Raw genomic sequence first — 57,671 nt, forward strand, 5'->3', positions numbered from 1 at the left:
GGCGACCTGACCAGTCTGGTCGCCTGACCCCAGTAACGAGTCTCTACCGAACCCGGGGCGGTTCAGTCCACGAGGTCTCCGGTGTCTTGATCGTCTTGGTCGATGATCGCTCTACCGGAGACCTCATCTATCTGATCAACGACACGCCGAACCAGCCCCTATCCAGCACATCAGCTGGGTTAACACTTCGACACAGGCCCTAGTCCTCGGTGGTGCACCGACGGGGTGTTCGGCGAAGGAACTTGATGAGTTGATCAGGGGGCCGGTGGCCCCTGTGCGCGGTCGACAGGTCGGAGAGGATCGCGGGCGTCGCAGGTCGAGTTGGTGGGGGAGCTTGCCGGGTGGCTCTCGGATTCGACTCGGCGGAGGGTGGCTGCGCGGCTTGAGACGTGGGATCTCGGTGAAGTGCGGGATCGGGGTGTCAGGCTGCGGCACGTTGACCGGAGCCAAGTGACGTGCCGCCAGGTATTCCACGACCGACTGGTGGATGAACCGCACCGTTCCACCGGTGAACGTGACCAGGCCGCTGTCGATCAGGGCCTGTTCGACGCACCGCTCGCTGTCGCGCGACGGGCTCAGAGTCGCCGGCTGTTGCTGCTCCACCCAGCGTCGTGCGGCGGGTAGGAGGCGGCACAACGCCGAGCCAACGCGCCATGGTTCACCACCAAGACCGAGCCATCCACCCTGGACATGCTCATCAAGCTCCGACGCCAGATCATCGCCGCCCGATTTATGCCCACCACACCCCGACCAGCCACAACCCAAGAAATCATGGACATCCAGCAAGCCTGGGCACAAGCAGCCGCATAACCGCGAAAGTCGAGCTGGAAAGACCCACGATAAAAAAGCGTTCGACGAAACATCGACCTGACAGATCGTCAGCAACTCCTTCAAGGGGATCGGAGACAAGGGCTATCAGGGGACCGACATGATCACGCCTACCAAGAAACCCTCCTAACGAGAACTCAGTAAGGGCGAGAAGGTTGCGAACACCTCAATATCCGCGCTACGAGCACCAGTAGAACGAGTCGTGTCGCACGTCAAGAACTGGCGCATCCTTCACGCCGACCACTGCCGCCCACATGCCACCTACCTCAAACATACACACTGCCCGCGCATTATTCTTCTTCTCAATCAAATGGGAGTTTCGAATAGTCCTCTGTTTACCGGGTCGTCGACAGCTCGCTGATCATCTCCTTCGGTACCGTGACGTCGTCGAACCAGCGACCGCCGAAAGGACGGGGTATTGGCAGAATCTGATCGCTGGAGTAGGCAAGGATCTTGCGGTTGTAAGCACGCATTTCATCGCGCAAGGCCGCAGGAAGTTGACCGTCCAGGGAAATAGCGTGGTCCATCTCTGCGAGGAGCCGCTTGGTCTGGTCGATCGTCTTCAGCACTGCCTCGCAGAACACCCTGGACAACACGCCGTGCTCGCCTTTGATGGTCACCAGGCGCTCTATCGCTTCATAGGAAACGTCCTGGATATCTCGTCGACTCAGCCATTCGGTCTCGTAGTTCAGCCGGCGGTACCAGAGCGGCTCGACCATCGCCTGGCGGTGCTGTTCCAGCGTGCGGTGATGGATTCTGTAACCGTGCTTCTCCGGCTCCTCGAAGAAACGGCAGCCGGGGTCCAGGAAGGGCACCATGGGGCAGATTAGCGGCAGGACCGACGACCCGGCAAACTCGCGGATCAGGCGCTCTGAGTAGGCGACCGTGTCACGTACGGACTGGCTGTCCTGATACGGCATGCCGATGAAGAACCAGATCATCACGCCCTTGATGCCGGCGTCCAGCGCACGGGGAATCCACTCCTCCATCTCGGTCATCGTGTAGGTGCCGCGCCCGGCAGCCTTGCTGATCTTCGGGTCGTGCGATTCGGGCGAGAGCATGATGTACGAGTCCGTGGCGTGGCCCATTTTCTTCAGCGTGTCTTCTGACGTCAGGGTGAATTGCTCGAAGAACACACTTTTGTACCCAAGTTCGTGGACGGCGTCGAGGTACGCGTGCATCCTTGTCTTGCCTTCCGAATAGCACTGGAGGGCGTAGATGGAGGTGTGCTTGGCCGCCTCACCCATCGTTCTGAGTTCCTCGACGATCAGATCGTGGTCCTTGCGCACCAGGGTCTTGCCGACCTCCATGATGTTGCGGTAGGCGAAGCGGGAGCCGCCGCACCAGCCACAGTCGTGTGCGCACCCCGTGTTCGGCAGTGTCATGATCAGCTTGCTGGACAACGGCGTCACCGGCGTGGACTGGTAGTAGGACCAGTCGTTCCGGACGTTGTTGTAGTTCGTGGTGGGTTTGTGGCTGAACCCGGTGAACTCAACCCTGCCGCAACTCTTGTAGAGAAGGTTGTTGATCGAGCTGAAGTCCCGGTCACCGCGGACGACGGCTTCGACCAACCGGGTGACGGGGGCGAGGGTGTCGTAGCCCTGGACGACGATGTCCACCTGCGGATATTCGATGAGTTCCCGGGCGAAGTAGGTCGCCGAGATGCCGCCGAAGACGATCAGCGCCTCCGGATGGATCCGCTTCACCACCTTGGCCAGCTCGATCGCGCCGTGACATTGGGTCATCCAATGCAGGTCGAACCCGAAGATCGGCGCCTCCAGTCGCTCGATCAGCCGCTCTACATCGAGATCCGGGTGCCGCAGCATCAGCGAGGCCATATTGACGATCTGGCAGTCGAAGTCGTGGTCGGCCAACTGTTGCTTGATCGAAAACCAGCCTATCGGATACATCTCGTAGACGGATGTGACGTTGACGCTGTCGCTGTCGCTCAGGTAGGCGAACAGCATGTCGTCGCGGTTCCGGAAGTCGTACACGCTGGGTGCATGCAGCAAGAACATGTCCGCATCGAGCATCAATTGGGCATCCAGACTTCTTCGTGGGCGAGTACGACAGTGGGAAGGGCGTATCATGCCGCCGGCATCGGTTTGGTTTCGCCGCTGCCTGCGACGGGAGGTAACAATCGGTAGATCTGCCACATCCCGCCGATCACCCCGTCCAGCCGTGTCAGTGCTGCGTATCGCGGGTCACATCGCAGGATTGCGTCGACTTCCCGTAGACGCCACATCGGCGTTCGGGGGAAGAGGTGGTGAACCAGGTGGAAGCCTTCACCGTCCTTCTCCCCAAGCAGGAAGCGGCTCACCAGGCCGTACACCCGATTCCAGGTCATGAAGATGTCGACCCGCCGCGCGGTCTCGATCAACGGGTAGTGCTCCATGAGCTCGGCCACGGCGCCAATCCAAACCTGTGTCGTGATTAGCGGAACGATCCAGAGCACCACCAGCCACGGCCACCACCCGCCGAGCACGGCCCAGGCCAGCATCGCAGCGAGGATGACGATCCGCAGCCGCAGCTCGGCCGCCTGCTCGCCCTTCGTCACAATCCGGTGCCGCAGCAGATAGAGGACGTATGAGGCAGTGGCCTGCGGGCTCAGCATTGTCCACAGGTACCGGCGCAGCGCGAACTGGCTGAGGTTGTCGCCACACAGCCCGTTGTCCCGGTACTGCCGGTAGTCGGGATCGCGTTCAGGGTCGCCCAGCCGGCCGTGGTGCTCACCGAGGTGTGAGGCGCGGTAGCCGGTGAAGCTCTGCAGGACCGGGTAGCCGCCGAACACCGCCCCGATGACGTCGCCGATCCTGTGGTTCGCCATGAACGCGCGGTGGGTGGCCATGTGCAGGACCCCGGCGAGGGCCCGCTGGCGGCCGCCGATGAAGAACACCGCGACTATGTACACGGGAATCGCCACCCACAGCGACAAGTGTTCGTACGCCAACACCGACGCCGCGCTCCATGCCGCGATCCACGCCCAGTGCTCGATCACCTCGATTGGCCCGTGCCAGTTGTCCAGACGCGCCGCCACGCGCACCGCCGCGACGATTTCCGGCGAGAACCGGTACCGTTCAATGCGAAAAGTACTGGTCACAGTCGTTTACCTCCGTGCTCCTCACCTTGCCTGGCTCACCGACGACATGGTGAACCCCTCGACGCGCAGCGGAGGCATCGCGCAGCGCGTAAAGTCGTCGCTCCATTCGCGGGGCAGCGTCCGGTCCTCGGTCGTGCCGACCTCGAGCAGCCTGCCGAGCATGCCGACCGGCGACTCGTTGAACCGGAAGTTGTTCACCGCCCCGACGACCTCGCCGTTCTCGACGAGGTACACGCCGTCCCGGGTCAAGCCGGTCAGCAGCAGCGTCCGCGGGTCGACCTTGCGGATGTACCACAGGCACGTCAGCAACAGCCCGCGTTTCGTCGAGGCGATCATCGCCTCCAGTGACGGCAGCGCGTCGCCGTCGCCGGTCAGCACCAGGTTGTCCACGGCCGGGGTCACCGGCAGCCCCGCGAGCCCGGCCGAATACCGGCTGGACCGCAGGGCCGACAGGACACCCACCGAGATCCACGGGACGCGCCCGGCCGGCAGCCCGTTGTCGAACACCGAGGAGTCCGGCTCCGAGGCGTGTCCCACCACGAAGGGCCGGCATTCGAGGCCCGGGTGCGCGGGGTCGCTGAACAGCGTGACCGGCTGCGCCGCGAGCTGCTCGCCGATCCGCGTCCCGCCACCGGGCCTGCCGAACACCGTCCGGCCCTCGGCGGCCGCCCGCATCCCGGCCGACCAGTACAGGTGGACCATCAGATCCGCCACGGCCGCCGGCGGTAGCAGCGTCTCGTACCGCCCGGCGGGCAACTCTACCTGCCGTGACTGCCACGACAGCCGCCGCGCAAGTGAGGCGTCCAGCGAAGCGATGTCCACGTCCGAGAAGTCCCGGGTCGTCGCCCCTGCCCACGCTGAGCGGGTCAGGTCCGGCGACTTCGCGTTCAGCTCCAGCCGTCCGGTCGGCTGGTCGTGGCGCATCCGCAGCCCGGCCGACGTTCCGAGGAACGTGGAAGTGACCTGGTGCTCGGCGAACCCATACAACGTGCGCTCGGCTCCGGCGGCCGCGCGTAGCGTGGCGCCGAGCTCGGCCGCGAACCGCCGCAGCACACCCACTTCGGTGCCGGCGGGCGGATCGTCCCAGGCCGCCGAACCCGGCGCCGCGCCCGATGGAAGCTCACCGGCGTCCTCGGCGGCCGGCGCGTCGGAGGCGATCCTGACCGCCTCGCGGACGATGTCCTCGACCTGCGCGCGGTCGACGGCCGACCGCGTGACCGCCCCGACCCCGCACGTGCCGTCCGCGCGCCGGTCGAGCGCGATTACCTTGAGGCTGCGCGAGGTCGTGACGCCGTTGGTCGTCAACGTGTTGCCCGCCCAGCGCAGGTTCGCGGCGGAGTGCTCCTCGGAGATGGCGATGACGTCACCGCCGGGCGGCCCGGCCGCGAGCGCCAGCTCTACGGTGTCCTGCGGGGAAGCCGGCATTTTAGTCCTGTCCTTCCCACGCCGTGTTCAGGACCCGCACGCCCGCGAAGCAGGCGGCCGGCGTGCCGTGGCTGACCGGGGCGACCTGCCCCGGCTGCCCTTTGCCGCAGTTGAACTCCCCGGCCAGCAGGTAGGTCTGTGGACCGCCGAGGGCTTGCAGCGAGTTCCAGAAGTCCGTCGTCGTCGCCTGGTACGCCACGTCCTTGACCTGACCGGCCAACCGCCCGTGGCGGATTCGGTGGAACCGCTGGCCGGTGAACTGAAAATTGTACCGCTGCATGTCGATGGACCAGGACCGATCGCCGACGACGTAGATGCCGTCTTCGACGCCGGCGACCAGCCCGGCGATGTCCGGGCCGTCCGGGGCGGGCCGCAGCGACACGTTGGGCATCCGCTCCAGGGGCATGTGACCAGGGGAGTCGGCGAACGCGCACCCGGTGGACCGGCCGAACCCGCCGAGCCGGGCCATTCGGCGGTCGAGCTGGTAGCCCGCGAACACGCCGTCGACGACCAGGTCCCACGACTGGGCGGCCACGCCCTCGTCGTCCCAGCCGACGGTGGCTAAACCGTGCTCCACCGTCCGGTCCGCGGTGACCTGCATGAGCTTCGAGCCGTACCGCAGCGAGCCGAGCCGGTCGGGCATGGCGAAGCTGGTGCCCGCGTACGCGGCCTCGTAGCCGAACGCGCGGTCGAGCTCGGTGGCGTGCCCGACCGACTCGTGAATGGTCAGCCACAGGTTCGTCGGATCGATGACCAGGTCGTAGCGGCCGGCCGCCACCGACGGCGCTTGCACTCTCTCGGCGAGGAGTTCCGGGAGCCCGGCGAGTTCGCCGGGGAAGTCCCAGCCGGTGCCGGTCAGGTACTCCCAGCCCCGGCCGACGGGCGGGGCCAGCGTGCTTAGGTCGTCGAACCCTGTCGCCGTGACGGCGACCGCGGTGAGCTGCGGGAAGAGGCGGACCCGCTGCTGGGTCGCGGAAGTCGCCCCGTCGCTGTAGAACGTGCACTCCTTGACCTGGTACAGACTGGCGTTCACGTGCGAGACGACGGACTGGGCCAGGAGATCGGCGCTCCACCCCTCGAGCAGATCGATCTTGTCCTTCGCCGGGATCGTGAAGGGGTCGATGTCGTAGGCCGAAACCCAGGTCACGTTGCCGTGAGCGGGTTCGGGGGCAAGGTCGATGCGTTCGGTGTTCATCGCGGCGGCGACCTCGGCGATCTCGACCGCTTTGCGCGCCGTTGCTCGGGCGGCCTCCGGGGTGAGGTCCACCGTCCCGGCGAACCCCCAGGTGCCGTCGACGACGACCCGCACGGCGAGACCGACGTCGACGGTGTCCGTGAGTGACTGGAGTCGGGTGTCCGCCAGCCGCAGCCGCTGGCCTCGCGTGCGGGCCACCCGGAAGTCGGCGTGCTGCGCGCCGGACTCGCGAGCCTCGCTCAGTGCCGCGTCGGCGAGGTCGTGCAGCGGCAGTGTGGCGAACTCGGGATCGATGTGGGGCATCATCGGACGCCTGTCGTCCGGGCGATGCTCGTGCACACCGCGGCGAGAACGTCCTGACGCGCCGAGTTCACGAAGAAGTGGCCGCCGGGGAAGTCGGACACGTCGATCGGGCCCGAGACCACCTCGGCCCACGTCCGCCGCAACCGGTCCGGCTCGGCCACTTCGTCGCTGCCGTAGTACAGGTGCAGCGGGCAGTCCAGCGGTGGGGCCGCCGGATCCACGCGGTAGCTGTTCTGGACGTCGAGATCCGCGCGCAGCACCGGCAGCAGCAGATCCATCAGCTGGTCGTTTTCCAGGGCTTCCCGGGGAATCAAGCCGAATTCGGCGAGTTCGGCCCGCAACGCGATTTCGCTGAGGTCGCGGGCCTTCGGCGCGGACGAGATCACCCGGGGCGCGGCACAGCCGGAGACGATCAGGAGTGCCGGCCGGTGGCCTCGCGCCGCGAGGCTGCGGCCAACCTCGAACGCCAGCAGACCACCGAGGCTGTGACCGAACAACGCGATCTCGGCGTTGAGGAGCGGCTCGATCGCCTGGACGAGCTCGTCGAGCACTGCGGCGAAGTCGGTTTCGGCCGGCTCCGTGAAGCGGCTGCCCCGGCCCGCGAAGCGGGGTGCGACGACATCGGCCCCGGGGACCCGTCCCGCCCAATCGCGATAGAGGTTTTCGCCGCCCCCGGCGTAGGGGAAACAGAAGAGACGACGCGGTTGCGTGAGCGGCCGGCGGAACGTCGTGTACGTCAGCCGGGGAGATCCGGTCACCTCTTCCCTGCTACGCAAGCGAACCCACCCGATGTCCGACGAACTCGCCGATCCGGTCCAGGGCGTCGGGGAGTGAGGTGCGGCCGAGGCCGATGCGGAACCGGTTGTCCGCCATGTCGAAAACGCTGTCCGGCAGGAGAAGCACGCTCTGCTCCCGGGCCAGTTCACGCACGAAGTCCTCGACGGGGACCGGAAGCAGCAACTGCGGGAAGCCGAGCATGCCGGCGCGGGGAGGTTCCCACGCGAAGGCGTCAGCGTGCTGCCCGAAGAACGACTCCACGTGCGTGAGGTTCTCGCGGATAATCCGCCTGCTGCGGGCGACCAGGTGCTCCCGGGCCCGGAGCGCGATGAGGGACAGGATTTCCGACGGCGCCGAGGCACACACCGTCGTGTAGTCCTTGACGGCCCGGGCGGCGTCCACCAGTGCCTGGTTGCGGGTGGCCAGCCAGCCGACGCGCAGGCCCGCCAGGCCGTAGGCCTTCGACATCACGCCCACGCTGACGGCTCGCTCGTCCAGGTCGCACGCCGCGGGCAGAGTCGTTTCGGGATCGAACTCCAGGTGGCGGTACACCTCGTCGGAAACGACGACGACGCCGGCTTCGGCGCCGAGGGCGAGCAGGTCCTCGAACTCCGCGCGAGTCGGCAGCGCGCCGGTCGGGTTGTGCGGGAAGTTGACGAACACCGCGCGAGTGGCCGGCCGCAGCGCGCGGCGGACGGCGTCGAGGTCGAGGCGCCAGCCCTGGCCGGGGTCCAGCGGCACCGGGGTGACCGAAGCCCCGAGGGCGGGGCCGATGCGGTGCACGGACTCGAAGGCGGGCGCGACGACCACGGCGTGGTCGCCCGGGCCCAGGAGGGCGTTCGTGAGGAGGAACAACGCCTCGGCCGCGCCGCCGCCGCAGACCGTGACGTTGTCGGGGCCGGTTTTGGTGTACTCGCCGGCGATCGCTTCGCGCAGCAACGGGTGCCCGGTGGTTTCGGTGTAGCCGAGTTCGAGTCCTTCCCACAGGGCAAGGGATTCCTCGTCGGCGAGGTCCAGCAGTTCGCGCAGGGAGCAGCCGTCGACGTCGGAGGCGCAGGCCACGTAGTCGACGTCGAATTCGTGCTGCCCGAAGAAGTTCTCGATCTTGGAGCGGTCGGGGATCACCGGGTGCCTGCCTCCTCGTGGACGGCTGTCGCAGCGGACGCCGGCTCAGCTCGGTCGTTTTCCGGGACTCGCAAGGCCCGGTGATCGGTCTTTCCGCTGCTGGTGGTCGGAATCTCCGCCACCAGGTGGATCCGGGTGGGCACCATGTAGGCCGGCAGCCGGCCGGCCAGCCGGCGGCGCAGGTCCGGGACATCGCAGTGCGGATCGGCGACGAACGCCGCGAGGTGCGCGCCGACCACGTCGTGCTCGTCCAGCCGGACCGCGACCCCACCGTGGCCGACCAGGTCGGCGAGGGCGATCTCCACTTCGTCCAGTTCCACCCGGTTGCCGCGGATCTTCACCTGGCGGTCCAGGCGTCCGGCGTGGACCAGCAGGCCGTCGGCCCGGCGCCGGACCACGTCACCGGTGGCGTAGCGCGATCCTCGGTCCAGGAAGCGTTCGGCCGTCAGGTTTGGCTGGCCTAGATAGCCCAGTGCGACGCCCGGCCCACCGATGACCAGTTCGCCGGATTCCCCGCGATCTCCCGGCAGTGGCCTGATTTCCAGCACGGCCCCGTTGACCGCGGTGCCGATCGGCAGGTCGGCGTTCGGGTCGTCGGGTGACAGCGGAAGGCAGGCATGCGCGGTCGCGTAGATCGTCGTTTCGGTCGGACCGTACAGGTTCCACACCTGCTCGACGTGCGCGACCTGGGCGACGAGCGGCCTGCGCAAGCGCTCTCCGGCAAGCAGCAGGACGGTGTCCGCCGGCAGGTCCAGGCCGTTGCGGAGCAGGTGTTCCAGAACCGTCGGTGTGGTCTGCAGGAACGTTCGCCTGCCCCGCGTTTCCAGTAGCGTTCCTACCTCGTTCGCCAGGGTCTGCAGTTCGGTGGCGACGACCAGTTTCCCGCCGATTGACCAGGGCGCGAAGATCTCGAACACCGACACGTCGAAGGCGAACGAGGACAGCGCGACGAACACCGAGTCCCGGGTCATGCCGATCAACGGGACCATCGAGGCGACCAGCCCGGCCGCAGCGGTGGACCGGACCTCGACGCCCTTGGGGGCGCCGGTCGATCCGGAGGTGAAGATGACGTAGGCGGCGTCGGGACGCGGGCGGGGACGCGGTGCGCATGGCGTGGCGCTCCGGTCCCCGAGCAGTTCCGGTGTCGTGAGGTCGATGCGCTGGACGCCCTCCGGCGTGTCGCCTGCGGTGTCGACCACCAGCACCGCCCTGACCTGCGCACCTGCCAGCACCGCGGCACGCCGCGGTGCTGGCCAGCCGGGGTCGACCGGGACGTAGGTGGCCCCGCTCCACAAGACGGCCAGGATCGCGACCGGACCGCCGGCCCGGCGGCTCGCCAGCACCCCGACGTGGTCGCCGGGCGCCACACCCAGCGTGGCGAGCCGGCGGGCCAGCGTCGACGCCGCCGCGACGACCTCGGCGTAGGTCCACACTCCGCCGCTGTCCTGGACCGCGGCGCGGCCCGGTGCCTCGCGCGCGGACTTCAGCACCATGGTCGCGAGCCGGTCGGGCTGGTCAAGGCTCACTGAGGGCTCCTTCCACGGCGCCTCGAGCGGTGCCGATGACCTCGTCAGCGTGCTGCCGCCGGCACCCGGCCGACCGCACGGCGCACTCGACGATCCCATCGTCTTCCACGGGCTTGAAAACCGCTATTCGGACTTTTCGCCAGGCTGGCCGAATTCCTTTGCCGCCATTGGTTCTCGACGACGGGGGATTTACCGCGAATTCCAGTGCGTGGTGAACTTCGCAATCGTCGGGTGCTCCAGCAGCGTGAGTACATCAGTCTTGATGCCCAGCTTCTGGTTGAACAGCCGAACGAGGTCCATGAGCAGCAGTGAATGGCCGCCGAGGTCGAAGAAGTCCGTGTCGACGTCCGCTTCGGGGATCCCCAGCAATTCCACCCAGATCTGGGATATCTCCTGCTCGCGAACCAGCATCGTTACTGCCCCCAAGTGTTCAGCAGTTGATCACTCGGTTTCAGTGTACGTGTGCTCCACCGGGTGACGCAAGGCACTCGAATGGCGTAATCCTGCTCTCGCGGGTAGCACCGAAAATTGGCCTGATCGTCTCTTCCTCTTGGCGGTGGAGGTCGGTTACGCTGCGATCAGATTGGCCTGGTCGCGCAGAGTCACTGCCCACGCCGATCACTGGGAGCCGGCGGAATACGCCTGGGAGGTAGTGGTTGTGGAACCCGATTCGGAAACGGACTCGGTTGCGTTCAGGGTGAAACAGGTTATCATCTCGGTGCTCGAGCTTCCAATGGACGTTGCCGAACTCGGCGATGGTCTTTCGTTGTATTCGAACTCGATCGGCCTGGATTCCCTGACGCTGCTGCACATAATCACCAAGCTCGAAGAACGGATTCCCTGCAAAATCGACGACCAGGCGATGATGTTCGCGCAGCTGGTCGACGTCGGCAGCCTGGTGAAGCTGGTGAGCAGGCACGTCGATGCCGGGACGGACGGCCGGGGGGCGGAGAAGCAATGGTGACGCCCGATACGAGCACCGAAGCCGATCCGGACCTGCGGCCCGGGGAGGTGCCGTCGCACTGGTACAACGTCATCGCCGACCTGGTCGGGTACGTGCCCGAGGAGCGTGCGCCGGCGCGGCAACACAGCGGGCCGGCTCTGCGCCCGCAGCTCCCGCTCTCGATCTACCGGCAGAGCGTCAGCCGTGAGCCGTTCGTGGCGATCCCGGCCGAAGTGCAGGCCCAGTACGAAAGATGGCGGCCGACGCCCCTGATCCGGGCGCGTGGGCTCGAACAGCGGCTGCGGACCCCGGCGCGCATCTACTACAAGTACGAGGGCGCCAGCCTTTCCGGCAGCCACAAGCTCAACACCGCGATCGCGCAGGCCTACTACTACAAGCAAGCCGGCGTCGAGGAGCTCGTTACCGCGACCGGCGCGGGCCAGTGGGGTACGGCCCTTGCCATGGCCTGCACCATGTTCGGTCTCAAGTGCACCGCGTTCATGGTGAAGTGCAGCCATGACCAGAAGCCCCAGCGCCGGATGCTGGTCGAGCTGAACGGCGGCCGGGTGATCCCCAGCCCCAGCACGGCCACCAAGGCGGGCGCGGCGATCCTCGCCGGCGATCCCGGCTGTCCGGGCAGCCTTTCGATCGCGAGCTCCGAGGCCCACGAGTACGCGACGGAGTCCGAGAACGCCCGCTATTGCGCCGGCAGCGGGGACAACCACGTCCTGCTCCACCAGACCGTCATCGGCCAGGAGGCGCTGGCGCAGTTGCGGGAGATCGGCGACTATCCGGACGCTGTCGTCGGCGCATTGGGCGCGGGTAGCAACTTCGCCGGTATCGCGATGCCGTTCTTCCGCCACTCGAAGCTCACCGGGCGCGCGACGGAACTTGTCGCGGTCGAGCCAAAGGCGTGCCCCAAGCTGACGCGCGGCATCTACACGTGGGACCACCACGACGCGCTGGGCAACACGCCGATGTCCAGAATGTATACTCTCGGCCACACGTTCGTCCCGTCCGCCATCCACGCCGGCGGCCTGCGTTACCACGGTGCGGCCCCGGTCGTGAGCTGGATGTACCACGAGCGGTTGATCTCCGCTGTCGCATATGGACAGAAGTCGGTCTTCGACGCTGCGGCCGAGTTCGTCCGCGCGGAGCAGGTGATCCCCGCGCCGGAGTCGGCGCACGCGATCCGGTACGTAATCGACCGGGCCGTGAAGGCGCGCGAAGCCGGTACGCCGGAGACGATCCTGTTCAACCTCAGCGGGCACGGGCTGATGGACCTGAGTGCCTACGAGCAGTGGACGGCCGGGCTGCTCGACGACTACCCGGCCGCCGAGGCGGACATCGAGCGGGCGCAGGCGAAACTGTCCGCGCGAGCGGTGGAACGGTGACTGCCGCGCTGAGCGTCGCTCGTGGGGAGCCGGCGCCGGCGCAGGCCGCGGAGAGCGTCCTGCTTCGTTACGAGCAGTGGGTGAGCGAGACACCCGATGCCCCCTGCGTGGTAGACGGACAGGGCTCGTGGAGCTATGCGGAGCTTGACGGCTTGGCGCGCCGGATCGCCGGCGTGCTCGCCGAAGGGGTGCGCCCCGGCGACACCGTCACGGTCTGCCTCGATCGGTCCGTCACGCTCGTCGCGATCGCCATCGCCGTGGCCAGGCTCGGCGCGGTGTACCTGCCCCTCGGGCCACGCGTGGGCCCAGGACGCCTCGACGACTTGCTCGGCCGGGTGCGCAGCCCGGCCGTCATCGGCCCACCCGGCCTCCTCGCGGGGCGGGGACGTCGGGCGCGGCTGGAGGTTCCTGCCGAGGGCGCCAATGCCGTAGCCGAGGTGACCGTTGCCTTCCTCGCCGCGGAAACCGGCGCGGTGGCGGCTCCGGCCGGAACGTTCTACAGCGTGCTCACGTCGGGCTCCTCGGGAACGCCGAAGGCCGTGGCGGTGGGCGGCGCGGCGCTCGCCAACGCCGTGAGCTACTACAACGAGACGGCGGACGTGGTCCCCGGTGACCTGCTGAGCCTGCTCGTGGCGGCGCAGTTCGACCCGCACATCTCGGAGCTGTGGTGCGGTCTGAGCGCCGGAGCGGCACTGGCGGTCGCTCCCGACGAGATCCGGTACGACCCGGAAGCGCTCATGCGGTGGCTGCGGCAGGCGGAGGTGGCGGTGGCCCACGTCGCCACCCCCGTCGCCGAGCGGGTGCTTTCCCGCCCCTGGCCGCCGGGTCTGCCGTTGCGGTGCATGTACATCGGCGGGGAACGCCTGCGCCGCCGGCCGTCGCCAGACGTCACGGCGAAGGTCTGCAACGTCTACGGGCCCGCGGAGGCGATCATCGCCACCGGTGCCGTCATCGAACCCAGGGCCGACGGCAGCGCCCCGCCCATCGGCAGGCCGGTTCCCGGCGTGGAAGTCTGCGTGGTCGGCCAGGACGGACGGCTGGTGGCCCGCGGCGAGGCCGGCGAGCTCCTCATCGGCGGAGCGTGCCTGTCGGAGGGCTACCTCGACGAGGAACTGACCGGGGAACGCTTCGTCGCCGGGCCGGACGGGTCGGGGCTCGAACGGGTCTACCGCAGTGGTGACAAGGTCCGCATGCGCGCGGACGACGTCCTGGAATACCTGGGGCGCCTCGACTCCCAGGTCAAGATCAGCGGTGTGCGGATCGAGCCCGCCGAGGTGGAGGCCGTTCTCGAGAAGGATCCCGGGGTGAACCGGGCGGTCGTGGTGGTCCGGGAACATCCCGGCGGCGCGCCGACTCTCGCCGCATTCCTCCGGGCTTCGGGGAATCAGCTGGACGTCGACGCTCTGCTGGCCGGCGCCCGGTCGCACCTTCCGGAACAGGCGATCCCGGGGGAAGTGCACCTGGTCGGGAAGTTCCCGTTGAACGCCAACGGAAAGGTCGACACCGCCGCGCTGTTCGCCGGCGTCGAGGCCGCCGGGTCCTCGGGGGTGCCGGCCGGGATCGCGAAGCAGCTCGCGGCCATCTGGCGGGAACTCCTCGACGTCGACGAGGTAGACGACAGCTCGAACCTGTTCGAGCTGGGCGGGAACAGCATGGACGCGTTCAGGCTGGCCACCGTCGTCAAGGAAACCTTCGGTGTGCACATTCCCATGAAATCCATCATGACGTTGAGAACGCTGGGGCGCCTCGCGTCGGCGATCGACGCGGAGCAGGCAGCCGCCGACCTGCGGGCGTCCGAGGAGCATTACGGGACCTGGTAGCGAATCGGCGGACAGCGAGATCGAACCGGCGCGGCTGCGCGTGGACACTGGGGAGTCCGACTGCGGATGACGGGAACAACAGGCACGAGTACCCGGGTGGAAGGCGTCCACTTGGCGGGTATCGGCGCGTTCGTACCGAACGTGGTGAGCGTGCGGTCGGCCGCGCGACGCGGGCTCGTGGACGAGGACACCGCCACCAGATCGGGCATCAGCGGCGTCGCGGTGGCCGGTGACCTGCCGGCGACGGAGATGGCCGTGCGGGCGGGCGCGGAGGCGATCAAGAACAGCGGCCTCGCCGGTGCCGACATCCGGCTGCTGCTCTACGCGGGAGTCTGGCACCAGGGCCCGGACGGCTGGGGCCCGCAGTACTTTGTGCAGCGGGAACTGCTAGGCGACGACGTGCTTGCGGTCGAGGTCCGGCAGGGCTGCAACGGGTTCTTCACCGCGCTCGAGCTGGCCGTACCGTACCTCGGGGCCGCGGCGGAGAACACGGCCGCGCTGATCGTGGCGAGCGACAACTTCGGCACCCCGCTGATCGACCGGTGGCAGCTCGGCAACGGTCTGGCCTACCTCGGCGACGGTGCGAGCGCGGTCGCCGTCAGCCGAGCGCCAGGCCCGGTGGAGCTGCGGTCGCTGTGTTCGGCGAGCTATTCGGAGATGGAAGGAGCCCATCGCTCCGGGCTGCCGTTGTTCCCGCCCGGCGTCACGGTCGGAACCTCGGTCGACTTCCGGTCGCGCGCCGAGAGCTTTCGCGACGCGGCGATCTCCGGTGGCTGGTGGATGCGGTTTCTCGCGGGCCACAACGCGCGCATCACGCAGTGCGCGGACCGCGCGCTTGAGGAGGCGGGGGTGGAGCGCGCGGGCGTCAAGTACGTGCTGACTCATGGAATGCCGCGCCAGTCAGCCATCTCCTACCTGCGGCTGCTCGGCTTTCCCTTCGACCGGTCCGCCTGGGAGTTCAATCGCACGATCGGCCATCTCGGCGCCAGCGACCACTTCGTCACGCTGCACCACCTGCTGGCCGAAGGCGTGCTGGTCGAAGGCGATCACGTGCTGTTGAGCGGATATTCGCCCGGATTGACGTACAAGTCGGCGGTGCTGAGGATCACCGGTCGCGCGCCGGTGAGGGGGTGACGCGGTGCACTTCGATCTCAGCGACGAGCAGCAGGAACTCGTCGGCACGCTGCGGGACAACGGCACCTTGCTGTCCACGCCGGACCGGGAGGCGGACGGCCGGAGCGTGTGGGAGACAGCGGCCGAGCTGGGCGTGACCGGACTGTGCCTGCCCCGGGAACACGGTGGCGGCGGTCTGGGAGCGCTCGACACGGCGTTGTCCTTCGAAGCGCTGGGCCGGGGAGGTGCCGACCCCGGTTTGCTGTTCGGGATCGCCGCGCACCTGCTGGCCTGTGGCATCGTGCTCGCCGAGCACGCGCACGGCGACCTGCGAGCCGACCTGGTTGCCGGGATGTGCAGCGGTGCGGTGATCGCCGGAAACGCGATGACCGAGGTGCAGGCCGGCTCCGACATCGGCCGGATCGCCACGACCGCTGAGGCGGACAGTGGCTCGTACCTGCTGAACGGCACAAAGTCCTTCGTGAGCAACGCCAGCCTCGCGGATGTTTACGTGACGTACGCGATGACGACGCCCGGTGGGGGCCACCTCGGCATGTCGGCGTTCGCGGTACCCCGGAACCTGCCCGGCATCCGGGTGGCCGAGCCGCTGGAGAAACTGGGACTCGCGGGATGCCCGGCCGCGGGCGTCGAGTTCACCGGCTGCAGGGTTCCTCGCGACCACCTGCTGGGCACAGAGAACGAAGGCGGCAGGGTGTTCGCGAAGTCGATGGTCTGGGAACGGGCGTGCCTGCCGGCGATTTTCGTGGGAGTCATGGACAGGCAGCTGCAGCACTGCGTCGACCACGCGCGCGGTCGCCGGCAATTCGGCAGGCGGTTGGGCGACTTCCAGGCGGTGTCGCACCGCATCGCCGTCATGAAGCAGCGGCTGGAAAGCAGCCGGCTGCTGATGTACCGCGCCTGCTGGCTCGTCGACCGAGACGATCCCGATGCCGCAGCCGCCGCGGCGCTCGCGAAGGCCGCCGTCGCGGAGGCAGCCGTCGACAACGGCGTGGACGCGGTGAAGATCTTCGGCGCCCGCGGTTACCTGACCGCGGACGGCATCGGGCAGCAGTTGCTGGACGCCCTGCCGCTGCACATCTTCTCGGGGACCACCGACATCCAGCGCGAGCTCGTCGTGAAGGGCCTCGGGATCTGACATGACCGAGAACCTCCAGGACCTGCTCGTGGCCGCCGCCGCGCGGTGGCCCGACGCCGTCGCGGTCAAGACGTCGGACGGGAAGGTGACCTACGGTGAACTCAACCGGCGAGCCGATCTCTTCGCGGGCACGTTGACCGCAGGCGGAGTGCGTCGCGGCGACCGGGTGGTGCTCTGGAGCCCGAAGTCCGCGGACGTGATCGCCGCGATGCAGGGCACCCTGCGGATCGGTGCCGTGTACGTACCGGTCGATCCGCTCGCGCCACCGGACCGGGTCCGCCGGATCATCGACGACGCCGGGGCCAGGGTCCTGTGCGCGCCGCGTGCCCTCGCGGCCGGTGAGGCGGCCTTCCAGGACGTGGCATGCGTCGACCTAGATTCGGCGTCGCTGGGCGCACCGACCCCGCCGACGCAGGTGCGCTCGGACTCCGGAGACCTCGCGTACCTGCTCTACACGTCCGGCTCGCGTGGCGTCCCCAAGGGCGTGTGCATCAGCCACGGCAATGCGCTGGCGTTCATCAGGTGGTTCGCCGAGGAGCTCCAAGCCGGCCAGCAGGACGTCTTCGCCAACCACGCGCCGTTCTCGTTCGACCTGTCCGTTTTGGACATCTACGTGGCGATGACGGCCGGCGCGACTGTCGCCATCGTGCCGCCCGACATGGCATACACGCCGAAGCTCCTGGTCGAGTTCCTCCACCAGGAGAACATCACCGTCTGGTACTCCGTGCCGTCCGTGCTCATGCTGATGCAGCGCGACGGAGAACTGGCGAGCTGGCCCGCCCCGAAGGAACTGCGGGCCCTGCTGTTCGCCGGAGAACCGTTCCCCATCCCGTACGTGCGGGAACTTGCCGGGTGGACCACCGCGCGCCTGCTCAACCTGTACGGCCCGACCGAGACGAACGTGTGCACCTACCGGCAGGTCCGGGCGGCGGATCTGGAACGCGAGGTTCCCGTGCCGATCGGCCGCGCGTGCAGCGGCAACCGCGTCTGGGCTCGGCGCCCGGACGGGACGGTGGCGCGGCCCGGCGAGGAGGGTGAGCTGGTCGTCGACGGGCCGACCGTCTTCCAAGGCTACTGGGGCCGCGAGAGGCAAGAAGGCCCGTACGCCACCGGCGACCGCGTCCGGGTGTGCGGCGACGGCTCCTTCGACTACCTCGGCCGCGGCGACGACGTCGTGAAGATCCGCGGCAACCGCATCGACCTCGGGGACGTCGCCACCGCGCTGCACGGTCACCCCGGAGTGGCGGACGTCGCCGTCGTCGCGGTGGGGGGCGGGCTGGAACGGCGGCTCGTGGCGTTCGTCGTCCGGCGCCCGGAAGAGATGTTCGGACAGGTGTCGCTGCGGCGGCACCTGGCTGGCCATGTTCCGCCGTACATGATCCCGCAGGACCTCCGGTTCGTGCCGGAGCTGCCGCGGACGACCCGAGGAAAGATCGCCACCGGCAAGCTGCGAGCGCAGGCCGTCGAGAAGGAAGGCACCCATGGAAATGCCCCCTGAGCCCGATCAGGTAACGACCCGGCTGCTGTCCTTCATCCGTACCAGCTTCCTGGCGGGCGATCCCGAAGGCGAGCTGGGTATCGACACGCCGCTGCTGGAGTTCGGCATCCTGAATTCGCTCAACACCGCCGAGATGATCGCCTACGTCCACGAGGAGTTCGGCGTCAGCCTGGCTTTCGACGAAGTCACCGCCACCACGTTCAAGACCGTCGCGAGCCTGAGTGCCCTGGTGAGCGCACGGACGACGGTGGACTCGACGCGCCGGTAACGGGGGAGCAGCAGATGGCAATGGTGTCCGATGGAGCAGACCTGGACGTACTGTCCTTCGTCCAGGAGCTGGGCCGCCGCAGGGTGCGGTTCCGCCTGGAAGGCGGCAAGCTCACCTCGGCCGGTTCCGAGGAGCCGACGCCGGCCGAAGCCGGGTTCATACGGCGGAACAAGGCCGAGATCATCGCGCACCTGTTGTCCCAGTCGGCGGAGATCGGGAGGGCCGGCGCCGGGGACGCCGCGGTGGCTCCGTTGAGCTACCAGCAGGAGCGCCTGTGGCTGCTTGACGAGATCGCCGAGCATTCTGAGGAGTACAACTCGGTCACGGCGGTGCGCGTCCGCGGAGACCTGGATCGGGAACGGCTCTGCGAGGCGTTGCGTCGCGTCGTCGCCGAGAACGACGTCCTGCGCACGGTCTACCGGATGGCGGGGGACACGACCGGCCAGATCGTCCTGGACACCGATTTGCCGATCTGGCGCGAGGAAGCGGACACGGCCGACGACGCCTTGGCGAAGGCGCAGTCGCTCCAGCTGGCCGAGTCGGGCCACCGGTTCGACCTAAGCCGGGAGATCCCGGTGCGGTGCCGGCTGATCACCGGACCTGGCGTGTCCTACGTGATTCTGAACATCCACCACATCGTGTGCGACGGCTGGTCGATGCCGATCGTCTGGCAGCAGCTCCGCCGGTTCTACGACACGCCGGACGCGAGCCCCGCGGACCCGGGTTGCTCCTATGCGGACTATGCGCGCTGGCAGCGTCAGGTGCTGACCGGGGACATCCTCGACACGATGGCGGACCGCTGGCGGGAGCGCTTGGACGGTGCGCCGCTGGTGCACGGGATGCCGGTGGACGGCAGCCGCGACGCGCCGAGCCAGATCGCCGGCGTGCTCGTCCGGCAGCCGGTTGCCGCCAGCACCTACGACGCGTTCGTGAAGAACTGCGTGGCTGCCGGGGCGAACGAGTTCGCCGGGCTGCACGCCGCCCTCGCGATCCTGGTCGCGATCGTCAGCGGCCGGGAAGAGACGATCATCGGCAGCCCGATCGCGAACCGCGAGCTCCCGGACATCCAGGACACCATCGGCTTCTTCGTCAACATGATCGCGGTGCGGTCCGCGGTCCGGCCGAGCAGCACGTTCGGCGACGTGCTCGACGCCGAGCTGGCGGAGATCGAATTCGGCTACGCCTTCCAGCAGGTGCCCTTCGAGCGGGTCGTACAAGAGGTGATCGACGAGCGCACCGACCGGTCGCCGATCTTCCAGATCGTCCTGGCCCTGCAGAACTTCGGCGCGGGCGGACCGAGCCTGCCCGGGGTGGACGTCGACGTCCTGCCGGACGTCCAGCAACGCAGCCGGTTCGACCTGGAGGTCTTCGTGTCGGTCGACGGCGGCCGGAACCGGGAGATCCTGTGGGTCTACGACGGCAGCCTCTTCGAACAGGAGACCGTCGAACGGTGGGCGGGCTGGCTCGCGCGGATCATCGCGGTCGCTTCCGGCGGCCTCGGCGTTTCCGTCGCGGACCTGAGGACGTCGCTGACCGGAGGCGTGGTCCGCACCGACCACCCGGAGACGGCCGGCGAGATCGATGTCCTCGAGCGGATCGAGGCGGTCGCGGCCGAGGACCCGGGCCGGATCGCCGTGAGCGAAGCCGTGCGGCACCTGACCTACGGGGAGCTCGCGCGACGGGCCAGCGAGATCGGCGCGGCACTCACCGGGAAGTACGGGCCGGGTGGCGTGTACGCACTCGAGATGCCGCAGTCCATCGAGCTGGTGCAGACGATCGCGGCCGTCCTGTCGATCGGCGGCTCGTACCTCGTCGTCGACCCGGAGGACGGCGCGGCCCGGCGGGCCGCGGTGCTCGAAGCCTGCCGGCCGCGGTGCCTGCTGACCGCAGGAGCGCACGTGCCGGCGGACCTCGACGTGATCGACGTGCGGGCACTGGAAGCGGACAGCCGCGGTCCCCGGGTGCCGGCGTCCGGGGATGCCGATCTCTATTACGTGTTCACGTCGGGTTCGACTGGGCGACCGAAAGGCGTGCGGGTCACCTACGGGAACCTGCGCGCGTACCTCGGCGGGGTGGTCGGGCGGCTGCGGCTGCCCGCCGGCGCGCGGTACTGCTGGCAGTCGAGCGTGACGACCGACTTCGGCAACACGGTCCTGTTCGGCGCGCTCGCCACCGGCGGGCGGCTGGACATCGCGGCGCGGGACGACATCCTCGACGGCGCCGCGATGCGGAGCTTCCTGCGCCGGCACGACACGGACATCCTCAAGATCACGCCGAGCCACATGGCGGCCCTGCTCGAGACGCACCCGGTCACCGAGCTGCTACCCGGCAAGATCCTGGTGCTCGGGGGAGAGGCGGCCTCGCCCGCGGTGATCCGGGCGCTGCGGGACGTACCGGACTCGGTCGCGGTGTACAACCACTACGGGCCGTCCGAGACCACCGTCGGGGTCTTCGTCGCGGATGTGAACGATCCGCCGGACACCCGCGCGCTGCCGATCGGACGGCCGCTGCCCGCGGTGGGCTACGCGATCGAGACGGCGGATGGTGCCCCGGCGCCCTTCGGCACCGCAGGCGAACTGGTGATCCGGGGCGCACAGGTCGCCGCCGGGTACCTCGGTGAGCGGACAGGCGGGTTCTTCGCCGGAGCGGGCGGACGCGGTTATCGCACGGGGGACTGGGTCCGGCAGCGCAACGACGGCCAGCTGGTGTTCCTGGGCCGGCGGGACAGCCAGGTGAAGGTCCGCGGGTACCGCGTCGAACTCGGCGAGGTGAAGGACGTGCTGGAGACCGCGGACGGTGTGGGCCGGGCCGCGGTCCTGCTCATCGACGACGTGCGGGGCGAGCGAGGCATGGTGGCGTTCGTCCAGCCCGACGGCTCGGCGCCGGTGTCCCCAGAAATCGACGCGGACGCGGTCGTCGACCAGTGGCGGGAGGTCTACGACTTCGCCTACGCCGAGCGCGTGACCGGGGACGTCGAGTTCAACGTGTCCGGCTGGATCAGCTCGTACAGCGGCGAAAAGCTCCCCGAGGACCAGATGCGCCACTGGCTTTCCAGCACGCTGGAGCGGATCTCCGCTATCAAACCGAAGAACGTCTTGGAGATAGGGTGCGGTCTCGGCGTCATCGCCTACCCGCTGAGTCGCCTCGTCGACAACTACCTGGCCTGTGACTTCTCCTCGCAGATCATCGCGGTGAATACGGAGAACGCCAAGAAGATCGACACGGGCCGGCTGTCGTTCTTCACATGCGAGGCGATCGACATCGACCAGCACGTCGACCGCGTCCGCGCGGCAGGCGTCGACACCGTGGTCATCAACTCGGTCGTCCAGTACTTCCCGAGCCTGGACTACCTGGAAGCCGTACTGGACAAGATCCTTGCCGTCGAGAGTGTGCGCACCGTCTTCATCGGCGACATCCGCAACTACGACCTGCTGGACGAATTCAGCCTGTCCATAGTGGACTTTCGGGTTCCGGCTGGCGCCGCGCCCTCGGATCTCGGCCGCCTGCAGGCGATGCGCGCACACTCAGACCAGGTGGCGGAACTCCTGGTCTCCGACGAGTACTGGAGCACGTTCACCGCGCAGCGGGACAGCGTGGCCGGAGTGAGTGTCCTGCCCCGGGTCGGTCCGGTTTCGAACGAGCTCTTCGACTTCCGGTATGACGTTATCTTGACCAAGGACCCGGACCGGCTGCACCGGCCGGAGCCGTCGGACTCGGTCGAGGTTCGCCACGACGAGTTCGACGAGTTCGACGAGTTCTGTCGGGCGCTCGCCGGCGGCGAGGTCGGCACGGCCGTCGTCCGAGGCATCCGCAACCCCTGGACCGCGGGCCACTGCGACCGGCTGCGCATGGCCAAGGGGGGAATGACCGCCGGTACGGCGGCGACGAGACCGGCCGAACCGGACCCTGATCTCGACCGGCTTCGGACAATCGCGGCTGCACACAGGTTGCGGACCAGCGCACACTACGCTCGCGACGACAGCGGGTCGGTCAGCAGGCTCGACGTGGTGATCTTCCGGGCCGGCCCGGCGGATTACGCCGACAGCGCGGTCGTGGTCGCCCGGCCCAATTGGCGGAGCACGCCCCTTGCCAGCACCCCCACCGCAAGCAAGCAGGACGATAAGCTGGCCACCCGTGTGGCCGTGGCGGCCACGAAAGCGCTTCCCAAGCATATGCGTCCGGACCGGATCATCGTGGTGCCGACGTTCCCCCTCGGCCGGACCGGGAAGCTCGACCACAACGCTCTGCGGTCGCTAGCGGCCCGGCAGGAAGCGGCTGGTGCGCTCGGCGAGCTCGTGGGCAAGACAGAAGCCAGGCTGGCGGGGATCCTGCGGGAGTTGCTAGGCGCCACCGTGCGGATCGACAGGGAGAGCGACTTCTTCGCCATTGGCGGGCACTCCCTGCTGGCGGCCCGCTATGCGCACGCCGTCAACCGGGCGTTCGGCCGGGAACTGCGCGCGAAGGCCGTTTTCGACCGGCCGAGGCTGCGGGACTTCGCCGAGTTCGTCGAGTCGAGCCGGGACAGTGCCAGTCAACCCGTTGTGTCGGGCGGTATTCCCGCGGACAGGATGCCGATTTCGCCCCTGCAGCAGCGCTTCTGGACGATCGCGAAGGCGTCGGGGCCGTCGACCCTCTACAACACCACACTGTTGCTCGAACTGACGGGCTCGTTGGTCGTCGCGGCTCTCCGGGCGGCATTCGATCAGGTCGTCGCGCACCACGGGGTGTTGCGGAGCCATTTCCGGGAAGAGGATGGCATTGTCTATCTCCGGCTGCGCGACGACATGGACTTCGCGCTGCCGCAGATGGAGATCCCAGGCCTGACCCGGGAACGCGCCGAGCGCATCCTCATGGAGCGGATCAACCGACCCTTCGAACTCGAAACCGGCCCCCTCATCGAGGCCGCCCTCGTCACCGCGTCGCCGGATACCCATTTCCTGATGATGTGCATCCACCACATCATCGCCGACGGTGTCTCCGATGCGATCTTCATCGAAGATCTGCGGAACTGCTACGAGGCGATCCTGCAGGGCCGCGAGCCGCACTGGCGTGACGACGGCGCTACTTTCCTCAGGTACCTGGCCGAAACCGAGTGGCCGGGTAACGAGAGCCTCGAGTTCTGGGCGAGGCAACTGGTGGACGCGCCGGTACAGCACTCGCTGCCGCTGGACGGCGAGCGCTCGGCTGGCACCACCCACGAGGGCAAGTCGCTGCGCTCGGCGCTGCCCGAGGAGACCACCGACGCGCTGATCGATCTCGCACAGCGGCACGGGACCACCCTGTTCGTGGTGTTCAACGCCCTTGCTGGCCTGTTCTTCTCGTTCCTGTCCGGAGAGGACGACGTCGTAATCGGCGCCCCCTTCGACTGTCGTGAGACCGAGGCCGACAACACTGCGATGGGCATGTACCTCAACACGGTTCCCATCCGGCACCGCATAGATTGGACGAAATCCTTCGATTCCCTCATCGCTAAGGAGTGGGCGTTCTTCCGGGACGCGTTCGCGCACCGGCACGTCCCGTTCGACCGGGTCGTCGAGCACGTCAACCCGGTACGCATCCCGGGCATGAACCCGGTCTTCCAGATCCTGCTGGCCCTCCAACCGGAAGGGCCAAGCAAGTTCCCGTTCCACGATTGCCTGGCGCATCCGATCAAGGCGTCGACGGTCCAGTCGAAGTTCGATCTCCTACTCAACTCGCGTGTGACCGACGGTCGGCTTGTGATCTTCTGGGAGTACGACAGGAGCCTGTTCTCGGCGCACCGCATCGAAGGCATGGCGAAACTCTTCGAGTCCTTCGTCGAGATCACGGTGGGCAACTCCTCAGTGCCGCTGGGCGAACTCCGATTCGGCACGGATACCGACGGTCGGCAGTCCCTCGCTGTGCTGAGCGGTCCGGTGGTGCCGCTGGCAGACCAGAGCTACCTCGACGCGTTCGCGCGTAGCGTGGCCACCCGTCCGGACCATCCCGCGGTCCGTGACACCGACGGGACTGCGGTTGGCTACCGAGTCCTGGACTCGCGGTCGGATGCCCTGGCCTCAATCCTGTACGGGAAGGGGGTTCGCCAGGGCGATCTGGTGGCCGTCTGTCTGCGGCGGTCCACCGAATTCCTCGTGACAGTACTGGCGGTGAATAAGCTCGGAGCGGCGTATGTCCCGATGGACTCGGAGTACCTGCGGCTCAACGCACCAGCGCTCCTGGCGGAACACCACATCGCCTTCGCCGTTGCCGAAGACGACGATCCGCTCGCGAACGGGGGTGATGTCGTCGTCGTGCGGCGGCGCGAGCTCCCTGAAACCGCCGCGTCTTCTACCTGGCCACGGGTCGCGATAGGGCATACGGATCTCTGCTATGTGATCTTCACCTCCGGCTCCACCGGGAGGCCAAAGGGCGTGGCTGTGAGCCATGTGGCGGTGGTGAACTACCTGACGCACTGTGCCGCGACGTACCTCGATCGCCAGCCACAGGTCGCGGTGGTGGCCAGTCCGCAGTCCTTCGACGCCACCGTCACGACCACGCTCTTCGCGCTAGCCGCGGGCCTGACCCTGCAGTTGGTGGCCGAGGGCAACGAGATCGCAGGGCTGCGACACATCCTCGCCCAGCAGCCGGACGAGCGGCTCCTGCTGAAGTTGACGCCGTCCCACCTGGTGGCGCTGTCGAACCTCGGGGTCACTCGGCAGGCGTCGGCGGCCCGGCACGTCTTCGTCATCGGCGGTGAAGATCTGAGTTCCGCCGTCGTGGCACCTTGGTTCCGGACATTCGGGGAAAGCTTGTTCTTTAACGAGTACGGCCCGACAGAGGCGACCGTCGGGTGCATCGTGCACCAGGTCGACGAGCAGGATGTCCGGCGGGGTTTGGTGCCGATCGGCACGCCGATCTGCAACACGGCGATCGCCGCGGTGCACCGGGAGATGATCTGCGTGCCATACCAGCGCGGCGAAATCGTCATCACCGGTACGTCGCTCGCGCGCGGTTACCTCGACAGCGGCCGACCGGAAGGCGGGTTCCGGGCCGTGCCGGCGTTGGGCGGCGCGATCGGCTACTACACCGGCGATGTGGCCTTGCTCACCGAGTCCGGGTTCCGCTACCACGGCCGCAGCAACGACGACATCAAGATCCGGGGCTTCCGGATCAGCCTGGCCGAGGTCGAGGCGGCGATCGGCGGTGTCGACAAGGTGGCCGCTTGTGCCTGCGCGGTGTCTGCGGACGGGCGGCGGCTGTGCGCTTACATCGTACCTGCCGCAGCGGTGTCGCAGACTCAGGAGGACGAGGCGGAACTGCGCACCACCCTACGGCGCACGCTGCCGAGCTACATGGTGCCAGAAGTCATCACGCTGATCGATGAGTTGCCGCTGACCGCTAACGGCAAGGTCGACGTGCGGAAGCTGACCACCTCACACAAGGCGCCGATCGAGCTGGACACCGGTACCCGGCCGAGCGATGTCCTGGGCAGGCTGACCGCAATCTGGCAGCATGTCTTGGGTGCCTCCCGCGAGCTGCCGACCGATTCGTCTTTCTTCTCCCTGGGCGGGAATTCGCTGTTGGTGACCTGGCTGTTGATGAGGGTGAACGAGGAGTTCGAGGCTTCGATTACACTCGACATGCTTTACCGACATGTAACGCTCAGCGAGCAGTGCGCGCTGATTACATCCGACGCGGCCGCCGTGCCGGAACCGGACGTCGCTCCCTCGGCGGCAAACGACCCCGCCGAGGCCAAGATGACCGACGCGCAACGTCGATTCCTCTTCCTGGAAAAGCTGGGGACCGGGGCTGATCACGCGATTTCGCTCTGTTTCCACATTGAAGCTGGCATCGACATCGACCATCTTCGGTCAGCCGTCGTTGCGGTGCTGGATCGGCACCCGATCCTCAAGTCCCAAGTTTCGGAATTATCCGGATTCCCAGTGCCGGTGCCGGGTGAGGCGATCGCGAGCAGCGAGTGCGTGGAAGTCGTCCGCTGTACTGACGGCGAAGATTCGCTCACGCGGATACTTTCGCGGCGGGACAGCGCGGTCAATGTCTTCAGCGGGCCACTGAGCCGGACCTTCATCCACCGCCTGCCGGACGGCTCCGCCGATCTGCAGATTGCCGTGCATCACATCGTCTTCGACGGCTGGTCGGAGACGATCATCCTGACGGACTTGGCACGGCTGTACACGGAGATCGTGGCCACCGGGAAGGCCGAACCCGGCTCGACTGTCCCGTTTTGGCATTATGCCGCCGAAGTGTCGAGTGAGAACGCGAAGGCGAACACGGAATGGTGGATTGAAACCCTGGCAGGAGTCTCGGGTGCCCACGGTTTGCCCAGAACCGAACGCGAGTGTGCTGCCGGTGAGCCGGCCCGTGTCGTCCACCGCGTGGTCGAAGGCGAGATTCTCAATCGCCTGGATGACACGTGCCAGCGGCTCGGGGTCACGCAGTTCAACGTCATCCACAGCGTGCTGGCGCTCGCCGTCTGCACGGTGAGCTCCGAAACGGAGGTCGTCGTCGGGGTTCCCGTGGCGAACCGGCTTGACGCCATCTACCGCGACACAGTTGGTCTGTTCATGGAGACGCTGCCGATGAGGACGACCATCGGTGGTGGCGACGCGACGTTCGCCGAGATCCTGCGGGACAACCACCTACGGATCTCGGATGCTCTGACGCGGACGGACTTCCGGGTTGAAGAGGTGATGAACGCACGTGCTTCGCATCCGGACAGCGGTGGGCGTGCTCTCTACGAGGTCATGTTGTCCTACCACGACGAAGGTGGCAGCGCCCTCGACTTCGCCGGCGTACCCGCGAAGCGGATCTTGCTCCCAACACGGGAGCCAAAGCTCGATCTGATCGTCGATGTCAAGATGGTGGAGGGACGGCTGCACATCTACTGGGAGTACGACACTTCGGTGCTGTCGTACGCGACTGTTCATGAGCTCGTCGAGCAGTTCGGCCGCTGGCTCGCGTGGGGTCTGAGGCGCCCAGATGAGCCCGTCCGGGCTCGAGACATATCCTGGGTACCCGATAGGGAAGAAGGCCAGGACACCACCCACGATTCCCGTGGAGAATGAGGGACAGGTGAAGAAGTATCCCGTTCCGGACCCGGGCGTGCCCGACAACCGGTCCGCTGCACGATACTTGTTGTGGCTGTGCAGGCGGCAGTGGCAGTCGGTGGCATCGGGCGCGTGGTGGGGTGCGCTGTGGATGGTGTCAATTTCGCTGATGCCCGCCGTACTCGGTCAGGCCATCGGATCCGGTATCGCGAACAAAGACGCCGATGAACTGCTCCGCTGGACCATGCTGGCGCTGCTGCTGACAGTTTTCATCATAGTCGCGGGATTGTGCCGACACCGCAGTGCGATGGCAAATGTCTACGCCGCCGAATACCGGACGGTACAGGTGGTGACTCGGCACGTCGTCAAGCTCGGTGCGACGCTGCCGAGGATCGTCGCCAGCGGCGAGGTCGCGACCATCGGCAGTGCCGACATCATGTCGATCAGCGGTGGCTTCCAGAACCTCTCGGTAACCGTTGGCGCCGTGGGTGCCATCTGCGTGGTGGGCGTCATCTTGTTCAGCGTTTCCGTCCCGCTGGGCCTGACCGTCTTCGTCGGCACGGCGGTCTTGATGGCTATGACCGCGTACCTCACGAAGATCCTGCACCGGCGGCAATCCGCCTACCGGAGCACACAGTCCCAGCTGACGGCGATGGCCGTCGACATCACCGCGGGCCTGCGGGTGCTGCGCGGCATCGGCGGCGAATGGTCCTTCAGCCGAAGGTACCGATGCAAGTCGCAGAGCCTGCGTCGGGCTGGGGAGCAGGTGGCCCGCGTCCAGTCCTGGTTCGACTCCATGCAGGTGCTCGCACCCAAGGTGTTCGCGACTGTGGTCACGTGGCTAGCGGCGACCTTCGTGATCAAGGACGAACTCTCAGTCGGGGACATGATCACCTTCTATGGCTACGCCGCCTTCCTCACCCTCCCGCTTTCGGTGCTTGGGCAAGCGGCGAACGCGATGACGGGCGCATACGTCTCGGCCGGGAGAGTCGCCGGCTTTCTGCGGCTGGAGCCCGAGTTCCCCGCTGTGCCAGCCGGGCCGCCGCTCGCGGCGACAGCCGCCACCGCACAGCTTACGGACGGCTGGTCGAATCTGAGCGTGCCGCGAACGGGTTTGCTCGGGGTCGTCTGCGCGGACGCGGAGGACGCGACCGGCCTTGCGGAGCGGCTGGCCCGGTTCACCGATTCGGGCAGTCCAGCGATCGGGGGTGTGCCCCTGGCGAAACTGCCGCTGCCGTGGCTGCGCAAGCACGTCGTGCTCGTGCGCAACGAGGACACACTCTTCGGCGGCCCGCTCATCCGTGAGCTCACCCCGCCCGGTCGCCAGGCCGACCGCGCGACGCTGGACAAGGCCATATACGTGAGCGCGGCCGTGGACATAGTCAACGGCCTGGACGACGGTCTGGAGACTGTCATCGAGAACGGAGCGAAGAACCTGTCCACTGGCCAGCAACAGCGTCTCCGGCTCGCCAGGGCCCTTGCCGCCGAACCGGCCACACTGATCTTGGTGGAGCCGACGAGCGCCGTGGACGCCTTGACCGAAGCGCGGATCGCCGAGCGGCTCGTCGAGAACCGCCGGGGCCGCTCCACGGTGGTCTTCACCTCGAGTGCCTTGGTGCTGGACCACGCCGACCGGGTCTGCATGGTAAAAGACGGCCTGGTCACCGCCGTGGGCACCCACAGAGAACTGCTCGCAGAGTGTCCGGCCTACTGGGCCGTCGTCAACCGAGGCGGGGAGTGATCCACGATGTCCGCCAAGATCCTCCCGATCTCCGACCCCAAGTCGACCCGCAGGTACGCGCTGAAGGCGCTGCGGAGCCACCCGCGGCTGCTGGTCAGCGCGATCGGGATGAACGCAGCGGCGGCCGCGACCGCGCTGGTCGGACCGCGGCTGCTCGGTGACCTCGTGCAGACGGTGGTGTCCGGAACGACTGTCACGCACGTCACTGGGATCGCCATCGCGCTACTCGCCTTCGTCGTACTGGAGGCCCTGCTCATCCGCGGCGCGACCGTGCAGGGCGGCAAGCTCAGCCAGGCGGTGCTGGCCGAGGTTCGCGAAGAGTTCATCGAGCGCGTCCTCGCGGTACCGCTGTCCACGGCCGAGGCAGCCGGATCCGGGGACCTCATCTCACGGGCATCCCGCGACATCGACTCGATGGGACGAGCGGCCCAGTATGCACTGCCGGCGATCGTGACCGCCGTCCTCACCGTCTCGCTAACCGTCGTCGGCATGCTCGTGGCGTCCCCCGGGCTGTCGTTGGTCATGCTTGTCGCGGTGCCCCCGGTCGTGCTGGCCACTCGCTGGTACATGCGCCGCTCGACAGCTGCCTACCTAGCCTATAGCGCGGCCGCGGCTGACGTGACCGAGCAGCTGTCGGCATCGACGAGCGGCGCGGCGACGATCGAGGCGCTGGGACTGCAAGAACGGCGCATCGAGGCCGGCGACGCGTCCGTCAAGGGCACGTACGACGCCGACATCGGGACACTGCGGTTGCGGACGGTCTTTCAACCGTCTGTCGAATTCGGCTACCGGCTGCCGACCATCGCCGCGCTGCTGTTGGGCAGCTACTTCTATGTCAATGGCTGGGCAAGTCTGGGTGTCGTGACAGCCGTCGTGCTGTACACGCAGCAGATCGCCCAGCCCCTCGCTCAAGCACGGGACTGGCTCTACACCGTGCAGACGAGTTTGGTTTCCCTTGCGCGGCTGATCGGCGTGGCGGAGGTTCCGCCGGACCGCGAGGTCCGAGCGCACGCGGGGGGCGAGCAAGCGCCGGACGGCGAACGGAACCTGTCGGTCGACAAGGTGACGTTCGCCTACGACGACGGGCCAGATGTGCTGCACGATATCAACCTCACTGTCAAGCAAGGGGAACGTCTGGCGATCGTCGGCTCGTCCGGGGCAGGAAAGTCCACCCTGGGTCGCCTGATGGCCGGAATCCACAGTCCCCGCTCCGGCTCGGTGAAGCTCGGCGGTACTCCGCTGATCGAGCTGCCCCTTGACCAGCTGCGCAGCCGGGTGGCCCTGGTGAGCCACGAGCAGTACGTCCTGGGCGGCACACTGCGGGAAAACTTGGAACTGGCGGCGAGAGCCGGCAGCGCCTCCGACGAGACGATTTGGTCGGCGCTGGACGCTGTGGTCGCGAAGGAGTGGGTGAAGGCGCTGCCGGACGGGCTGGACACCGTCGTGGGCGCCGGTGGCACTAGCCTGAGCCCGGTCCAGTCGCAGCAGCTGGCCATCGCCCGGCTCGTTGTAGCCGATCCGGACGTTCTCGTCCTGGACGAGGCCACTTCCGTGCTCGACCCGACGTCGGCGCGGCACTTGGAACGATCGCTCAACGCACTGGTGGCCGGCCGAACCGTGATCGCGATCGCCCACCGGCTGCACACCGCATTCGACGCCCACCGCGTCGCCGTCGTCGAGGACGGCCGGGTGGTGGAGCTCGGCTCACACGCCGAGCTGATCGAGACTGGGGGTGCCTACGCGCGGCTCTGGTCGTCCTGGCACGGCGCGTCCCCAGACGGGCGAGAACTGGCAAGGAAGGCACACGATGCTGATAGTTCCCTTCACTGAGGGAGCGGCAAGCCCGGTACAGGTGGCAGCGGCTTGCGGGGGACAGGTCGACTTCGTCTTCCTCGTTGACGAACAGGACGGGCGGATCGCACCTGCCGTGCCGATGCTGCACGAGCTGGCGCCAGTGGTAACTCACGACGGCGACTTGCCACAGGTGCTGGAGCAGCTGGCGCCGTTCGAGCCTCACGGTGTCGTCACGTTCTCCGACTCGACGATGCAGCTCGCGGCGGCCATTGCCAAAGCCTGCGGGATTCCCTACAACAGCCAGGAAACCTGCGTGTTGCTCAGGAGCAAGCTGAAGCAGCGTCAGTGCCTGAACGACGCCGGCGTGGGCAGCGTCCGCACCTTCGGCTTCTCTCTCGACCAGGCAGAATCGGTTTCGCTCCCGGCCGACGTCCCGTTCCCCGCAGTGGTCAAGCCGGAAGTGGGTGCCGCCAGCAAGAACGCCGTGTTCGTTGCCTCCCGAGACGAGCTGACTGCACGTCTGGCCGAGCTCACCCCCGGCGTCACCTATGTGCTGGAGGAATACCTCCACGGCGCTGAGCTGTACGAAGTGGACTGGCTCGGCGACTACCTCTCCGTGGAGAGCGTCGTGTCCGGCGGCGCGATCAGGCATTTCGGCATGAGTGCGCGGTTGCCACTGGTGGCGCCCTTCCGGGAAGGTGGACTCGTCTTTCCAGTGCGCCCCGATGACACGACCGCAGTCGCGATCACCGACCTGGCGGAGCGCGCCATCAAGACGATCGGAATCACGATCGGTCTGGTACATACCGAGATCAAGATGACTCCTGACGGGCCACGGATCATCGAAGTGAACGGACGTCTGGGCGGCGCGCTGGAGCGGCTGGTCCCGCGGGCCACGGGCATCGATCCGGTCCGCCTCGCAGTGGACATTGCGCTGGGTGCCCCGCTTCCTGGTGAGTTCGGTGCGCCGAGCCAGCTGGCCATGGTGGTGTGGGTGCAGCCGCCGATGTCCGCCACTGCCGTGGCGGAGTTGCCGTCGATACGGGAGTTGCGTGAACTTCCTGGGGTTTTCGGGGTGGATCGCTTGCGCAAAAATGAGCACGCGCTCGACTGGCGGAATGGATCGCTGGGGCGGGTCTTTGACATTTGGCTCGACGCCGGGTCCCTGACGGAACTCGGGGAGCGTTACAGCGCCGTTGTGGACGTTCTCGACAACGGCATCAAATGGAAGTTGGAATCGGCAGGCGGGCGGCGAAACAAAGAGGATTGAGGAGTGCGCACCATGGTGGACTGCCTGACAGTCACGGTACAACGACGGCCATCTATCGCCTTGAGTTTACGTGCATTGGGACGGCGTGCCTTGCAGGCGCTCGCCATCTTTGACCGGCTGGAGGTTCCGGCCCGCTCACGGCGACGCGAGGCGACAAGACCGCGTGGTGAGCCGACTACCTTCGGCCTTGAAGAACGGGATCGTGACCCGTGCGAACCTGACGTTGATCTCCCGGCGAGACCGTGGAAATTGTCAGAGACTGCGCACTGAACAAACTGTGGGCAAACTATCGGTTCACGCCGACGCCGGCGTGAACCGATCTCGGGACAAGCACGTAACCTACTTCGCACACCGATTTCCGGGGGAGTTCATGTCGGACATTGAGGAAAGCTATTCCATCGTCCGCAATGACGAGGATCAGTGCTCGATCTGGCTCACGGACGCGGAGACACCCGCAGGGTGGGAGTGGGTTGGCGAACCCGCATCGCGGTCCACCTGCCTGGACCGGATCGGTCGACTGTGGATGGACATGCGGCCGGCGAGCCTGCGGAACACCATGGAATACGGCGTTTGATCCTACCATGCCGTGGACATAACACCAAAAAGGAGCTGATATGCCTGGACCGAAAGTCCCAGTCGAGTCCGAGTGCCCGGTCAACTCCTACAACGAGTGGGACCCGCTGGAGGAGGTGATCGTCGGCATCGTCGATGGCGCGCGTTTCCCGCCGTGGCACGTTGAGGTCGGCGCACCGCTTTCTACGGAGCAGCGGGCCGTGTTCCGGGAACGCGCCGGACAACCGTTCCCCGCCGAGGAAATCGCCGCGGCGCGGGACGAGCTCGACCAGCTTGTCGACATCCTGCAAGGCGAAGGTGTCACCGTCCGCAGACCCGAACCACGCGACCACGGCCGGACTTACGGAGCGCCGGGCTGGTCGAGCACCGGTCTGTATGACGCGATGCCGCGGGATTTGCTGCTGGTCGTTGGCGACGACGTCATCGAGGCGCCGATGGCCTGGCGGTCGCGCCACCACGCGGCGTCGGCGTACCGGCCGCTGCTCAAAGAGTACTTCCGGCGTGGAGCCCGGTGGAGTTCCCCGCCCAAGCCTGAGCTTTCCGACGAGCTGTACGTCGATGGATGGGTTGACCAGCCTGAAGGGGAGCCGTTTCGATCAGTGATCACCGAGTTCGAGCCCACGTTTGACGCAGCCGACTTCATCCGGTGCGGCCGGGATATCTTCGCCCAGCGCAGCCACGTCACCAACGCGATCGGCATCGAATGGGTCCGTCGGCACCTGGGAGAGGCGTACCAGGTCCACGAGCTGGAACTGCTCGACGACCACCCGATGCACATCGACGCGAGCGTGATGCCGCTGGCGCCTGGCAAGCTGCTCATCCACCCGGACCGGGTGCCGGAGGTGCCGAAGATCTTCAAGGACTGGGAAGTGCGCGTGGCGCCGAGGCCGGTGATCCCGGACGGGCATCAGCTGTACATGACCAGCAAGTGGATCAACATGAACGTGCTGATGATTGACGAGCACCGCATGGTGGTGGAGGCGCAGGACGAGCCGATGCGCCGCTTCGCCGAGAGCTGGGGGATTACCGCGATCCCGTGCCCGTTTCGGTCCTTCAACAGTTTCGGTGGTTCCTTCCACTGCGCGACCGTGGACGTGCGGCGGCGCGGCGGCCTGTGTTCCTATTTCTGAGCGGAGAGGATGACTGGTGAAAATCTGGAGAAATACCCCGAAGGACTCGATCCTGTTCGGAATAAGCCTGACGCAGTTCGCGGTGACGCTGACGCTGGCGATCACCTGGGACGTGGCCCCGCTCCCGGCCAAGGTTGGGGGAGGGGTGCTGTTTATCATGATGATGACCTACAACATTGTCGTCGTGACGCACCTCTTTACCCACGTTCCGTGGTTCACGAGCGATCGCTTGAACGCCATGGTGTCGCTGGTTAACTCCGTCAATATCGGCCAGTCCGTCCAGGCGTACCAGTTGAGCCACGTCCGGAACCACCACCGCTTCAACAATGATCGGCAAGGTGTCGACGGCCGCACCCGCGATGCGTCGTCCACGTACCGCAAAGGAAAGAACGGGCAGCACGAGCCGCTGCTGCCATACGCTCTTGGCGGCGCCGTGGATTCTGTCGTCGGCCGGGGCAAGGACATAGCGTCCGCGGCCCGTCTGTGGAAGGTCGGGCCAGGCGAAGCGTCGCTGCTCGCCTTGGCGTCGCGCAGAGAGAAGCGGCGGACCCGGGAGCTCCGCCAGATCCAGGCCGACCGCGCCGCGCACTGCCTTGCCCTGGTGGCGTTTGCCGTCATCTCCTGGCAGTGGACGCTCTTGTGCTATCTGCCGGCATTCTTCGTGGCGCTGACGCTGGTCAACGTGCAGAACTACTACCGGCACTACGGCGCGAACCCAGAGGACCGCGCATCCGACTCGGTGAGCTACTACAACCGCTTTTACAACTTCATCGCGTTCAACGACGGATACCACCAGGAGCACCACCTCAGCCCCGGAACGCACTGGTCCCAGATGCCGAAGGTCAAGGAACGGCACTGGGCCAAGTTGGCTGCGCAGCCCCGCATCGTCAGTCCGGTCCCCGCGATGCTCGGATTCCTCGACCGGAAGCGGCCGATGCTGCACGAATCCGAAGCGGAGTGCGCCGGATGACGCCCGGCCTCGGTGTGCACCGCCTGATCGAAGCGCAGGTGTCGGCGACACCGGACGCAGTCGCGGTGGTCTGGGACGGCGGCACGCTCACCTTCCGTGAGCTCGACGTGCGGGCCAACCGGCTCGCTCACCTGTTCGTGGCCGGCGGTGTGCGGCCGGAGCGGCTGGTCGGGGTGGCCATGGAGCCGTCGGCGGACCTGCTGGTCGCGATGCTGGCAGTGTGGAAGGCCGGTGGCGTGTACGTGCCAATCGACCAGTCACTGCCTGGCGCCGCCGCCGAAGCGATGATCGCCGACGCCGGAATCACCTACCTGGTCCGGAACGGGCCGGTCACAGTGGATCCCGCAGGCGTGCCAGTCGTGGACCTGGCACGGGTTGACCTGGCCGATCGGCCAGACACAGTCCCGGCCGTCGCCGTTGCCCCGGCCAACCTCGCCTACTGCATCTTCACATCGGGCTCCACCGGCAAGCCCAAACCTGTCGCGGTTGCGCACGCCAGCTTCACCAACCACGCTGTGTCGTTGCGTGACCAGTTGAAGCTGAGGCCGGCGGACCGGGTTCTCCAGTCGACCGCGATCGCCTTTGACGCGGCACTGGAGGAGATCCTGCCCGCGTGGCTCGGCGGCGCCGCGGTCGTCATGCCTGACCGGCCCCGGTTCACCAGCCTGGAGTTCACCGAGTTGATCGACCGGCTCGGCGTGACGATGGTCAGTCTCCCCAGCGCCTACTGGCACCAGTGGGTGGACGACCTGACTGCCGGGCTTGTGTGCCTGCCGGATTCCCTGCGCATCGTGTTCATCGGCGGGGACAAGATCCTGGTCGAGAAGCTGGCCGCCTGGTACCGACTGCCTGGCGCGGAGAGGATCGACTGGGTCTCCGACTATGGGCCGACCGAGACCACGATCAGCGTGGCGTTGCACCGTCCCAGCGTCAAGGTGGCGGACCCGGACTTGGCCGACTACGCCCTCGTTCCAATCGGCCGTCCGTTCGCCGGTGCGGTGTTCTATATCCTCGACGGCGACTTGCGGCCAGTGTCGGACGGCCTGCCGGGCGACATCTGGATTGGCGGACCGGTGCTGTCCCGCGGCTACCACGCTTCCCCTGCGGTCACCGCCGATCGGTTCCGGCCCGATCCCTACGGCCTTCCTGGTGCGCGAATGTACCGCACCGGCGATCGCGGCAGCCGACTGACCGACGGAACCCTGGTGTTCCTGGGCCGGTCCGACCGCCAGGTCAAGATCCGCGGGCACCGCGTCGAGCCGGGCCAGGTGGAAAGCGCAATCCACCATTGCGCCGGTGTCAAGGATGCGGTTGTTGTCGCCGTCGAGGACCCTCCCTTCGGATCGCGCCTCGTCGCCTACGTCGAGGCCGAGCACGTGTCCGAGGAGGCGATTCGCACGGAGCTCGCGGGACGGCTGCCAGAGGCCATGGTGCCGCAGGCCATCGTGCTGCTGAACCGCATTCCGCGTTCGCCGTTAAATGGCAAAGTGGCGCGCGCCCAGCTCCCGCCCGTCGCGGCGACGCGCTCCGAACGCGCCGATACCGCTGGGATGACGGCGCTCGAACGGGTCCTGGTATCCCTCGTCGGAGACGTGCTCGACGGCGGGCCCATTCGCCGTGACGAGGACTTCTTCGCGGCTGGGGGCGATTCGCTGCGCGCGTTGCAATTGCTCAGCAGGGTGGCCGAGGTGACCGGCGTGGCGCTGACGTTCGCTCAGCTGCGGGCAGCGCCGAGCGTTGTCGGGCTTGCGGCGCTGGTGAAACGGGAACACGGCCGCGGCGCATTGGACGGGACCGTCTTGCCGGCGGGTGCCCGAGGTAATCGGCGCCCCGCGTCGCGAAGCCAGAAGGCCCTGTGGTTCCTGGACCAGGTTCATCGCAGCGCGCCGATTTACGCGATCCCCGTCTGCTATCGCGTCCTGGGCGCGCTCGACCTGCATCGCGTCGATGCGGCGCTGACCGCGATCGTCGCCCGTCACGAGGCGTTGCGCACCGTGTTCGAGGCTCAGGATGGCGAGATCTGGCAGCGCATCCAGTCCGCCGGCCCTGTCCACACCACGGTGACCGACGTCGCCAGCATCGAGGAGGCGGCCTGCCTGGCCGCAGAACAGGCTGCGCGGCCGTTCGATCTGGGCACCGGCGCCATGCTGCGGTCGGCCTGCTTCCGCGTCGGCGACCGCAAATTCCTATGGCTGCTCAACGTTCACCACGCGGTGTTCGACGCCTGGTCGTTGGCCGTCTTCTGGCGGGAGTTCGGACGGCTGTACGGCGGGCACTCGTTGCCCGAGCCGGCCGTTCAGTACGGCGATTACCAAGCGTGGCAGGAACGTTGGCTGTTGAGTGCGGAAGCGGACGAGCAGCGCGCTTACTGGCGCGGACGGCTGGCCGGAGACCTGCCGCTCCTCGAAATCGGCTCTCGCGATGGTGTGGAGGGACGTATCCGCACTGCGGGGTTCGCTGTTGAACTGCCGTCCGGCTCCCTCAACCCATCTGCGGTCGAGCGTGTGGCTCGCGCCTGCGGGTCGACCGCCGCCACCGTGCTGCTCGCGGCATTCTCCGCGACCCTGCACCGGGTCGGTGGCACTGATGATCTGGTAGTCGGCGTGCCGGTGGCCTGCCGGAACCGGCCGGGCACCGAGGACCTGATCGGCTACTTGGTCAACACGGTCGCGCTGCGACTGCGGTTCACTGAAGGCATGCGGTTCAGCGAGCTGGTCGCGAGGGTCGGCGAAGCGTTGTCGGAGGCGCTGAGCCACCAGGAACTGCCGTTCGTCGATGTGGTCGAGGGTATGTCCCGCACCGGACTGCGAAGCGCGCCCGCCGGGGCCAACCCGCTGTTCGACGCGATGTTCGCTCTGCAATCCACACCATTGGACGGCTGTGCCATCGAGGGCTTGGACATCGCCGAGCATTTTGTCCACTCGGGTACGGCGAAGGTCGCGCTGACCTGGAGCGTGCGGCAGGCTCCTACAGGGCTGGCTGGCGAAGTCGAGTATGCGGCGGACCGGTTCGACGAGGCCTCGGCGAGTCGTTGGCAAGAAGCCCTACTGGCGTTGCTCGCCGCCGCAACGGCCGATCCCGGCGCGATGGTTGACGAGTTACCGCTGTCTTTCACCGAGCAGGTTACTTCAGGAGGATTGTGAACCATTTTTGTCTTTGCTGAATAGGACTCGGTGTGGGTCGGGTAACACGTCGAGTCCGGGAGTCTTTGGGAGATTGGATGAGAAGAGCCGTCTACCGGCGTCGACCACGACACCGCCGAGCCGCTCGCCCTGGCCGACACCGGTTCGCGGTGGTCATTCCCCGCTGGCGGTGCCTCGTCACCGACGTCCGGCCACGTTCGAGGTCCACTTCACCCTCGCCTACGTCTTCGTCCACCGACGCTGCCAGCTTGTGTCGTCGACCTTGACCTCGCAGCCTTAGACCCCGCAGAACTCGCCACGCTGCGGCGACCTGACACAGGAAGCGATGACCATGAGAACGACCATCCTGACCGGGAGCGGACCCCTGGTGGTCGAGCCGACCACCACCCGTGATCTCGCCGAGGTCGTGGACACCGACCGCGACCGCGTCGACGACATGTTGCGCACTACCGGCGCGCTGCTGTTCCGCGGTTTCGCGGTCGGCGACGCGGACGAGTTCGCGCGAGTCGTGTCCGCGCTGTCACCGGAGCCGCTCGACTACGTCTACCGCTCGACGCCGCGGTCTTCGGTCACCGCCGGGGTATTCACCACCACCGAGTACCCGCAGGAACAAGAGATCACGCTGCACTGCGAGAACGCCTACCAGCGGCAGTGGCCGAAGCGGTTGGCGTTTTGCTGCCTGACCCCCGCCGCGGCCGGCGGCGAGACACCGATCGCCGACATGCGTGCGGTCACCGCGGCAGTCGGTGCGGAACTGGTGGACCGCTTTGCTGAGCGCGGCGTCCGCTACTTGCGCCACTATCGGCCCTACATGGACCTGTCGTGGCAGGACGTGTTCCAGACGACATCGCGCGCCGAGCTCGCGGAGTTCTGTGCCGCCAACGACATCGAGCACGAGTGGTTGGACGAGCAGACTCTGCGCACCGCACAGGTGAGTCAAGGAGTCGCGACCCATCCGGAAACCGGTGAGCGCGTGTTCTTCAATCAAGCACATCTGTTCCACGTTTCGAACCTTCCGCCCGAGCCCGCCGCCGCGCTGGTCAAACTCTTAGGCGTCGATCGACTGCCCAGGAACGCCTACTTCGGCGACGGCGGCGAGCTCGACCTGGCCGACCTCGACCGGGTACGTGACGCCTTTCGGAACGCCGCGATTATCTTTCCGTGGTGTACGGGTGACGTGCTGTTGATTGACAACATGCGCATGGCTCACGGTCGCAGGCCCTTCACAGGCACCCGGAAAGTGCTGGCGAGCCTTATGGACGTCCACTCCCCGGCTGAGGCACCCTGACTGGCCTGCCGCCGCGCGACAGCTGTGCCCGACGTTGCCGGTCACCCCGACACGCTCGCCCGCGCGGCCGCCGTGGAAACCGGCAGCAGCCACCCCATCGCCGCCGCCGTCACGAGCGGCGCCACCGACCGGGACATCACCGTGCCCGCCGCCACCGGCGTGGAGATCGTCACCGGGCGGGGCATGCGCGGCACCATCGACGCACGCCGGTCCTCCTCGGCCGCCTCGCACTGCTCTCGCACGAGAACTGGACAATCCCACCCGAGCTCGCTGAGACTGCCGACCGGTTCGAACGCGACGGAAAGACCGCGTTCCTGGTCGCCTGGGACGCACCGCTCGCGGTGGCCGACACCGTGAAACCCGACGCCGCGTCGGTCACCTCCGGACGATAACCGGTGACGCGCCCAGGAACGCGCACCCGGCGTCCCTCGGGCTTGGCACGCAGCGCGACCGGGCCTCTCTGCGGGCCGGAGACCTCACCGAACCAGACCCGTTCCTGAGCTTCGGCGATCCGCTTGGTCAGATGGCTCTCCTGCCCGCGCCGGCTGGGCCTGCGACCAGAGCATGAGCAGCAAGACCGCGTGCTCATGCGCGCAGCGCTACCGCAGGGCCGAGCACAGTCCTGCGCGAGCCGCCAGGCTGGGGCTGGATACATCGGTGACGATTTCCAGCGGAAGTCACACTTCCACGATCGTTACTGACCACGATTCTTCGGCCGTGGATGGGAGATGTAGGCACCGCCGGGGGAGGGCCGGACCGAACAGCGCTCCGCACGACACGATGCTGTCAGCCTGCGCAAGAAACTGGGCCTGGTACCGGTACCACAGACCGACCGGCACCTACATCAAGGCAGTGGTGAAATCTCGCATAGCTGGTGTGATCTCACCAAGATTGGTGTCCGAGGGGGGACTTGAACCCCCACGCCCTTGTCGGGCACTAGCACCTCAAGCTAGCGCGTCTGCCATTCCGCCACTCGGACTCTGTGGTGCGTATAGCGTAGCGGACGCCGTTCGGTGGGCTTGTGGGGGGTTGGGAATGGTAGGAAGTCCCACGTGACCGAGCAGATGAACCTGGCCCAGGACGAGGCTGTCGAGCTGACCTCTGAGCTCATCCGGATCGATACGAGCAACACCGGGGAGCTGGACACGACCGTTGGGGAGCGTGCCGCAGCCGAGTACGTGCGGGCGAAGCTTGAGGAAGTCGGGTACGAGACCGTCTACGTGGAGTCCGGGGCTCCTGGGCGGGGGAACGTCTTTGCTCGGCTGCCCGGGGCCGATCCCTCTCGTGGGGCGCTGCTCATCCACGGGCATCTTGACGTCGTTCCCGCCGATGCGACCGAGTGGTCGGTTCATCCCTTCTCGGGAGCCATCCAGGACGGGTACATCTGGGGGCGGGGCGCGGTGGACATGAAGGACATGGTCGCCATGACGCTCGCTGTTGCTCGGCGCTTCAAGCGGGATGGGATCGTCCCTCCTCGGGACCTTGTCTTCGCCTTCCTGGCTGATGAGGAGGCTGGGGGGCACTACGGATCGCAGTGGTTGGTCGAGCATCGGCCCGATCTGTTCGACGGGGTCACCGAGGCTGTGGGTGAGGTGGGGGGCTTCTCCGTCACCCTGGGGGAGGGCGTCCGGGCTTACACGATCGAGATCGCCGAGAAGGGGATCGCCTGGATGCGGCTTCGGGTCCGGGGGCGTGCGGGCCACGGGTCGATGTTGCACGACGACAACGCCGTCACCAAGCTCGCCGCTGCTGTGGCGCGGCTCGGTGCGCATGAGTTTCCGCTGGTCGTGACGGATTCCGTGCAGGCGTTCTTCGACTCCGTGTCGGCGTTGACCGGGGTTGCCTTCGACGCTGACGACCTGCCTGGGGCGGTTGCCAAGCTTGGGCCCTTCGCGCGGGTGGTCGGGGCTACTTTGCGTGACACCGCGAACCCGACGATGCTCTCGGCCGGGTACAAGGCCAACGTCATCCCTTCGGTGGCCGAGGCCGTCGTGGACTGCCGGGTGCTGCCCGGGCGTGAGGAGGCCTTCCTGCGGGAGGTCGACGAGATTCTCGGGCCGGACGTCGAGCGGGAGTGGGTCAGCAGGCTGCCCGCTGTCGAGACCACCTTCGACGGTGACCTCGTCGCGGCCATGACCGCCGCCGTGCAGGCCGAGGACGCCAGTGCCCGGACCATTCCCTACGTGCTCTCCGGTGGGACCGATGCCAAGGCGATCCACACGCTGGGCATCCGGTGCTTCGGGTTCGCGCCGCTGCGGCTGCCCCCCGACCTCGACTTCACCGCCCTGTTCCACGGGGTGGACGAGCGGGTGCCCGTGGACGCCGTGCGGTTCGGTACCAGGGTGCTCGATCGGTTCCTCCAGAACTGTTGACCGTCCCCGAGCGGTTCGACCTCGCGGACGGGGGCTCGCTTGCCCTCGTCCGCGCAGGTGACCCCGTCGCACCCGCCACCGTCCTGCTCCTGCACAGCTACGCCCAGGACCGGCGGGTCTGGCACAAGGTCCTGTCCCTGCTGCCGGACGTGACGTCCGTCGCGGTCGTGGCGTACGACCACCGGGGGCACGGGGACTCCTCGCCCGCCACCGCCGCGACCGCGACGCTCGAGCAGCTCGCCGACGACCTCGCCGAGGTCGTCGAGCGGGCGATCCCGCACGGGCCCGTCGTGATCGTCGGGCACGGGATGGGCGGGCACGTCGCGATGGCCATGGCCGCCAGGAACCGGCTGCTCGCCGAGCACCGGCTCGGGGCGCTGCTGCTCCTGTCCACGAGCGTCGGCTGGGTCGCCGAGACCCTGCCCCGGCCGCTGGGGCGGCTCGTCCAGGACCTGCACGCCATCCTCGGGCCCCGGCTCGTCGACCACGTGCACCGGCGCATCGACAAGGCCACCACCATCGGGTTGCGGTGGCTGCTGCTCGGCGACGACCCGGCGGAGGCCGACGTTCGGCTGGTCGCCGAGATGGTGTCCCAGCACTGGCCCGACACCGTCGCGGTCTTCCGGCCCGGGCCGGCCCCCGGCGCGCTGGGCGTCGCGCTCGAGGTGGTGGCCGGGCGGCCGCTGATCGCGATGGTGGGGGACAAGGACCGGCTCGTGCCCGTTGGCCGGCTCGACGACACGTTGCACGGCCACTCGGTGACCGTGCCCGGCGCCGGGCACATGCTGCCGCTCGAGGCCGCCGCGGGGATCGTGCCGCGGATCGCGGCCCAGGTACGGGAGGTGCTCACCCCGGTGAACCATTCGGGGTAGCGGCGCGTAACGAGCCGACAGGACGACATCGGTTGAACAGATACGGAGACATCGTGCCCGAATTCGTTGGCGGACTGCCGCTGCACCCGCTGGTGGTGCACTTCGTGGTGGTGCTGCTCGTGATCGCCCCGCTGGGCGCACTGCTCACGGCGCTCTGGCCGGCGGTGCGCAGGCGGTTCGGCTGGCTCGCGTTCGCGGCGGCTGCCGTTGGCACGGTGCTCGTGCCGGTGGCGATGAGCAGCGGCGAGAACCTGGCGAGCCGGGTCGGCACCAACCCGCTGATCCAGACGCACGAGGACCTGGCGGGACTGATGTTCTGGTGGTCCCTCGGCCTGACGGTCGCGCTCGGTGCGCTGATGGTGGTGCACACGAGGGCGGCGCGGAAGACGACCACGAAGGTGGCGGCCGCCGAGGAACAGGTGGACGCGGGTGAGCAGCGGAACAAGACCCCCGCGCTGGTCATGATCGTGCTCGCGGTGCTGACCGTGGGGGTCGCCGTCGGCACCGGCATCCACGTCTTCCGCGTCGGCGACGCCGGTTCCCGCGCGGTGTGGGAGGGCATCGAGAACCTCCCGCCGCAGAACGGCGGGTGATCGGGAGCCCGGCTACGTGCTGAGACCCGGCAGGAGACCGCGGGCCCGCTTGCGCTTCAGCAGCACCCGCCTGCTCCCGTCCGAGTAGAGCCGCACGTTCGACAGCTCCCATCCCGCGAACTCGGCGTGGATGGACAGTTGCGTGGCCGCTGCACGGCGCGAGAGACCTGGCGGAAGGCGCAGCGGCCGGTACTCCCAGTCCCCGTCGACCACCTCTGCTGTACTCATAACGCGATCACCTGTATCCCATCTCCTGTGCCGGACGCGACCATCACGCGGCCGGTGCGGGGGTCCACCGCCACGGTGTTGGGCTGGGACACCGTGGGGAACCGGTACTTCTCCTCCGGTTCTTCACCGGCCACGTCGTAGCCGACGACCTCGTTCCGCTCCGTGAGCGTGACCCACGCCAGGTCCCGCTCGGCGTCGTAGGCGATCGCGTACGGGGCGCCCGCCACCGGATAGTTCTGCCGCATCAGCAGTGGGTCGAGGGAGAACGCGAGCAGCGCGCCACCACGGGTGTCGGTGACGAGGACCCGGCCGAACCGGTCGGTGACGGCGTTCGTCGCGCCCTGACCGGCACGCAGGCCCTGGCTGACGCTCGCGCCCGGCACGTCGAGCTCGAACACGGCGTTGCGCAGCCGGTCCAGCACGACCGCGCCCTCGCCGGTCGACAGGACCTGGTCGACGCTCATCATGTCGCCGCTGATCATCCGCTGGACCTCGGCGCCCTCGACGACCGCGACCGCGTGCTCGTCCCGCATCGCGACGAGGATCCGCCCGTCGTGGGGCGCGGTGCCGGCCGGCTCACCGCGGAACGAGCCCGCGGGGCTGGTGCCGCCGTCGACGGCGACGCGCACCACCTGGTGCTCGCCGGCGGCGAGGAAGGCGCCTTCCTCGACGGTGAGCGACCCCGCGGCCACGTCGACGGTCCTCGGGTCACCGAGCGTGTCTGCCAGCGGGTAGAGCCGGAGGGTGTCCTTGCCCGCGACCGCGAGCGTGCCCGACTCCGGTTCGAACGCCATGGCGACGACGTCGTCGGTCAGCGCGGTGACCGCACCGGCCGGCGTGGCGGCGGCGGGTGGCGACACGGCCGCGGTCGCCGCCACGGGGTTGTCCGTCACCATCAGCTCGTCGCCCTGCCGCTCGGACGAACAACCCGAGCCAACCGCCGCGCATACCACCAGCAGCACGGCAACCTTGCGACGCAACATCGACCTCCGGCACGATCCCCGCCCTCGTCGGCGCACCCGTGTCGCGCCGACGGGACATCTGTCCAGCATCCCCTAAAGACGCACAGGACGCTAACCCCTGGCCAGGGTGTCGTGTCGGCTGGCCCGTCAGTGGCGGGCCACGAGCCCGGTCCGCAGGTCGTACACGGCCGTGATGATGCGCGGGCGGACCGTCGCCACCGCGTGTGACCGCCGGGTCAGCTCGTCGGCGACCCGTGTCGTCTGGTTGCGGACGCAGGCCGCCAGGAATCTCTGTTCGTCCGGCACACGTGGGGTGGCGCGGACCGTGGCCTCGATGGCGCGGGCCACGGTGTCGACCGGGCCGGTCACCTCGCTCGAGCCGTCGACCAGGCTGATCGCGGCCCGCACCGCGCCGCACCCGCTGTGGCCGAGGACGACCAGGAGCGGCACGTGCAGGTGTTCGACGGCGTACTCGACGCTGCCGACGACCGCGTCGTCGAGCACCTCACCGACCGCCCGGACCGTGAACAGGTCGCCGAGCCCCTGGTCGAAGACGAGTTCGGCGGGGACGCGGGAGTCGGCGCAGCCCAGCACGCACGCGAACGGGTGCTGCGTGTCGACGAGGCGTGCGCGGTGCGCGGGGTCCTGGCGCGGGTGGTGGGGGCGGCCTGCCGCGAAGCGCTTGTTGCCTGCGACGAGGCGCTGCCACGCGTCGGCGGGCTCGGCGGAGAGGGGAGTGGCGGATGCGGGGAAAGCGGCGTCGGCGGCGACTCCGGTGGCGACGAGGGCACCGAGGCCGAGCAGGGAGCGACGCGACAGCTTTGCATACTCCATACTGCATACATTGCCCGGTCAGTGTGAATCGTGCAACCGTCTGATGACGGAGCGTCAGGTCAGGTGGTGCTCCGGATAGGTCAGCTCGATGTCGCTCACGTCGTCGAGCGCGGCGCGGATCGCGGCGGGCAGGGTGAGCTCCTCGGACACCAGCGACCCGAGCAGCTGCCCGGTGTCGCGCGCGCCGACGACCGCGGAGCACACGCCGGGCCGGTCGCGCACCCATGCCAGCGCCACCGACAGGGGCGAGGTCGCGAGGCCGTCCGCCGCCGTGACCACGGCCTGCACGATCCGTGCGGCCCGTTCGTTGCGGTGGTGGTCGACGTAGGGCGCGAAGTGCGCCGACGCGCCACGCGAGTCGGCGGGCGTCGCAGCGCGGTACTTGCCGGTCAGCACGCCGCGCCCGAGCGGCGCCCACGCCAGCAGCCCGATCCCGTGATGGTCGGCGGCGGGCCCGACCTCGCGCTCGATGCCGCGTTCGAGCAGTGAGTACTCCATCTGGGTGCTCACGATCGTGGCCGGCTTGCCGCGCTGCCGCGTCGCCGCGGTGGCGAGCTGCCAGCCGCTGTAGTTCGACACGCCGGTGTACCGGACCTTTCCGCTGGTCACGGCCGCGTCGAGCGCGGAGAGCGTCTCGTCGAGCGGTACCGCGGTGTCCCACGCGTGGAGCTGCCACAGGTCGATGTGGTCGACGCCGAGCCTGCGCAGCGAACCGTCGAGCGCGCACAGCAGCGCACCCCGGGACGCGCCGCCGCCGAACGGGCCGTCGCCTCGCCGCGCGACCGCTTTGGTGGCGATGACCAGGTCCTCCCGTGGTACGAGGTCGTCGAGTAAGCCGCCCAGGATCCGCTCGGCTTCGCCGTCGGAGTAGACGTCGGCGGTGTCCACCAGCGTCCCGCCGAGGTCGGCGAAGGCCACGAGCTGGCTCGCGGCCTCGTCGGCGTCGGTGTCCTGGCCCCAGGACATGGTGCCCAGGCCGATCCTGGACACCCGCAGCCCGCTGTGCCCGAGGTGTCGTTGCTCCACCGGGCGAAGAGTACGGGCAGGTCCGCGTAGCCGCTGGCAGACTCACCGACATCACAATTGGCCGACCGCCAACCGACGGTAAGGTCCGACCATGCGACTCGGACTGAACATGGGCTACTGGGGTGCGGGCAACGACGCGAACAACCTGGAACTCGCGAAGGAGGCCGACAGGCTCGGCTTCTCCGTGGCCTGGGTTGCCGAGGCGTACGGCTCCGACGCGCCGACGGTGCTGTCGTGGGTGGCGGCGCAGACCGAACGCATCGACGTCGGCTCCGCGATCCTGCAGATCCCCGCACGCCAGCCGACGATGACCGCCATGACCGCGGCGACGCTCGACAGCCTGTCCGGCGGCCGGTTCCGGCTCGGCCTCGGCGTGTCCGGCCCGCAGGTGTCCGAGGGCTGGTACGGCGTGAAGTTCGACAAGCCGCTCGCTCGCACCCGTGAGTACGTCTCGATCGTCAAGCAGGCGCTGCGCCGCGAGCGCGTCTCGTTCGAAGGCAAGCACTTCACGCTGCCCCTGCCGGAGGGCCCCGGCAAGCCGCTGAAGCTGATCGTGCACCCGGTGCGCAGCGAGATCCCCGTCTACCTGGCCTCCATCGGCCCGAAGAACCTCGAGCTGACCGGCGAGATCGCCGATGGCTGGCTCGCGATCTTCTACTCGCCCGAGTACGGCCCCGAGTCGCTCGAGCTGATCAGGAAGGGCCGCGAGAAGGCCGGGAAGACGCTCGAGGGCTTCGACGTCGTGCCCACCGCGCCGCTCGTCGTCGGCGACGACTGGCAGGCCGCGGCGGACCAGATCCGGCCCTACGCCGCGCTGTACGTCGGCGGCATGGGCAGCCGCGAGCAGAACTTCTACAACAACCTCGCCTGCCGGATGGGCTACGAGGCCGAGGCAGCCGAGATCCAGAACCGGTACCTGTCCAAGGACTACTCCGGCGCCGCCGCGAAGGTCCCGCTCGGCTTCCTCGACTCGACCGCGCTGCTGGGTCCCAAGGAGCGGATCGCGGAGAAGATGCAGGCCCTGGCCGAATCGGGGGTCACCACACTGACCGTTTCGCCGGTACTGCAAGATCTTGAGCAAAGCATCGCGGCCCTGCGCGTCGCGGTGGAAGCTCTGGATCTCGCAGGAGTGGGTAGTTGAGCTGGCTCGAAGCCGTCGTTCTCGGTCTCATCCAGGGACTCACCGAATTTCTCCCCATCTCCTCCAGTGCGCACCTGCGGGTCGGCGCGGCCTTCGCCGGCTGGGGCGACCCGGGTGCCGCTTTCACCGCCGTGTCCCAGATCGGGACCGAAACCGCGGTCATCATCTACTTCCGGAAGAAGATCGGCCGGATCTTCGCCGCGTGGTTCCGGTCGTTGCGCAACCCGAGGACCTGGCGCGAGGACCCGGAATCCCGCATGGCGTGGCTGGTGATCGTCGGCACACTGCCGATCGCGATCCTCGGCCTGCTGTTCCAGGAGTCCATCGAGCACGCCTTCCGTGACCTCCGCCTCATCGCGACCACGTTGATCGTCTTCGGTCTGCTGCTCGGCTGGGCGGACTGGATCGGCAAGAAGCGGTACTCGCTGGACCACCTCACCATCCCGCACGGCCTCGCGTACGGCTTCGCGCAGGCGCTCGCGCTGGTTCCCGGCGTGTCGCGCTCGGGTGGCACGGTGACCGCGGGCAGGCTGCTCGGCTACCGGCGTGCCGAGGCGACGGAGTACGCGTTCCTGCTGGCAGTGCCAGCGGTGTTCGCGTCCGGTCTGTACAAGCTGACCGACATCGGCGGCGCGGACGCGCCGGCGTGGGGACCGACGATCGTCGGCACCGTCGTGGCGTTCCTCGTCGGCTACGCGGTGATCGCGTGGCTGATGAAGTACATCACCACGCACAGCTACCTGCCGTTCGTGGTGTACCGGATCCTGCTCGGTGTCGTCCTGCTGGCCCTCGTCGGCTTCGGCGTGCTGGCCCCCGACGCCGGACCCGCTCCGTGACGGCGGGTTAGCCTGACGCCGTGGCTACCGTCGTACTCCTCAGGCACGCCCGCTCGACCGCGAACGGTTCCGGCGTACTCGCCGGCCGTTCACCAGGGGTCGAACTCGACGAGACCGGTCGCGGGCAGGCCGACGCGCTCGTCGCGCGGCTCGACGCCGTCCCGGTCGCCGAGATCGTCTGCTCGCCGCTGCTGCGGTGCGAGCAGACGATCGCGCCGCTCGCGGCCGCGCGGGGGCTCGTCCCGGTCACCGAACCCGGGCTGTCCGAAGTGGACTACGGGGACTGGACGAACCGCGAGCTGAAGGTGCTCGCCAAGGAGAAGCTGTGGTCGGTGGTGCAGCAGCACCCGTCCGCGGCCGTGTTCCCCGGCGGGGAAGGGCTCGCCGCCGTGCAGACCAGGGCCGTGGCGGCGGTGCGTGCGCACGACGCCCGCATAACCGCCGCACACGGCAACGGCGCCGTCTGGTTGCTGTGCAGCCATGGCGACGTGCTCAAGGCGATCCTCGCCGACGCGCTCGGCCAGCACCTCGACACGTTCCAGCGGATCGTGGTCAACCCGGCGTCGGTCTCGGTGGTGCAGTACACCGAGACCAGGCCTTTCGTGCTGCGCATGAACGACAACGGCGGGGAGCTCGCGAGCATCGTGCCCGCCAAACCGCAACCCGAGGACCCGGATGGTCCCCGTCCCGGTGACGCGGTGCCGGGTGGGGTCCCCGGCAGCGCCTCCTGACCCTCGCCCCCGGCCCGTCGTGCACGGGCAGTGAAACGCCGTCACGATCTGGGTCAAACCGCAGGGTGACCGGCCGCGTCTGTGCCAGTATCTGTGCACTCGAAGTCTCCGCTGCGGCGGCACCATAGGAGTGGCGATGACACACCCGTACGGCCAGCAGCCCGATCCGTCGGGCGGATACCCCCAGGGTGGCTACCCACAGGTCCCTGGCCAGGGACAACCCGCTCAGGGCTACCCGCAGAGCCCGCCCTATGGCCAGCCCGCGCAGGGGTATCCGCCGAGCCCGCCGTACGGGCAGCCCGCGCCGGGCTACCAGTACGGCACGATGCCCTCCGCGCCGCCGGAGTACGGCGGCGGGCCGATCCCGCGGCCGGGTGTGGTGACCGCGGCGGCGGTACTCAACTACGTTCAGGGCGGCATCACGCTGGTGCCGACCGTGCTGTTCCTGTCGGTCCTCATCGGGCTCGAGGCAGGCGCGGAGGACGCCGGTCTCCTGTGGATCGCGGTCGTGGCGCAGATCATCGGTGCCGCACTGCTGATCGCGGGCGGTGTGCAGATCATGGGCGGGAAGTCCCGATCGCTCATGGTCGCGGGCACCGCGCTCGAGATCGCCGTCAGCCTCTACTGGATCGTGATGTTCGCGGTCCAGACCAGCGGGGTCGAGGGCGCCGAGTACGGCACGGGCATGGTTGTGGCAAGCGCTATCTTCTTCGCCATCATGCCGACGATCAGCCTCGTACTGTCGCTGGGCGCCAGCACGACACAGTTCCTGCAGTCACGTCGCGGACACTAGGGTCCGCGACCGAGAGGGGTAGTGGAAATGTCACAGCCGTACGGGCAGCAGCCCGGCGACTTCAACCAGGGCCACGGCGCCATGCCGCCCGCGCCGCCGGAGTACAGCAGCGGCCCGGTCACGCGCCCCGGCACCGTGACCACCGCGGCGGTGCTCGCGTTCGTCCAGGCCGGTATCACGCTGATCTGCTCGGTCATCATGATGATCGGCCTCGGTGCCATCGCGGGCGCGATGGACGACGCCGAGACGATCGGCGGCATCGACGTCGACGAGGGCATGCTGGCCGGTCTGTGGATCGTGACCATCGTCGGCCTGATCGGCGCGGGCCTGCTGATCTGGGGCGGTGTCAAGGCGCTGAGCGGCACCGCGGGCCAGCTCCTGGTCATCGCGGCAGGCCTGCAGATCCTGCTGTGCGTCATCTGGCTGGCGGCGTTCCAGGGCGGCATCGTGTCGATCATCCTGGTCGTCATGCCGATCATCATCCTGGTGATGTCGCTTGGCGGGCCCGCCAAGCAGTACGAGGCGTCGCGCAGCGGCCGCGCCTGACGCGTTCTCCCGCACGAAGGGCGTCTCCCCGGTTCCCGGGGTGGCGCCCTTCATCGTGTTCACCTGGCGAGCAGTTCCACCTGGGCGAGCGTGACGGTCGGCGCGCCGGAGCCCTCCGTGATGTCCAGCCGGTACTGCCGGTAGGTGCCGGGGTTGGCCACCGAGAACGGGCGGGTCTGGCGGTGCCAGCGGAACTCCTCGCCGGACCGCTCGTCCAGCACGGTCCAGTGCGCGCCGTCGTCCGAGCCGCGCAGCGTCCACGAGCGGGGGTCGTCGCCGCGGGTGCCCGAGGTCAGCGTGTAGTAGCGGACCATGGCACCCTCGCCGGGCACCCGGTAGGCCAGCCACGGCGTCGGAGTGCGGAACGTGACCTGTGTGCGGCTGTTGTCGTCGAACAGCGGCGCGACGTTGACGCCGTCGCTGCCCTCACCCGCGCCGTCGACGGTGCGGGTGATGTCGTGCATGGTCCCCGGCACCGTGTCGGCCGGCGTGAGCGACGGCGGCAGCGCGTCCGGCCCACAGCCCCAGGCCGACGGTCGCGGACCCATGCGGAAGTCCAGTACGGCACCGTCGGCGAGCACCGAGTGCGGCACGTACACCTTCTCCCACGGCGTGCCGTTGATCGTCAGGCTCTGCACGTACACGTTCTCGGGACTGTTGCCCGGCGCGTTGACGACGATCTCCCTGCCGTTGTCCATGCGCACCACGGCACGGGTGAACAGCGGCGAGCCGATCACGTACGCCGGGCTGCCGACCCGCAGCGGGTAGAAGCCGAGCGCACTGAACAGCCACCACGCCGACATCTCGCCGTTGTCCTCGTCGCCGAGGTAGCCCTGCCCGATCTCGCTGCCCGCGTACAGCCGGGACAGGACCTCGCGGACCTTGGCCTGCGTCTGCCACGCGGCACCGGCGTAGGTGTACATGTACGGGATGTGGTGCGAAGGCTGGTTGCTGTGGCCGTACTGCCCCATCCGGACATCGCGCGCCTCGAGCATCTCGTGGATGGTCTTCCAGTACGCGCCCCGCGCGCGGCCGGTCTCCTGGGTGGCGAAGAACTCGTCGAGCTTCGCGGCGAGCGCGGCGCGGCCACCGGCGAGCGCCGCGAGCCCGGCACCGTCGTGGGGCACGCTGAACGCGGTGTTCCAGCCGTTGGTCTCGACGTAGTCGCCGCCCCACGCCCGCGGGTCGTACTGGTTCGGTGCGTGGCGCAGCCTGCCGTTGTCCTTGCGTCCCTGGAAGAACCCGGTGCCCGGGTCGAACGAGTGCACGTAGCCACGTGCGCGGTCGAGGAAGTACTCGTGGTTCTCGGTGTCGCCGAGCGCGTGCGCGAGCCCGGCGATGGCGAAGTCGTTGACGCAGCCCTCGAGCGTCCACGACAGACCGAACTCGGTGGTGGCCGGCGTGTAGCCGAGGAAGATCGACCGGCCGATGCCCTTGCGGCCGACGCCGGGCCGGTCGGGGACGACGGTCGCGTTGCGCAGCGCGGCCTCGTAGGCGGCCTCGACGTCGAAGTTCCGCACGCCCTTCAGGTAGGCGTCGGCGAAGGCGACGTCGGAGCTGGTGCCGGTCATCAGGTCCGCGTAGCCGGGTGAGGACCAGCGGGCGATCCACCCGCCGTCGCGGTACTGCTGCACGAAACCGTCGATCAGCTCGCCTGCGTGGTTGGGTGTGAGGAGCGCGTACGCGGGCCACACGGTCCGGTAGGTGTCCCAGAAACCGTTGTTGACGTAGATCTTCCCGGCCCGCACGGTCCTCCCGGTGTGTACCGGGGTGTCCTTGCGGGCGGGCGGGGAGAACGGGCTCGCGTACGCGATCGAGGGCACCTCGTCGGTGCCGGTGTTCTCGTGGCCGCGGTTGGGGTAGAGGTAGAGCCGGTACAGGTTGGAGTACAACGTGATCAGCTGGTCCTCGGTCGCGCCGTCGACCCGCACCCGGGAGAGCAGCTCGTCCCACCTGTCCGCGGCCCGGTCGCGCACGTCCTCGAACGTGTCCGAGTCCGCGATCTCCAGCCACAGGTTCTTCTTGGCCTGCGCCACGCTGATCAGCGACGTCGCGATCCGCATGGTGACCACGGTCGGACCGGTGATGTCCGGCTCGAACCGCACGTACCCGCTGACCCGGCGGGACAGACCGCGCCACAGCCTGCCGGTCGCGGCGATCGTGCGGTCGAACGTGGCGTACACGAACAGCCTGCCAGCGCCCTCGGACAGTCCGCTTCGGACATCCGAGTAGCCGGTGACCGTACCCGCCACCGGGTCGATGGCGATCCTGCCGTGCCGGGTGATGTTGTCGAAGACCAGGTTCGCGTCCTCGCCGGGGAACGTGAACCGCATCAGCGCGGCGTGGTCGGTCGGCGCGACCTCCGCGGTGATGCCGCTCGTGAACCGCACGCTGTAGTGGTGCGGGCGGGCGATCTCGTTGCCGTGCCGGAAGGTCAGCGCGCGCTTGCGCCGCCGGGTGCTCGGCCGTTTCGCCGCGGCGGATGGCAGGACCTGGAAGGTCTGCCGGTCGCCCATCCACGGGCTCGGCTGGTGGCTCGCGGAGATCGCCTCGAGCGCGGGCAGGTTCCGGTCGTTGTTGTGCCGGTGGTAGCTGTAGAGCCAGTCCTTCGCGCCCGCGTCGGTGACCGGGGTCCAGAACGTGAAACCGTGCGGCACCGAGGTGGCGGGGATCGTGTTGCCGCGCGAGTACGCCTTCGTGGAGTCCGTGCCCCTGGTGGTGAGCACGTGGTCGACCGGCCGGGGCCGGGCCGAGGGGACGGGCCGGTCGGCGATCGTGACGTCGTCGAGCCAGCCGGAGAACTCGGCGGGGCCGTTCTGGTTGTCGTAGGTGAGCAGTGCGCGGACGGCGACCCTGCCTGCCGCGACCGCGCCGAGCCGGACCACCCGCTGGTTCCACTGGTTCGGTGTGAGCGCCCTGGACCCGCCCTGGCCCTGTGCGGTGAGCGGGAAACCGAGCTGGTCGACCGCGCCGAGCTCGCTGAGCAGGGTGCCGTCGGCGAACGCGAGGTCGAGCGCGACGTAGGTGCTGGGGAAGCGCAGGTCCTCGCCGCTCAACTCGGGGAACACCACGTACGACAGGACCGTGTCCGCGCCGATCGGCAGGTCCAGCAGGAACAGCTTGTTGGTGACACCCGCCGGTCCGCGTGCACCGTGGGTGCCCTGGTAGCGCAGCGCACGCAGGCCGGTGAACCCGACGCCCGGTTTCGCGGTGGCCGGCTTGGCCGGGCCGCCGCCCTCGCGGGTGCTCATCGTGGCACCCGAGGCTCTCGGCGCGCCGCTGCGGTCGAGGTCGGTGGTGTCGATCCAGGTCAGGGGCGGGTCGGTGTTCTCGAACGACGAGAAGAAGCCCGGACTGCTCATTGCGCTCCTGATCACGAGTCGGAGTGCCGTGATCCTATTGGTGCAGAATGCCGGTATGCACCCCGCGCGCAGACTGTGGACCGTTCTCGAACCACTCCACGCCGTCGTGTACTTCGGCGCCGACGTCCGGTCCGCGGGCAAGGCCATCGGCCTGCGCGGGTACTGGGACACCTACTTCGCGTTCCGCGCCGCACCGCTGGGCGCGGTCGCCGCGGCGCCGGTCACCGGCCTGTTCGCGGGGTTCGAGCCCGGGATGGTCGGCCGGTCGCTGCCGTCCGCGTGGTCGCGGGCGTCGGCGGAGACCTGTCTCGCGGCGCGCTCGGCGGTGTCGGCCACCGCGTTGCGGGCGGTCGGGGTGTCCGACGAGAAGTGCGCGAAGGCGGTTGCGCTGCTCTCGTCGCTGGAGCCGGCGCCGACCGGCAGGCCACTCGGTGCGGCGAACGCGGCGCTGCCGCTGCCGGAGGACCCGGTCGCGGCGCTGTGGCAGCTGGCGACGACCGTGCGGGAGCACCGCGGCGACGGGCACGTGGCGGCACTGGTCACCGCGGGTCTGTCCGGACTGGACGCCCTGCACCTGCAGGTGTCGGCGAAGGGCCTCGATCCCGACGCGCTGCGGCAGGTGCGTGGCTGGACGCGGGAGCAGTGGGCGGCGGCGCGGGAGTCGCTCGCCGAGCGGGAACTGCTCGACGCGGACGGGCTCACGATGACCGGCGCCGACGTGCTGGAGTCGGTGGAGGAACTCACCGACGCCGCCGCGTGGCAGGACGGGCTGGCCGGCGTGCCGGTCGACGACGTGGTCGAGGTGCTGGCACCCGCGGCGTTCGCGGTGTGGGACTCCGGTTTGCTGCCGGAGGGCAACCCGATCGGCGTGCCACGTCCTGCTTGACCTCCAGTAAGGTCCAGCCCTTAGCGTCGGCGCCGGAATTGTCGGTGTCTCGTGCGAGGGTGACTTCATGGACATGGAGACCACAGCGTGGATGTCGCTGTACAACACGATGAACGCGACGGACGACCGCCGTCCGTTCTCGAAGGCGACGCTGCGCCGGATCGGTCGGTTCGCGCGGCCGCACAGAAGACTCCTCGGGTGGTTCCTCCTCCTCAGTGTCGTGACCGCCGTGCTTGCGGTGGCCACCCCGGTGCTCGCCGGGTGGGTGGTGAACGCGATCGTCGTGCGGTCCTCGCTGCGGGTCGTGGTCGTGCTGGCGGTACTGATCGCGGTCATCGCCGTCGCGGAGGCCGCGCTGGGGCTGGTCTCGCGGTGGCTGTCGGCCCGGATCGGTGAGGGGCTGATCGTCGACCTGCGCACGTCGGTGTTCGACCACGTACAGCGGATGCCGGTCGCGTTCTTCATGCGCACGCGCACGGGTGCGCTGGTGTCGCGGCTGAACAACGACGTGATCAGCGCGCAGAACGCGTTCAGCAACACGCTGTCCGGGGTGCTGTCGAACGTGGTCATGCTGGTGCTGACACTCGCCGTGATGCTCGGGGTGTCGTGGCAGATCACGCTGATCACCCTGCTGCTGTTACCCGTGTTCGTGGTGCCCGCGCGGCGGATGGGCGCGCGGCTCGCCCGGCTGGAACGCGAGGCGGCGAACCACAACTCGACGATGAGCACGCAGATGACCGAGCGGTTCTCCGCGCCGGGCGCCACGTTGGTGAAGCTGTTCGGGCGGCCGGCCGACGAGTCGGCGGAGTTCGCGCAGCGGGCGAGCCGGGTGCGCGACATCGGCGTGCGGACGGCGATGGTGCAGACGGTGTTCGTGACCGCGCTGACGCTCTCCTCGGCGCTCGCGCTCGCGCTCGTGTACGGCATCGGCGGGTGGTTCGCGTTCGCCGGCACGCTGGAGCCCGGTGCGGTCGTGTCGCTGGCGTTCCTCCTGACCAGGCTGTACGCGCCGCTGACGGCGCTCGCGAGCGCGCGGGTCGAGGTGATGAGCGCGCTGGTGTCGTTCGAGCGGGTCTTCGAGGTGCTGGACCTGAAGCCGCTGATCGACGAGAAGCCTGCGGCGGTGACCGTGCCGCCGGGGCCGGTGTCGGTGGAGTTCGACCACGTGTCGTTCGCGTACCCGGCCGCGTCCTCGGTGTCGCTCGCGTCGCTGGAGGAGGTCGCGAAGCTCGACACGCGCGGCGGTGTCGAGGTGCTGCACGACGTGTCGTTCCGCGCCGAGCCGGGCCAGCTGGTGGCGCTGGTGGGGTCGTCGGGCGCGGGGAAGTCGACGATCGCGTCGCTGATGCCCCGGCTCTACGACGTGGACTCCGGGGCGGTTCGGCTGTCCGGGGTGGATGTCCGGGACCTGTCGTTCGCGTCGCTGCGGGACTCGCTCGGGATGGTGACGCAGGACGGGCACCTGTTCCACGAGTCGGTGCGGTCGAACCTCATGTTCGTCGCGCCGGGGGCGAACGAGGCGGACCTGTGGGACGTGCTGTCGCGGGCCCGGCTCGACGAGCTGGTGCGGTCCCTGCCCGACGGGCTCGACACGATCGTGGGGGAGCGCGGGTACCGGCTCTCCGGCGGGGAGCGGCAGCGGCTGACCATCGCGCGGTTGCTGCTGGCGCGCCCGAGGCTGGTGATCCTCGACGAGGCGACCGCGCACCTGGACTCGACGTCCGAGGCCGCGGTTCAGGAGGCGCTGGCGGAGGCGTTGACCGGACGGACGGCGTTGGTGATCGCGCACCGGTTGTCGACGGTGCGGGCCGCGGACCTCATTCTCGTCATCGAGGGTGGGCGCGTCGTGGAGCGCGGCACCCACGAGTCGCTGCTCGCCGCGGCCGGGCGGTACGAGGAGCTGTACCGGACGCAGTTCGCCCCCGCTGAGGTGACAGCGTCCGGGGACCGGGTCGGCGGGTGAGGTGGACCGTCCGGTACGGCAGGGGTTCGGTCAGGCCTGGTTGATGCGGTTCGGCGGGTCCTCGTGGCTGGGGTCGGCGGGGAGGCCGGTGAGCGCGTCGGTGATCTCGAAGGCGATGGCGGCGGCCGTGTGAGGGTTGTCGGTGGTCAGGATCCGGTGACGGCCGGTCGTGGTGTCGACGGCCAGTTCGTAGCGCGTCCGGTTCATGGCCTTGGCCAACCGGATGGTTCTGGCCGTGAACCACGTCAGTGCGGTCGTGGTGACCAGGGCTGAGACGAGGTCGGGAGACAGGGCCGACACGACCGCCGCCGGGATCAGTCCCAGTGCGACGGTGACCGCGTAGCGCCGCACGGCGGCTCCGCGGTCGGGTGCGTGTTCGGTCGTGATCGCTCGCGTGACGGTGTGCAGCGGATATGCCTTCGCGCCGGCTCGGAGGGTGTCCCCGTCCACCCCGACGTCCAGGTGCTCGCGTTTGGTGGACATGGTCGTTCTCCCCTGTTGCATGTCCTGGTACGCGGAGGCTAACTCCGTGCACGGCGGGGAAGCGGCGCTCGCCATGTTTTGTCACAGAAGTGACCAGTCGGATGATTATGCGCTTGCATGCATGACTATTCTGAGTTCGTGTTCGATGAGCTGATGCGGGCCGGGTGGCCCGCGACGGACGAGGTCGCCGTCGACGGCTGGGTCGCCCGGTTCGCCGGTGGGGTGACCCAGCGCGCGAACTCCGTGCTCCCGTTCGCCGCGCCCGCGGACCTCGGCGCGGCACTGCTGCGTGTCGAGCGGCTCTACGCCACGCGCGGGCTGCCGACGGTGTTCCAGCTCGGGCCCTCGGCCCAGCCCGCCGGTCTCGACGACGTGCTCGCCGCCCGTGGGTACGAGTTCGGGTCGCCGACGTCCATCCAGACGGCGCCGGTTGGCGACGTGCGACCGGATCCCAGCGTTCGGATCGCCGAGTCGCCGTCCGACGAGTGGCTCGACCTGTGGTGGCGGGTGGACGGCCGTGGCGACCAGTCCGCGTTGGACGTCGCGGCCGAGATTCTCTGTGGCGGGCCCGCCTTGTACGCGACCGTGCGGGACACCGCCGGGGTCGCCGCTGTCGGACGGCTCGCGCTGGTGGGGG

42 protein-coding genes and 1 tRNA gene (1 of these 43 running past the window's edge) are annotated in these 57,671 nt (G+C 68.3%); 27 read left to right on the top strand and 16 right to left on the bottom strand.

Annotated elements, in window-relative coordinates; translation table 11 throughout:
- Positions 1 to 1,163: 1,163 nt before the first annotated feature.
- The 8 genes from ACFPCV_RS00080 to ACFPCV_RS00115 all read right to left on the bottom strand — a co-directional run bounded on the left by ACFPCV_RS00080 (position 1,164) and on the right by ACFPCV_RS00115 (position 10,690).
- Positions 1,164 to 2,861, bottom strand: a complete 1,698-nt coding sequence (locus tag ACFPCV_RS00080) for a cobalamin-dependent protein (RefSeq protein WP_378053086.1) — start codon at positions 2,859 to 2,861, stop codon at positions 1,164 to 1,166.
- Between the two features lie 53 nt (positions 2,862 to 2,914).
- The gene (locus ACFPCV_RS00085; protein WP_378053087.1) at positions 2,915 to 3,928 is read right to left on the bottom strand and encodes a fatty acid desaturase; all 1,014 of its coding nucleotides are present in this window, start codon (positions 3,926 to 3,928) and stop codon (positions 2,915 to 2,917) included.
- 21 nt (positions 3,929 to 3,949) lie between these two features.
- On the bottom strand, positions 3,950 to 5,353 hold the full coding sequence (locus tag ACFPCV_RS00090) for a metallopeptidase TldD-related protein (RefSeq protein ID WP_378053089.1): 1,404 nt from the start codon (positions 5,351 to 5,353) through the stop codon (positions 3,950 to 3,952).
- A gap of 1 nt (position 5,354) precedes the next feature.
- Complete coding sequence (locus tag ACFPCV_RS00095; protein WP_378053091.1) at positions 5,355 to 6,854, bottom strand: TldD/PmbA family protein; 1,500 nt, start codon at positions 6,852 to 6,854, stop codon at positions 5,355 to 5,357.
- Complete coding sequence (locus tag ACFPCV_RS00100; protein ID WP_378053093.1) at positions 6,851 to 7,609, bottom strand: thioesterase II family protein; 759 nt, start codon at positions 7,607 to 7,609, stop codon at positions 6,851 to 6,853. Before ACFPCV_RS00100 ends, ACFPCV_RS00095 begins: the two co-directional genes overlap by 4 nt.
- Positions 7,610 to 7,619: 10 nt before the next feature.
- Positions 7,620 to 8,753: an aminotransferase class I/II-fold pyridoxal phosphate-dependent enzyme gene (locus tag ACFPCV_RS00105; RefSeq protein WP_378053095.1), complete on the bottom strand. Its 1,134-nt coding sequence runs from the start codon at positions 8,751 to 8,753 to the stop codon at positions 7,620 to 7,622.
- Positions 8,750 to 10,279 carry an amino acid adenylation domain-containing protein gene (locus ACFPCV_RS00110; RefSeq protein ID WP_378053097.1) on the bottom strand — a complete coding sequence of 510 codons (1,530 nt, stop codon included), beginning with the start codon at positions 10,277 to 10,279 and terminating at the stop codon, positions 8,750 to 8,752. The genes ACFPCV_RS00105 and ACFPCV_RS00110 overlap by 4 nt, the downstream gene beginning before the upstream one ends.
- Positions 10,280 to 10,468: 189 nt before the next feature.
- Positions 10,469 to 10,690 carry an acyl carrier protein gene (locus ACFPCV_RS00115; protein ID WP_378053099.1) on the bottom strand — a complete coding sequence of 74 codons (222 nt, stop codon included), beginning with the start codon at positions 10,688 to 10,690 and terminating at the stop codon, positions 10,469 to 10,471.
- 145 nt (positions 10,691 to 10,835) lie between these two features.
- Between ACFPCV_RS00115 and ACFPCV_RS00120 the strand changes: the two genes are divergently transcribed.
- The 16 genes from ACFPCV_RS00120 to ACFPCV_RS00195 all read left to right on the top strand — a co-directional run bounded on the left by ACFPCV_RS00120 (position 10,836) and on the right by ACFPCV_RS00195 (position 39,406).
- Positions 10,836 to 11,243 carry an acyl carrier protein gene (locus tag ACFPCV_RS00120; RefSeq protein ID WP_378054993.1) on the top strand — a complete coding sequence of 136 codons (408 nt, stop codon included), beginning with the start codon at positions 10,836 to 10,838 and terminating at the stop codon, positions 11,241 to 11,243.
- Positions 11,237 to 12,616 (top strand): TrpB-like pyridoxal phosphate-dependent enzyme, encoded by a 1,380-nt coding sequence (locus ACFPCV_RS00125; RefSeq protein WP_378053101.1) that lies wholly within the window; start codon positions 11,237 to 11,239, stop codon positions 12,614 to 12,616. Before ACFPCV_RS00120 ends, ACFPCV_RS00125 begins: the two co-directional genes overlap by 7 nt.
- Before the next feature lie 80 nt (positions 12,617 to 12,696).
- Positions 12,697 to 14,436, top strand: coding sequence for a non-ribosomal peptide synthetase (locus ACFPCV_RS00130; protein WP_378054994.1), 1,740 nt, complete (start codon positions 12,697 to 12,699; stop codon positions 14,434 to 14,436).
- Positions 14,437 to 14,502: 66 nt separating this feature from the next.
- Positions 14,503 to 15,570, top strand: a complete 1,068-nt coding sequence (locus tag ACFPCV_RS00135; protein WP_378053103.1) for a ketoacyl-ACP synthase III family protein — start codon at positions 14,503 to 14,505, stop codon at positions 15,568 to 15,570.
- Positions 15,571 to 15,574: 4 nt separating this feature from the next.
- Positions 15,575 to 16,705 carry an acyl-CoA dehydrogenase family protein gene (locus tag ACFPCV_RS00140; RefSeq protein WP_378053105.1) on the top strand — a complete coding sequence of 377 codons (1,131 nt, stop codon included), beginning with the start codon at positions 15,575 to 15,577 and terminating at the stop codon, positions 16,703 to 16,705.
- A gap of 1 nt (position 16,706) precedes the next feature.
- Entirely contained in the window at positions 16,707 to 18,203 is a 1,497-nt protein-coding gene (locus ACFPCV_RS00145; protein WP_378053107.1) for an amino acid adenylation domain-containing protein, read from the top strand.
- Positions 18,187 to 18,471 carry an acyl carrier protein gene (locus tag ACFPCV_RS00150; RefSeq protein WP_378053109.1) on the top strand — a complete coding sequence of 95 codons (285 nt, stop codon included), beginning with the start codon at positions 18,187 to 18,189 and terminating at the stop codon, positions 18,469 to 18,471. Before ACFPCV_RS00145 ends, ACFPCV_RS00150 begins: the two co-directional genes overlap by 17 nt.
- A 14-nt stretch (positions 18,472 to 18,485) precedes the next feature.
- Positions 18,486 to 27,515: a condensation domain-containing protein gene (locus ACFPCV_RS00155; protein WP_378053111.1), complete on the top strand. Its 9,030-nt coding sequence runs from the start codon at positions 18,486 to 18,488 to the stop codon at positions 27,513 to 27,515.
- A 7-nt stretch (positions 27,516 to 27,522) separates the two neighbouring features.
- The gene (locus ACFPCV_RS00160; protein ID WP_378053113.1) at positions 27,523 to 29,238 is read left to right on the top strand and encodes an ABC transporter transmembrane domain-containing protein; all 1,716 of its coding nucleotides are present in this window, start codon (positions 27,523 to 27,525) and stop codon (positions 29,236 to 29,238) included.
- Positions 29,239 to 29,244: 6 nt separating this feature from the next.
- Entirely contained in the window at positions 29,245 to 31,068 is a 1,824-nt protein-coding gene (locus tag ACFPCV_RS00165; protein ID WP_378053115.1) for an ABC transporter ATP-binding protein, read from the top strand.
- Complete coding sequence (locus ACFPCV_RS00170) at positions 31,046 to 32,302, top strand: ATP-grasp domain-containing protein (RefSeq protein ID WP_378053117.1); 1,257 nt, start codon at positions 31,046 to 31,048, stop codon at positions 32,300 to 32,302. Before ACFPCV_RS00165 ends, ACFPCV_RS00170 begins: the two co-directional genes overlap by 23 nt.
- Before the next feature lie 370 nt (positions 32,303 to 32,672).
- Complete coding sequence (locus ACFPCV_RS00175) at positions 32,673 to 32,876, top strand: MbtH family protein (RefSeq protein ID WP_378053119.1); 204 nt, start codon at positions 32,673 to 32,675, stop codon at positions 32,874 to 32,876.
- 40 nt (positions 32,877 to 32,916) lie between these two features.
- Entirely contained in the window at positions 32,917 to 34,005 is a 1,089-nt protein-coding gene (locus ACFPCV_RS00180; RefSeq protein WP_378053121.1) for an amidinotransferase, read from the top strand.
- A gap of 16 nt (positions 34,006 to 34,021) precedes the next feature.
- On the top strand, positions 34,022 to 34,975 hold the full coding sequence (locus tag ACFPCV_RS00185; RefSeq protein ID WP_378053123.1) for a fatty acid desaturase family protein: 954 nt from the start codon (positions 34,022 to 34,024) through the stop codon (positions 34,973 to 34,975).
- Positions 34,972 to 38,118, top strand: coding sequence for an amino acid adenylation domain-containing protein (locus tag ACFPCV_RS00190; protein WP_378053125.1), 3,147 nt, complete (start codon positions 34,972 to 34,974; stop codon positions 38,116 to 38,118). Before ACFPCV_RS00185 ends, ACFPCV_RS00190 begins: the two co-directional genes overlap by 4 nt.
- A 331-nt stretch (positions 38,119 to 38,449) precedes the next feature.
- The gene (locus ACFPCV_RS00195; RefSeq protein ID WP_378053127.1) at positions 38,450 to 39,406 is read left to right on the top strand and encodes a TauD/TfdA family dioxygenase; all 957 of its coding nucleotides are present in this window, start codon (positions 38,450 to 38,452) and stop codon (positions 39,404 to 39,406) included.
- Between the two features lie 41 nt (positions 39,407 to 39,447).
- Here ACFPCV_RS00195 and ACFPCV_RS00200 read toward each other — a convergent pair whose 3' ends face one another.
- Both ACFPCV_RS00200 and ACFPCV_RS00205 read right to left on the bottom strand, forming a co-directional pair.
- Entirely contained in the window at positions 39,448 to 39,648 is a 201-nt protein-coding gene (locus ACFPCV_RS00200) for a hypothetical protein (RefSeq protein WP_378053129.1), read from the bottom strand.
- A 650-nt stretch (positions 39,649 to 40,298) separates the two neighbouring features.
- Positions 40,299 to 40,385, bottom strand: a tRNA-Leu gene (locus ACFPCV_RS00205).
- Positions 40,386 to 40,470: 85 nt separating this feature from the next.
- Here ACFPCV_RS00205 and ACFPCV_RS00210 point away from each other — a divergent pair.
- The 3 genes from ACFPCV_RS00210 to ACFPCV_RS00220 are packed head-to-tail and all read left to right on the top strand — an operon-like array spanning position 40,471 to position 43,243.
- Positions 40,471 to 41,778 (top strand): M20/M25/M40 family metallo-hydrolase, encoded by a 1,308-nt coding sequence (locus tag ACFPCV_RS00210; RefSeq protein WP_378054995.1) that lies wholly within the window; start codon positions 40,471 to 40,473, stop codon positions 41,776 to 41,778.
- Positions 41,775 to 42,650, top strand: coding sequence for an alpha/beta fold hydrolase (locus ACFPCV_RS00215; protein WP_378053131.1), 876 nt, complete (start codon positions 41,775 to 41,777; stop codon positions 42,648 to 42,650). The genes ACFPCV_RS00210 and ACFPCV_RS00215 overlap by 4 nt, the downstream gene beginning before the upstream one ends.
- Positions 42,651 to 42,703: 53 nt before the next feature.
- On the top strand, positions 42,704 to 43,243 hold the full coding sequence (locus tag ACFPCV_RS00220) for a DUF2231 domain-containing protein (protein ID WP_378053133.1): 540 nt from the start codon (positions 42,704 to 42,706) through the stop codon (positions 43,241 to 43,243).
- A gap of 12 nt (positions 43,244 to 43,255) precedes the next feature.
- On the opposite strand, the gene ACFPCV_RS00225 is transcribed toward ACFPCV_RS00220, so the two are convergent.
- From ACFPCV_RS00225 to ACFPCV_RS00240, 4 genes are all read right to left on the bottom strand, one after another.
- A complete protein-coding gene (locus ACFPCV_RS00225) occupies positions 43,256 to 43,471 on the bottom strand; it encodes a DUF5703 family protein (RefSeq protein ID WP_378053135.1) in 216 nt (71 codons plus the stop codon).
- Positions 43,468 to 44,454 carry a YncE family protein gene (locus ACFPCV_RS00230; protein ID WP_378053137.1) on the bottom strand — a complete coding sequence of 329 codons (987 nt, stop codon included), beginning with the start codon at positions 44,452 to 44,454 and terminating at the stop codon, positions 43,468 to 43,470. The genes ACFPCV_RS00225 and ACFPCV_RS00230 overlap by 4 nt, the downstream gene beginning before the upstream one ends.
- Positions 44,455 to 44,580: 126 nt before the next feature.
- Positions 44,581 to 45,267: a carbonic anhydrase gene (locus ACFPCV_RS00235; protein WP_378053139.1), complete on the bottom strand. Its 687-nt coding sequence runs from the start codon at positions 45,265 to 45,267 to the stop codon at positions 44,581 to 44,583.
- Between the two features lie 54 nt (positions 45,268 to 45,321).
- Positions 45,322 to 46,293, bottom strand: coding sequence for an aldo/keto reductase (locus ACFPCV_RS00240; RefSeq protein ID WP_378053141.1), 972 nt, complete (start codon positions 46,291 to 46,293; stop codon positions 45,322 to 45,324).
- A 91-nt stretch (positions 46,294 to 46,384) separates the two neighbouring features.
- On the opposite strand from ACFPCV_RS00240, the gene ACFPCV_RS00245 reads away from it, so the two are divergent.
- The 5 genes from ACFPCV_RS00245 to ACFPCV_RS00265 all read left to right on the top strand — a co-directional run bounded on the left by ACFPCV_RS00245 (position 46,385) and on the right by ACFPCV_RS00265 (position 50,340).
- Positions 46,385 to 47,434, top strand: a complete 1,050-nt coding sequence (locus ACFPCV_RS00245; protein WP_378053143.1) for an LLM class F420-dependent oxidoreductase — start codon at positions 46,385 to 46,387, stop codon at positions 47,432 to 47,434.
- Positions 47,431 to 48,270 carry an undecaprenyl-diphosphate phosphatase gene (locus ACFPCV_RS00250; RefSeq protein ID WP_378053144.1) on the top strand — a complete coding sequence of 280 codons (840 nt, stop codon included), beginning with the start codon at positions 47,431 to 47,433 and terminating at the stop codon, positions 48,268 to 48,270. Before ACFPCV_RS00245 ends, ACFPCV_RS00250 begins: the two co-directional genes overlap by 4 nt.
- Positions 48,271 to 48,290: 20 nt before the next feature.
- Positions 48,291 to 49,001: a histidine phosphatase family protein gene (locus tag ACFPCV_RS00255; protein ID WP_378053146.1), complete on the top strand. Its 711-nt coding sequence runs from the start codon at positions 48,291 to 48,293 to the stop codon at positions 48,999 to 49,001.
- A 136-nt stretch (positions 49,002 to 49,137) separates the two neighbouring features.
- The gene (locus tag ACFPCV_RS00260) at positions 49,138 to 49,794 is read left to right on the top strand and encodes a hypothetical protein (protein ID WP_378053148.1); all 657 of its coding nucleotides are present in this window, start codon (positions 49,138 to 49,140) and stop codon (positions 49,792 to 49,794) included.
- Positions 49,795 to 49,821: 27 nt separating this feature from the next.
- Positions 49,822 to 50,340, top strand: a complete 519-nt coding sequence (locus ACFPCV_RS00265) for a hypothetical protein (protein WP_378053150.1) — start codon at positions 49,822 to 49,824, stop codon at positions 50,338 to 50,340.
- A 59-nt stretch (positions 50,341 to 50,399) separates the two neighbouring features.
- Here the strand turns inward: ACFPCV_RS00265 and ACFPCV_RS00270 are convergent, their stop codons facing one another.
- Positions 50,400 to 53,702 (bottom strand): GH92 family glycosyl hydrolase, encoded by a 3,303-nt coding sequence (locus ACFPCV_RS00270; protein WP_378053151.1) that lies wholly within the window; start codon positions 53,700 to 53,702, stop codon positions 50,400 to 50,402.
- A 55-nt stretch (positions 53,703 to 53,757) separates the two neighbouring features.
- Between ACFPCV_RS00270 and ACFPCV_RS00275 the strand changes: the two genes are divergently transcribed.
- Together ACFPCV_RS00275 and ACFPCV_RS00280 are read left to right on the top strand one after the other, a co-directional pair.
- Entirely contained in the window at positions 53,758 to 54,588 is an 831-nt protein-coding gene (locus ACFPCV_RS00275; protein WP_378053153.1) for an SCO6745 family protein, read from the top strand.
- Between the two features lie 73 nt (positions 54,589 to 54,661).
- Positions 54,662 to 56,551, top strand: coding sequence for an ABC transporter ATP-binding protein (locus ACFPCV_RS00280; RefSeq protein ID WP_378054996.1), 1,890 nt, complete (start codon positions 54,662 to 54,664; stop codon positions 56,549 to 56,551).
- A 30-nt stretch (positions 56,552 to 56,581) separates the two neighbouring features.
- Here ACFPCV_RS00280 and ACFPCV_RS00285 read toward each other — a convergent pair whose 3' ends face one another.
- Positions 56,582 to 57,034, bottom strand: a complete 453-nt coding sequence (locus ACFPCV_RS00285) for a DUF6232 family protein (RefSeq protein ID WP_378053155.1) — start codon at positions 57,032 to 57,034, stop codon at positions 56,582 to 56,584.
- Positions 57,035 to 57,151: 117 nt separating this feature from the next.
- Here ACFPCV_RS00285 and ACFPCV_RS00290 point away from each other — a divergent pair, with 117 nt between their 5' ends.
- Positions 57,152 to 57,671 carry the 5' portion of a GNAT family N-acetyltransferase gene (locus ACFPCV_RS00290; protein WP_378053157.1) on the top strand. 251 nt of this gene lie beyond the right edge of the window, so only the first 520 of its 771 coding nucleotides appear in the window; the start codon lies at positions 57,152 to 57,154; its stop codon lies beyond the right edge, outside the window.

It is taken from the genome of Actinophytocola glycyrrhizae, from assembly GCF_042653545.1.
GTDB classification, from domain to species: Bacteria; Actinomycetota; Actinomycetes; order Mycobacteriales; family Pseudonocardiaceae; genus Actinophytocola; species Actinophytocola glycyrrhizae.

Excerpts from the sequence above, each read along its gene's own strand:
- ACFPCV_RS00245 (WP_378053143.1), top strand. The coding sequence starts at position 46,385 with ATGCGACTCGGACTGAACATGGGCTACTGGGGTGCGGGCAACGACGCG.
- ACFPCV_RS00210 (WP_378054995.1), top strand. The coding sequence starts at position 40,471 with ATGAACCTGGCCCAGGACGAGGCTGTCGAGCTGACCTCTGAGCTCATC.
- ACFPCV_RS00195 (WP_378053127.1), top strand. The coding sequence starts at position 38,450 with ATGAGAACGACCATCCTGACCGGGAGCGGACCCCTGGTGGTCGAGCCG.
- ACFPCV_RS00175 (WP_378053119.1), top strand. The coding sequence starts at position 32,673 with ATGTCGGACATTGAGGAAAGCTATTCCATCGTCCGCAATGACGAGGAT.
- ACFPCV_RS00155 (WP_378053111.1), top strand. The coding sequence starts at position 18,486 with ATGGCAATGGTGTCCGATGGAGCAGACCTGGACGTACTGTCCTTCGTC.
- ACFPCV_RS00080 (WP_378053086.1), bottom strand. The coding sequence starts at position 2,861 with ATGCTCGATGCGGACATGTTCTTGCTGCATGCACCCAGCGTGTACGAC.
- ACFPCV_RS00150 (WP_378053109.1), top strand. The coding sequence starts at position 18,187 with ATGGAAATGCCCCCTGAGCCCGATCAGGTAACGACCCGGCTGCTGTCC.
- ACFPCV_RS00280 (WP_378054996.1), top strand. The coding sequence starts at position 54,662 with ATGGAGACCACAGCGTGGATGTCGCTGTACAACACGATGAACGCGACG.
- ACFPCV_RS00090 (WP_378053089.1), bottom strand. The coding sequence starts at position 5,353 with ATGCCGGCTTCCCCGCAGGACACCGTAGAGCTGGCGCTCGCGGCCGGG.
- ACFPCV_RS00225 (WP_378053135.1), bottom strand. The coding sequence starts at position 43,471 with ATGAGTACAGCAGAGGTGGTCGACGGGGACTGGGAGTACCGGCCGCTG.
- ACFPCV_RS00135 (WP_378053103.1), top strand. The coding sequence starts at position 14,503 with ATGACGGGAACAACAGGCACGAGTACCCGGGTGGAAGGCGTCCACTTG.
- ACFPCV_RS00145 (WP_378053107.1), top strand. The coding sequence starts at position 16,707 with ATGACCGAGAACCTCCAGGACCTGCTCGTGGCCGCCGCCGCGCGGTGG.
- ACFPCV_RS00180 (WP_378053121.1), top strand. The coding sequence starts at position 32,917 with ATGCCTGGACCGAAAGTCCCAGTCGAGTCCGAGTGCCCGGTCAACTCC.
- ACFPCV_RS00170 (WP_378053117.1), top strand. The coding sequence starts at position 31,046 with ATGCTGATAGTTCCCTTCACTGAGGGAGCGGCAAGCCCGGTACAGGTG.
- ACFPCV_RS00095 (WP_378053091.1), bottom strand. The coding sequence starts at position 6,854 with ATGATGCCCCACATCGATCCCGAGTTCGCCACACTGCCGCTGCACGAC.
- ACFPCV_RS00265 (WP_378053150.1), top strand. The coding sequence starts at position 49,822 with ATGTCACAGCCGTACGGGCAGCAGCCCGGCGACTTCAACCAGGGCCAC.
- ACFPCV_RS00275 (WP_378053153.1), top strand. The coding sequence starts at position 53,758 with ATGCACCCCGCGCGCAGACTGTGGACCGTTCTCGAACCACTCCACGCC.
- ACFPCV_RS00165 (WP_378053115.1), top strand. The coding sequence starts at position 29,245 with ATGTCCGCCAAGATCCTCCCGATCTCCGACCCCAAGTCGACCCGCAGG.
- ACFPCV_RS00190 (WP_378053125.1), top strand. The coding sequence starts at position 34,972 with ATGACGCCCGGCCTCGGTGTGCACCGCCTGATCGAAGCGCAGGTGTCG.
- ACFPCV_RS00285 (WP_378053155.1), bottom strand. The coding sequence starts at position 57,034 with ATGTCCACCAAACGCGAGCACCTGGACGTCGGGGTGGACGGGGACACC.
- ACFPCV_RS00125 (WP_378053101.1), top strand. The coding sequence starts at position 11,237 with ATGGTGACGCCCGATACGAGCACCGAAGCCGATCCGGACCTGCGGCCC.
- ACFPCV_RS00115 (WP_378053099.1), bottom strand. The coding sequence starts at position 10,690 with ATGCTGGTTCGCGAGCAGGAGATATCCCAGATCTGGGTGGAATTGCTG.
- ACFPCV_RS00270 (WP_378053151.1), bottom strand. The coding sequence starts at position 53,702 with ATGAGCAGTCCGGGCTTCTTCTCGTCGTTCGAGAACACCGACCCGCCC.
- ACFPCV_RS00230 (WP_378053137.1), bottom strand. The coding sequence starts at position 44,454 with ATGTTGCGTCGCAAGGTTGCCGTGCTGCTGGTGGTATGCGCGGCGGTT.
- ACFPCV_RS00260 (WP_378053148.1), top strand. The coding sequence starts at position 49,138 with ATGACACACCCGTACGGCCAGCAGCCCGATCCGTCGGGCGGATACCCC.
- ACFPCV_RS00235 (WP_378053139.1), bottom strand. The coding sequence starts at position 45,267 with ATGGAGTATGCAAAGCTGTCGCGTCGCTCCCTGCTCGGCCTCGGTGCC.